The 55,878-nt window shown below is 54.5% G+C and carries 55 protein-coding genes and 2 tRNA genes (1 of these 57 only partly in view); 30 read left to right on the forward strand and 27 right to left on the reverse strand.

What is annotated here, in order from left to right; translation table 11 throughout:
- Positions 1-69 carry the 3' end of a TRAP transporter large permease gene (locus tag C8N36_RS01680; RefSeq protein ID WP_097802694.1) on the forward strand. The gene continues 1,308 nt to the left of window position 1, outside the view, so 69 of the gene's 1,377 nt are visible here — the last part of the coding sequence; its start codon lies beyond the left edge, outside the window; the stop codon is at positions 67-69.
- A gap of 76 nt (positions 70-145) precedes the next feature.
- On the opposite strand, the gene tpiA is transcribed toward C8N36_RS01680, so the two are convergent.
- Positions 146-886 carry a triose-phosphate isomerase gene (tpiA, locus tag C8N36_RS01685; RefSeq protein ID WP_097802693.1) on the reverse strand — a complete coding sequence of 247 codons (741 nt, stop codon included), beginning with the start codon at positions 884-886 and terminating at the stop codon, positions 146-148.
- Between the two features lie 108 nt (positions 887-994).
- Here tpiA and C8N36_RS01690 point away from each other — a divergent pair, with 108 nt between their 5' ends.
- Positions 995-1,891, forward strand: coding sequence for an isopenicillin N synthase family dioxygenase (locus C8N36_RS01690; protein ID WP_097802692.1), 897 nt, complete (start codon positions 995-997; stop codon positions 1,889-1,891).
- 10 nt (positions 1,892-1,901) lie between these two features.
- Here the strand turns inward: C8N36_RS01690 and C8N36_RS01695 are convergent, their stop codons facing one another.
- The 4 genes from C8N36_RS01695 to C8N36_RS01710 are packed head-to-tail and all read right to left on the reverse strand — an operon-like array spanning position 1,902 to position 4,122.
- Positions 1,902-2,285, reverse strand: a complete 384-nt coding sequence (locus C8N36_RS01695; protein ID WP_097802691.1) for a HesB/IscA family protein — start codon at positions 2,283-2,285, stop codon at positions 1,902-1,904.
- 29 nt (positions 2,286-2,314) lie between these two features.
- The gene (locus C8N36_RS01700) at positions 2,315-3,061 is read right to left on the reverse strand and encodes a DUF3307 domain-containing protein (RefSeq protein WP_097802690.1); all 747 of its coding nucleotides are present in this window, start codon (positions 3,059-3,061) and stop codon (positions 2,315-2,317) included.
- 40 nt (positions 3,062-3,101) lie between these two features.
- A complete protein-coding gene (locus tag C8N36_RS01705; RefSeq protein ID WP_097802689.1) occupies positions 3,102-3,710 on the reverse strand; it encodes a hypothetical protein in 609 nt (202 codons plus the stop codon).
- A gap of 49 nt (positions 3,711-3,759) precedes the next feature.
- Positions 3,760-4,122, reverse strand: a complete 363-nt coding sequence (locus tag C8N36_RS01710; protein ID WP_097802688.1) for an SUF system Fe-S cluster assembly protein — start codon at positions 4,120-4,122, stop codon at positions 3,760-3,762.
- Positions 4,123-4,235: 113 nt separating this feature from the next.
- Here C8N36_RS01710 and C8N36_RS01715 point away from each other — a divergent pair, with 113 nt between their 5' ends.
- The gene (locus tag C8N36_RS01715; protein WP_097802687.1) at positions 4,236-5,039 is read left to right on the forward strand and encodes a winged helix-turn-helix domain-containing protein; all 804 of its coding nucleotides are present in this window, start codon (positions 4,236-4,238) and stop codon (positions 5,037-5,039) included.
- A gap of 63 nt (positions 5,040-5,102) precedes the next feature.
- Here the strand turns inward: C8N36_RS01715 and C8N36_RS01720 are convergent, their stop codons facing one another.
- Positions 5,103-5,870 (reverse strand): polysaccharide deacetylase family protein, encoded by a 768-nt coding sequence (locus tag C8N36_RS01720; RefSeq protein ID WP_097802987.1) that lies wholly within the window; start codon positions 5,868-5,870, stop codon positions 5,103-5,105.
- A gap of 24 nt (positions 5,871-5,894) precedes the next feature.
- Here C8N36_RS01720 and C8N36_RS24055 point away from each other — a divergent pair, with 24 nt between their 5' ends.
- From C8N36_RS24055 to C8N36_RS01730, 3 genes are all read left to right on the forward strand, one after another.
- Entirely contained in the window at positions 5,895-6,032 is a 138-nt protein-coding gene (locus C8N36_RS24055; RefSeq protein ID WP_170125767.1) for a hypothetical protein, read from the forward strand.
- An 86-nt stretch (positions 6,033-6,118) separates the two neighbouring features.
- Positions 6,119-6,195 (forward strand) — tRNA-Asp (locus tag C8N36_RS01725).
- A gap of 34 nt (positions 6,196-6,229) precedes the next feature.
- A tRNA-Asp gene (locus C8N36_RS01730) sits at positions 6,230-6,306 on the forward strand.
- A gap of 288 nt (positions 6,307-6,594) precedes the next feature.
- Here the strand turns inward: C8N36_RS01730 and mepK are convergent.
- Positions 6,595-7,164, reverse strand: a complete 570-nt coding sequence (mepK, locus tag C8N36_RS01735) for a peptidoglycan L,D-endopeptidase MepK (protein ID WP_097802686.1) — start codon at positions 7,162-7,164, stop codon at positions 6,595-6,597.
- A 339-nt stretch (positions 7,165-7,503) separates the two neighbouring features.
- Here mepK and C8N36_RS01745 point away from each other — a divergent pair, with 339 nt between their 5' ends.
- From C8N36_RS01745 to C8N36_RS01760, 4 genes are all read left to right on the forward strand, one after another.
- A complete protein-coding gene (locus C8N36_RS01745; RefSeq protein ID WP_097802684.1) occupies positions 7,504-9,141 on the forward strand; it encodes a L,D-transpeptidase family protein in 1,638 nt (545 codons plus the stop codon).
- Between the two features lie 125 nt (positions 9,142-9,266).
- Positions 9,267-10,358 carry a UDP-3-O-(3-hydroxymyristoyl)glucosamine N-acyltransferase gene (locus C8N36_RS01750; protein ID WP_097802986.1) on the forward strand — a complete coding sequence of 364 codons (1,092 nt, stop codon included), beginning with the start codon at positions 9,267-9,269 and terminating at the stop codon, positions 10,356-10,358.
- 37 nt (positions 10,359-10,395) lie between these two features.
- The gene (locus C8N36_RS01755; RefSeq protein WP_097802683.1) at positions 10,396-10,656 is read left to right on the forward strand and encodes an acyl carrier protein; all 261 of its coding nucleotides are present in this window, start codon (positions 10,396-10,398) and stop codon (positions 10,654-10,656) included.
- Entirely contained in the window at positions 10,653-11,861 is a 1,209-nt protein-coding gene (locus tag C8N36_RS01760) for a beta-ketoacyl-[acyl-carrier-protein] synthase family protein (protein ID WP_097802682.1), read from the forward strand. The genes C8N36_RS01755 and C8N36_RS01760 overlap by 4 nt, the downstream gene beginning before the upstream one ends.
- 88 nt (positions 11,862-11,949) lie before the next feature.
- Here C8N36_RS01760 and mnmA read toward each other — a convergent pair whose 3' ends face one another.
- Positions 11,950-13,092: a tRNA 2-thiouridine(34) synthase MnmA gene (mnmA, locus tag C8N36_RS01765; RefSeq protein ID WP_097802681.1), complete on the reverse strand. Its 1,143-nt coding sequence runs from the start codon at positions 13,090-13,092 to the stop codon at positions 11,950-11,952.
- A 121-nt stretch (positions 13,093-13,213) separates the two neighbouring features.
- On the opposite strand from mnmA, the gene sciP reads away from it, so the two are divergent.
- The 4 genes from sciP to recG all read left to right on the forward strand — a co-directional run bounded on the left by sciP (position 13,214) and on the right by recG (position 18,579).
- Positions 13,214-13,492, forward strand: coding sequence for a CtrA inhibitor SciP (gene sciP / locus C8N36_RS01770; RefSeq protein WP_097802680.1), 279 nt, complete (start codon positions 13,214-13,216; stop codon positions 13,490-13,492).
- A 94-nt stretch (positions 13,493-13,586) separates the two neighbouring features.
- Positions 13,587-14,303 carry a response regulator transcription factor CtrA gene (gene ctrA, locus C8N36_RS01775; protein WP_097802679.1) on the forward strand — a complete coding sequence of 239 codons (717 nt, stop codon included), beginning with the start codon at positions 13,587-13,589 and terminating at the stop codon, positions 14,301-14,303.
- Between the two features lie 74 nt (positions 14,304-14,377).
- On the forward strand, positions 14,378-16,492 hold the full coding sequence (gene ligA, locus C8N36_RS01780) for an NAD-dependent DNA ligase LigA (protein ID WP_097802678.1): 2,115 nt from the start codon (positions 14,378-14,380) through the stop codon (positions 16,490-16,492).
- On the forward strand, positions 16,489-18,579 hold the full coding sequence (gene recG, locus C8N36_RS01785) for an ATP-dependent DNA helicase RecG (protein ID WP_110767750.1): 2,091 nt from the start codon (positions 16,489-16,491) through the stop codon (positions 18,577-18,579). Before ligA ends, recG begins: the two co-directional genes overlap by 4 nt.
- A gap of 390 nt (positions 18,580-18,969) precedes the next feature.
- Here the strand turns inward: recG and C8N36_RS01790 are convergent, their stop codons facing one another.
- Positions 18,970-20,373, reverse strand: coding sequence for a methyl-accepting chemotaxis protein (locus C8N36_RS01790; RefSeq protein WP_097802676.1), 1,404 nt, complete (start codon positions 20,371-20,373; stop codon positions 18,970-18,972).
- 56 nt (positions 20,374-20,429) lie between these two features.
- Positions 20,430-20,882 carry an iron-sulfur cluster assembly scaffold protein gene (locus C8N36_RS01795; protein WP_097802675.1) on the reverse strand — a complete coding sequence of 151 codons (453 nt, stop codon included), beginning with the start codon at positions 20,880-20,882 and terminating at the stop codon, positions 20,430-20,432.
- 68 nt (positions 20,883-20,950) lie between these two features.
- On the opposite strand from C8N36_RS01795, the gene hisI reads away from it, so the two are divergent.
- On the forward strand, positions 20,951-21,307 hold the full coding sequence (gene hisI / locus C8N36_RS01800) for a phosphoribosyl-AMP cyclohydrolase (RefSeq protein WP_097802674.1): 357 nt from the start codon (positions 20,951-20,953) through the stop codon (positions 21,305-21,307).
- Here the strand turns inward: hisI and gluQRS are convergent.
- The 3 genes from gluQRS to C8N36_RS01815 all read right to left on the reverse strand — a co-directional run bounded on the left by gluQRS (position 21,304) and on the right by C8N36_RS01815 (position 24,384).
- A complete protein-coding gene (gene gluQRS / locus C8N36_RS01805; RefSeq protein WP_097802673.1) occupies positions 21,304-22,167 on the reverse strand; it encodes a tRNA glutamyl-Q(34) synthetase GluQRS in 864 nt (287 codons plus the stop codon). The two genes, hisI and gluQRS, sit on opposite strands and share 4 nt — an antisense overlap.
- Before the next feature lie 8 nt (positions 22,168-22,175).
- Positions 22,176-23,540: a methylenetetrahydrofolate--tRNA-(uracil(54)-C(5))-methyltransferase (FADH(2)-oxidizing) TrmFO gene (gene trmFO, locus C8N36_RS01810; RefSeq protein WP_097802672.1), complete on the reverse strand. Its 1,365-nt coding sequence runs from the start codon at positions 23,538-23,540 to the stop codon at positions 22,176-22,178.
- Between the two features lie 61 nt (positions 23,541-23,601).
- Positions 23,602-24,384: an enoyl-CoA hydratase gene (locus tag C8N36_RS01815; protein ID WP_097802671.1), complete on the reverse strand. Its 783-nt coding sequence runs from the start codon at positions 24,382-24,384 to the stop codon at positions 23,602-23,604.
- Positions 24,385-24,440: 56 nt separating this feature from the next.
- Between C8N36_RS01815 and C8N36_RS01820 the strand changes: the two genes are divergently transcribed.
- Both C8N36_RS01820 and C8N36_RS01825 read left to right on the forward strand, forming a co-directional pair.
- The gene (locus C8N36_RS01820; protein ID WP_097802670.1) at positions 24,441-24,863 is read left to right on the forward strand and encodes a PaaI family thioesterase; all 423 of its coding nucleotides are present in this window, start codon (positions 24,441-24,443) and stop codon (positions 24,861-24,863) included.
- Positions 24,864-24,959: 96 nt separating this feature from the next.
- A complete protein-coding gene (locus tag C8N36_RS01825; RefSeq protein ID WP_097802669.1) occupies positions 24,960-26,153 on the forward strand; it encodes a cation:proton antiporter in 1,194 nt (397 codons plus the stop codon).
- A gap of 97 nt (positions 26,154-26,250) precedes the next feature.
- On the opposite strand, the gene C8N36_RS01830 is transcribed toward C8N36_RS01825, so the two are convergent.
- Entirely contained in the window at positions 26,251-26,502 is a 252-nt protein-coding gene (locus C8N36_RS01830; RefSeq protein ID WP_097802668.1) for a DUF1127 domain-containing protein, read from the reverse strand.
- Between the two features lie 96 nt (positions 26,503-26,598).
- On the opposite strand from C8N36_RS01830, the gene C8N36_RS01835 reads away from it, so the two are divergent.
- From C8N36_RS01835 to rpsI, 3 genes are all read left to right on the forward strand, one after another.
- A complete protein-coding gene (locus C8N36_RS01835; RefSeq protein WP_097802667.1) occupies positions 26,599-28,002 on the forward strand; it encodes an aminotransferase-like domain-containing protein in 1,404 nt (467 codons plus the stop codon).
- A gap of 178 nt (positions 28,003-28,180) precedes the next feature.
- The gene (gene rplM, locus C8N36_RS01840) at positions 28,181-28,639 is read left to right on the forward strand and encodes a 50S ribosomal protein L13 (RefSeq protein ID WP_097802666.1); all 459 of its coding nucleotides are present in this window, start codon (positions 28,181-28,183) and stop codon (positions 28,637-28,639) included.
- Between the two features lie 3 nt (positions 28,640-28,642).
- Positions 28,643-29,131: a 30S ribosomal protein S9 gene (gene rpsI / locus C8N36_RS01845; RefSeq protein ID WP_097802665.1), complete on the forward strand. Its 489-nt coding sequence runs from the start codon at positions 28,643-28,645 to the stop codon at positions 29,129-29,131.
- Positions 29,132-29,183: 52 nt separating this feature from the next.
- Here the strand turns inward: rpsI and C8N36_RS01850 are convergent, their stop codons facing one another.
- Complete coding sequence (locus C8N36_RS01850) at positions 29,184-30,107, reverse strand: ATP-grasp fold amidoligase family protein (protein WP_097802664.1); 924 nt, start codon at positions 30,105-30,107, stop codon at positions 29,184-29,186.
- A 47-nt stretch (positions 30,108-30,154) separates the two neighbouring features.
- Between C8N36_RS01850 and C8N36_RS01855 the strand changes: the two genes are divergently transcribed.
- Positions 30,155-31,303: a glycosyltransferase gene (locus C8N36_RS01855; RefSeq protein ID WP_097802663.1), complete on the forward strand. Its 1,149-nt coding sequence runs from the start codon at positions 30,155-30,157 to the stop codon at positions 31,301-31,303.
- Here the strand turns inward: C8N36_RS01855 and C8N36_RS01860 are convergent, their stop codons facing one another.
- From C8N36_RS01860 to C8N36_RS01905, 9 genes are all read right to left on the reverse strand, one after another.
- Positions 31,304-31,921, reverse strand: a complete 618-nt coding sequence (locus C8N36_RS01860) for a TetR/AcrR family transcriptional regulator (protein ID WP_097802662.1) — start codon at positions 31,919-31,921, stop codon at positions 31,304-31,306.
- Between the two features lie 5 nt (positions 31,922-31,926).
- The gene (gene ppk2 / locus C8N36_RS01865) at positions 31,927-32,817 is read right to left on the reverse strand and encodes a polyphosphate kinase 2 (RefSeq protein WP_097802661.1); all 891 of its coding nucleotides are present in this window, start codon (positions 32,815-32,817) and stop codon (positions 31,927-31,929) included.
- An 83-nt stretch (positions 32,818-32,900) separates the two neighbouring features.
- On the reverse strand, positions 32,901-33,836 hold the full coding sequence (gene metA / locus C8N36_RS01870; protein WP_097802660.1) for a homoserine O-acetyltransferase MetA: 936 nt from the start codon (positions 33,834-33,836) through the stop codon (positions 32,901-32,903).
- Between the two features lie 65 nt (positions 33,837-33,901).
- Complete coding sequence (locus tag C8N36_RS01875; protein ID WP_097802985.1) at positions 33,902-34,774, reverse strand: ATPase; 873 nt, start codon at positions 34,772-34,774, stop codon at positions 33,902-33,904.
- Between the two features lie 54 nt (positions 34,775-34,828).
- Positions 34,829-35,734, reverse strand: a complete 906-nt coding sequence (locus tag C8N36_RS01880; RefSeq protein ID WP_097802659.1) for a DMT family transporter — start codon at positions 35,732-35,734, stop codon at positions 34,829-34,831.
- Between the two features lie 117 nt (positions 35,735-35,851).
- Positions 35,852-37,132 (reverse strand): OmpP1/FadL family transporter, encoded by a 1,281-nt coding sequence (locus C8N36_RS01885; protein ID WP_170125768.1) that lies wholly within the window; start codon positions 37,130-37,132, stop codon positions 35,852-35,854.
- Between the two features lie 109 nt (positions 37,133-37,241).
- Entirely contained in the window at positions 37,242-38,117 is an 876-nt protein-coding gene (locus C8N36_RS01890) for a DMT family transporter (RefSeq protein WP_097802657.1), read from the reverse strand.
- A 90-nt stretch (positions 38,118-38,207) separates the two neighbouring features.
- The gene (locus C8N36_RS01895) at positions 38,208-39,227 is read right to left on the reverse strand and encodes a DUF2156 domain-containing protein (RefSeq protein WP_170125769.1); all 1,020 of its coding nucleotides are present in this window, start codon (positions 39,225-39,227) and stop codon (positions 38,208-38,210) included.
- Between the two features lie 1,067 nt (positions 39,228-40,294).
- Complete coding sequence (locus C8N36_RS01905) at positions 40,295-40,606, reverse strand: DUF1476 domain-containing protein (RefSeq protein ID WP_097802654.1); 312 nt, start codon at positions 40,604-40,606, stop codon at positions 40,295-40,297.
- Between the two features lie 171 nt (positions 40,607-40,777).
- On the opposite strand from C8N36_RS01905, the gene purC reads away from it, so the two are divergent.
- The 6 genes from purC to C8N36_RS01935 all read left to right on the forward strand — a co-directional run bounded on the left by purC (position 40,778) and on the right by C8N36_RS01935 (position 48,276).
- Positions 40,778-41,539 (forward strand): phosphoribosylaminoimidazolesuccinocarboxamide synthase, encoded by a 762-nt coding sequence (gene purC / locus C8N36_RS01910; protein ID WP_097802653.1) that lies wholly within the window; start codon positions 40,778-40,780, stop codon positions 41,537-41,539.
- A gap of 189 nt (positions 41,540-41,728) precedes the next feature.
- On the forward strand, positions 41,729-43,897 hold the full coding sequence (locus C8N36_RS01915; RefSeq protein WP_097802652.1) for a right-handed parallel beta-helix repeat-containing protein: 2,169 nt from the start codon (positions 41,729-41,731) through the stop codon (positions 43,895-43,897).
- 206 nt (positions 43,898-44,103) lie between these two features.
- Positions 44,104-44,334 carry a phosphoribosylformylglycinamidine synthase subunit PurS gene (gene purS / locus C8N36_RS01920; RefSeq protein WP_097802651.1) on the forward strand — a complete coding sequence of 77 codons (231 nt, stop codon included), beginning with the start codon at positions 44,104-44,106 and terminating at the stop codon, positions 44,332-44,334.
- A gap of 132 nt (positions 44,335-44,466) precedes the next feature.
- Positions 44,467-45,132 (forward strand): phosphoribosylformylglycinamidine synthase subunit PurQ, encoded by a 666-nt coding sequence (purQ, locus tag C8N36_RS01925; protein WP_097802650.1) that lies wholly within the window; start codon positions 44,467-44,469, stop codon positions 45,130-45,132.
- A 37-nt stretch (positions 45,133-45,169) separates the two neighbouring features.
- Positions 45,170-46,933 (forward strand): sensor histidine kinase, encoded by a 1,764-nt coding sequence (locus tag C8N36_RS01930; RefSeq protein ID WP_097802649.1) that lies wholly within the window; start codon positions 45,170-45,172, stop codon positions 46,931-46,933.
- 8 nt (positions 46,934-46,941) lie between these two features.
- Complete coding sequence (locus C8N36_RS01935) at positions 46,942-48,276, forward strand: sigma-54-dependent transcriptional regulator (RefSeq protein ID WP_097802648.1); 1,335 nt, start codon at positions 46,942-46,944, stop codon at positions 48,274-48,276.
- A gap of 113 nt (positions 48,277-48,389) precedes the next feature.
- Here C8N36_RS01935 and gap read toward each other — a convergent pair whose 3' ends face one another.
- A complete protein-coding gene (gap, locus tag C8N36_RS01940; protein WP_097802647.1) occupies positions 48,390-49,394 on the reverse strand; it encodes a type I glyceraldehyde-3-phosphate dehydrogenase in 1,005 nt (334 codons plus the stop codon).
- 314 nt (positions 49,395-49,708) lie between these two features.
- On the opposite strand from gap, the gene C8N36_RS01945 reads away from it, so the two are divergent.
- On the forward strand, positions 49,709-50,674 hold the full coding sequence (locus tag C8N36_RS01945) for a DUF808 domain-containing protein (RefSeq protein WP_097802646.1): 966 nt from the start codon (positions 49,709-49,711) through the stop codon (positions 50,672-50,674).
- A 68-nt stretch (positions 50,675-50,742) separates the two neighbouring features.
- Here the strand turns inward: C8N36_RS01945 and C8N36_RS01950 are convergent, their stop codons facing one another.
- A complete protein-coding gene (locus C8N36_RS01950) occupies positions 50,743-51,375 on the reverse strand; it encodes an invasion associated locus B family protein (protein ID WP_097802645.1) in 633 nt (210 codons plus the stop codon).
- A 420-nt stretch (positions 51,376-51,795) separates the two neighbouring features.
- On the opposite strand from C8N36_RS01950, the gene C8N36_RS01955 reads away from it, so the two are divergent.
- Together C8N36_RS01955 and C8N36_RS01960 are read left to right on the forward strand one after the other, a co-directional pair.
- Complete coding sequence (locus tag C8N36_RS01955; RefSeq protein WP_097802644.1) at positions 51,796-53,337, forward strand: helicase HerA-like domain-containing protein; 1,542 nt, start codon at positions 51,796-51,798, stop codon at positions 53,335-53,337.
- Positions 53,338-53,575: 238 nt separating this feature from the next.
- Positions 53,576-53,905: a GYD domain-containing protein gene (locus C8N36_RS01960; RefSeq protein WP_097802643.1), complete on the forward strand. Its 330-nt coding sequence runs from the start codon at positions 53,576-53,578 to the stop codon at positions 53,903-53,905.
- A 64-nt stretch (positions 53,906-53,969) separates the two neighbouring features.
- On the opposite strand, the gene C8N36_RS01965 is transcribed toward C8N36_RS01960, so the two are convergent.
- On the reverse strand, positions 53,970-55,730 hold the full coding sequence (locus C8N36_RS01965) for a PQQ-dependent methanol/ethanol family dehydrogenase (RefSeq protein WP_097802642.1): 1,761 nt from the start codon (positions 55,728-55,730) through the stop codon (positions 53,970-53,972).
- Between the last annotated feature and the right edge of the window lie 148 nt (positions 55,731-55,878).

The following is a 55,878-nucleotide window of genomic DNA, read 5'->3' on the forward strand; positions in this document are numbered from 1 at the left end:
ACCTACATTCCATGGCTGTCGACCTATCTGCCGACCAAGTTCATGGGCCCCGAGATCATCACAAACTGATCCCTCCGGGTTTTTAAAACAACAAAGGCGCCGCTCTGGAGATCAGAGCGGCGCCTTTTCTTTGGAACGGTGCGGTTTAGCTGGCGGCCAGCGCTGTCATAATTGGCACGAAATCATCGGCCTTAAGCGATGCACCACCAACCAATGCGCCATCAACGTTGGATGTGGCAAAGATTTCAGTGGCGTTCGATGCTTTGACCGATCCACCATAAAGCAGGCGAACGCCGCCCGCGATGTCCTTGCCAAAACGTTTTTCCAATTCGGCCCGCATGAAATCATGCACTTCACCGATCTGGTCCAATGTCGGAACCTTGCCGGTGCCAATCGCCCAGACAGGTTCATAGGCCACAACGGTGTTTTCCGCCGTCGCGCCATCAGGAACCGAGCCCGCAAGCTGTGTGCCGATCACATTCAGGGTTTCGCCGCCTTCACGCTCGTCCAGTGTTTCACCGATGCAAATAACCGCGATCAATCCAGCGTCCCAAGCGGCTTGGGATTTTGCTGCAACATTTTCGTCGCTCTCTGCATGGTCGGTGCGGCGTTCAGAATGGCCAGTGATGACATGGCTTGCGCCAGCCTCTTTGAGCATAACCGCCGATGTATCGCCGGTATGTGCGCCAGAGGCATTAGCATGGCAATCTTGACCGCCAACTGCAATGTCTCCGCTGATGGTTGCGGCTTGCGCAACCAAAAGGGCGGGCGGGCAGATCAAAACGTCAATTGCGTCGGTCGCTGCGGGTTTCATCGCTTCGATCTGGGCCAAAGCGGCGACTGATCCGTTCATCTTCCAATTGCCTGCGGCCAGTTTGCGTCTCATGGGATCTCCTACTTTGTTTGCGCCATTTTCGCCGGGCTTGGGACCGGGTCAAGTCTGGTTGCGCGTTTGGACCTGTCATGCCATGGAAAGGGGGCAGGAGGAAAGCACATGATCCCCAGACTGGACGCCGAAAAGATTGCAGCGCGCGATGCGCAAACCTTGGCCGATCTGCGCCGGGGGGCCGAAACGGTCGGTTTTTTGACGGTGTATAACACAAGCATCACGCCAGAGCGGATGCGTGCAGTTATTGCCCAATATCGTGCATTTTTTTCCCTATCTGATCTGGAAAAACGCAAAGTGGATATGGCGATCACCGGATCAAATCGGGGCTGGGGGGCTCCGAGCTCCGAGCAAGTCGATCCTGATGCCAACCCCGACTACAAACAGGTGTTTGATTGTGGGTTCGAAGTAGAGGGCAGCGGTCTTTCGGTCTACGCCAGCAATCTGTGGCCCGATTCCCCAGCTTCTTTCCGGCCCGTGATCGAGGAGTACTACCAAGAAGCGCTTGGTGTGGCGATGGGGGTTTTACGCGGAATCGCAGAGGCAATTGGCGAAGACCCCGGCTATTTCGATGACAAATTTGATGTGCCCATGGCGTTGCTGCGCGGTAACTTTTATCCGCAGCGGCCCGAGTGGGCCGGAGACAAGGATTTCGGCATCGCGGCCCACACGGATTATGGCTGCCTGACCTTGCTTGGCACCGATGGTGTTCCGGGGCTTGAGGTGCAATTGACCGATGGAACATGGCGACCAGTGCAGGCGCAGCCGGGTGAATTCATTATCAATTTTGGTGAGATGTTGGAAATGTGGACCGGTGGCCGTGTCAAAGCGACTTTGCATAGAGTCAAAGGGTCGGCTCACGAACGGATTTCAGTTCCGCTGTTCTTTAATCCAAAATTCGATACCAATGTTGCCCCAGCAGGAGCATCTGAGGTGATCCGCGCGGGGGATCACCTGCAAAAGCGGTTCAATGAAACCTATATCCACTTAAAGAACGCATCTTAGGGTGTTGTAATCACGTTTGATTGTGACGTTCGGCTTCAAGTTCTTCGACGTCTTTGAATTTGATTGATTCCCCGCAACCGCAGGCGTCTGTGACGTTGGGATTACGAAATTTGAACCCGCTTTCCAGCAGGCTGGTTTCATAATCTATCTCTGTGCCGAACAAGAACATCTGCGCCATCGGTGCAATCATCACCCGCGCACCATTTTGTTCGACCATCTCGTCATTGGGATCAGCATCATCGACGTAGTCCATGGTATATTCCATGCCAGCGCAGCCGCCTTTTTTGACGCCAATGCGCAGCCCATGACGGCCATCACGCTCCATCAGTTTGGAAATCTGTTTGATCGCCGCCGGAGTCATGCTCACAGCCTGTTTGCCGGGAATGCTGAACATAGAATACCTCTTTTCCTCAGGATACCTATCTAGGGGGTTGCGACCGCAATCTCAAGGAGGGCGCGTGCCATATATGTGGTGCCCAGCGCCCAAGCAAAGGACGCCATTGTTCCAATGATAACATATTCACTGGCCGAGCGGCCTTGTTTTGCTGTGTCGAGGCGCAGAACCGATTTTGCTGCGATCAAAAAACCAACGCCTGTGGGTTCTCCGATCCAGACCAATAAAAAGATCATGGACCGTTCCAGTTGCCCGATCAACCGGCCAGCATCTGGCAATCCTGCTTCGGACGTATCAGCGGCGGTCTGATATCTGGCGGTCAACATGCCGACAACATATCCACCCGCAGTGACGGTGGTGATAAATCCCGCCACCAATATGACCGGCGGCAAGGCGATCGGGGCAATGTTGGCCCAAAATCCTTGGGTGATTGCGCCGGGCCACCAAGCTGCGGCAAGGACCAGCGTGATCATATGCGCCGCCTGATCGATCAAAAAAGCCGCCAGTGTGTTGCGCAGATGCGCGGGGATGATCCATGTTTTGATTCCGTCTATCAGCAGATGCGCCAGCGATACCACCAAAGCGACCTGCCAAATCCCACCTAGAAGCAGGGTGCTCAGGACAAAAACCGTGCCAATGTGCAGCATAAACACCAAAGGTTTGCGTTTGTGTTGCACCATGGCGTTGGTTTGAAAGGTAAAGTCAGCCAATACATGCGCCAACAGCAACGCGGCAAAGCTTTGGGCCATTGCGGGATCAATCGGCATCAAGGACATCGATTTGGCTTTCTTTGGCGCAAAGAAGGCGTTTCGGCTGTCATGTCTGCGCCTCCCAACTGGTGATCGCCGCTTCAAGTGCGGTGAAACCGGCGGACCAGAGCGCTTGGTTCACAGCTGGGCGGGAAATACCGAGGCGTTTCGCGGCGTCTTCACGGGTGCCGGGGTTTGGTGGAAGCAGCTCATACAGGGATCTGGCTTGGGCCTGCGTCCAGCCTTGGGCTATCTGGTCGGCCAGAATCACGGCTGCGTTGTCGGAGCCGGTTTCAGCAGACATCATGCGGATATGGCCTGATATCGTCCCCAAAAGGCGGCCAGAGGCAACAAAGGCGTCCCCATGGGCGCTGTTAATATCTTGGTTTTTCGGAAGGGTGCCTTCACCAGTGGCCAGTGCGATGCGGGTAGATAGGGTTTTGTCCAATCTGCGCAGGCTCGCTTGTAGAAACAGGCAAGCCCGCAATCCGCGTTCAGGGCTGCCCAGCGCCAGTTGCCAGCCATCTCCGCTGCTGCGGCCAAACAGGCTCGGGGCATCATCCCATGACCCGATAAGCAAAGCAGCCCCGGACAGCGCTGCCATAGCGCTTTCAAGGGCTGCATTCTCTTTTTTTGTCGAATCAACAATATCGCCGGAAAGAACTGTGAGTTTCATAAGGAAGCCTTATAGCCTTCTTTTTGGAAAAGAAAGCAAAATGACTTTCTTACATAAAGCCAAGTTCCAACCGTGCTTCATCTGACATCATGTCCATTCCCCAGGGCGGCTCCCAGGTGAGTTCGACGTCGACGTGCTTCACACCGGGCAGCGCTTCAACGGCTTCGGCAACCCAGCCAGGCATTTCACCCGCGACAGGGCAGCCCGGAGCGGTCAGTGTCATAATCACGCGCACTTCGCTTTGGTCATTGATCTCAATGGTATAGACAAGCCCAAGATCAAAGATGTTCACCGGAATTTCCGGATCAAACACAGTTCGACAAGCCTCAATCACGGTATCGTGCAAGGGGTGGTCAGTACTAGAGGGCGCAATCAAAGGGGCACCTTCCATATGTGGGCTGGCATCGGTCATCGCCGGTCCTTCCGAATTATTCTTGAGTAAACATATAGGAAATGCTTTGGCCGGGGTAAAGGGCCGACAAATGCCGCATGGTATTCACTGCTGCGACTTCTTAGCGTGGGACCATGAAACAGCTTATAAAAATTGGCGCGTTGATCGCCTTACCCTTTGGTCCCGCAGTGGCCGCGCCCTTTGATGATCTGGTGCATGCCATGCCCAGCAGCCCCCAAGACCTAAGGGCCTTTGTCGCCGAGACGCCTGAGGTTTTAACCGCCGCGGTTTGGGACGCAGATGGGCAGATCGTCTTTCCCCCCTCAGCGGAGGAAGACAGCGATGCTTTGATTTTTGATCATCTTGATGAGCTACGCAAGCTGAGCCAAGAGGCTGGCGCACAGGGCGTCACTGTGCCCGGAACCATCGCGCCGGACCGGATCTTTCATTGCCGAAAAGATCCGGCACTGTGCCTTGTGCTGGATGCCGAGGCCATAGGCGGCACGGCGTCTGACCCGCTGCATGATCCTTATTATGCCTATTTCGAATCTGTAATGGGCTGGTTCTATATTATCATCGCGCTTTGTGTGGCTTTGGTCATCGGGTTTTACTTTGTCGTCCGTCGCCGCCCTGAAATCCCGCTTGATCCCGAAAGCTTTGTTGTTGGGCCTCTTGCGGTAAACCCCAGCCGTCGCAACTGTGTGATAGACGGGCAAGAGTATTCGTTGACGGCGCGTGACATCACGCTTTTGCGCTGCTTTGAAGGGCTGGAAGGTGGAGAGGTTACCCGCGCGTCACTGCTGGATGCCGGTTGGGGCGAAAGCCATCGGCCCGGCGCAGATGCTTTGGATCAACACCTAAAGGAGTTGGGTGCTAAACTCGGGAATGCTCAGTTATTTGCAAAAGGTTCGGGGCAGGGATATCGCATCACCGGTTAACGGTCGGAATACCAAAAGGGCGGCTCTTTGGGCCGCCCTTTCTATATCAGAAACCTTCAAGGTTTACCCTTTGCTGCTCACGCGCCGGAAATTTCGGCTTTGCCACAGCGGCCACCCCATCATCTGGCTAACTGTCCCGAACCTAAGCCCGCGCGCCGTCAGCCCGTCAAAGGTGTTGGGCATGGCTCTGACAGTGCCGCTTTGAATGTCATGGCTCAGGATTATTGCACCGGGCCGCGAATACTTGAGGATTCGTTTTGACACCACACTTGCACCGGGCCTGCGCCAATCCTCGGGATCTACGGACCACAAGATCGTTGGCAGGTTGCGTTCGTTATAGAGCATCAGCCGCTGGCGCTTGGTAAAGGCCCCATAGGGCGGGCGGAACGTAACAGGCGGTCGCCCGGTCACCTTATAGATCGCATCCGTGGTGCGATCGATCTCGGAGAGAACAGACGCGTTGGACCGTTTTGCCAGATTCGGATGAGACCAGCTGTGGTTGCCGATTTCATGTCCCTCATCCGCAATGCGTTTGACGATATCGGGCCAGGTGACCACCCGATTCCCGATCAAATAAAAGGTGGCGCGTAAGTTCCGTGCCTTGAGCATATCAAGCAATTTTGGCGTCAGGCTGGGGTGCGGCCCGTCGTCAAAGGTCATCGCCACCACGGGCGTGGTGGTCTTCACCGCCATTACGGTTGCAGCGTCGCGTCTGGCCACGTCCTTTGGTAAGGAAATAGCCGGAGCGGCGGCCTGACCGGCAGTGGGCCGGGACAGCGCAAGCGCAGCGGTTCCTGCGGACACAAAGGTCCGGCGGGAGAATATAGTCATTGTATGGGCCATCCTTGGCAGAAAATGGCAGAAAAAGCAGATAGGTACAGTCAAGCCTGTCAGGGGCTTGATGCGCAAGGTGATTTTTCCAAAACCAAAGCGGGGCAGGTGTGCCGTGACTGCATTGTCACGGTGGATTTTGCCTTTGTTGAAATTACCTGAAAAAGGTTGGGAAATTCGCTTGACGGCACTGAGGGCTAACCCTAAAAGCCACAGCACGCCAAGACGAAACGGTCAGGCGGCAGTGGGCGGTTGTAGCTCAGTTGGTTAGAGTACCGGCCTGTCACGCCGGGGGTCGCGGGTTCGAGTCCCGTCAACCGCGCCATCACTGCCCCGAACGGAACGTCTGCGTAAAATGCGCGGTTGTAGCTCAGTTGGTTAGAGTACCGGCCTGTCACGCCGGGGGTCGCGGGTTCGAGTCCCGTCAACCGCGCCACTTCTTAAATGAAGTTGTCAAAGCACCCTTCGGGGTGCTTTTGGCGTTTTAAGCCCCGTTGTGCGGGGGCAATGGGCAGGAATCCCTTACTTTGCCAAAACCCGGATTCGCTCTAACTTACGGGTCTGTCTGCTGCTGCCTTTCTATCCCAACTTCGTCATCAGATGGATATTTTGCGATTCTAAACTCGGCTTTGGCCGAGCCTGAAGTCTTGAAAAGAAAGCCAACAAAAAAGCGCCCCGAAAACGGAGCGCTTTGGACAGGTGTAAAGAAGGGATAAGAGGGGCTTTATCTGCCCCAGCTGCGCACGGGGCCGCAGTCCATATGAACAAAGTCCGATTTGGAGTACCGGCCAACGCCGCCACCGCCACAAGATACTGCAGCTTTGTAGATCTGGCTGACAGAGCGTGATCCAAGGCGAAGGTCTGCGGCCTGCCCACGCAGGTGGCGTGAATTCTTCGCAACGCCGCTTGAGCGAGAGCGCAGCATCGCATTTGTTTTCGGGCTCCGGTAGCCGGAAATCAGCATGTATGGCTCGGACACATCCATAAGATTGTGCGCCGCAGCCATAATATCGATGGTGCGCAGATCCATCTTTTTCACGTCATTGGTGCGCCAGTCGCGCATGAAATAATTCACTTCTTTGACCGCATCAGCGAGGTATTTCCCCTCAAGCCAATAGATCATGTCGATCCGTTCGCCAGTCCGACCTGAATACATACGGATCCGGCGAATATCGCCGCCACCGCGTAAAAAGCCAGCTGCATTTGAATAAGTGGGTGCTGCCACAACTGCCGAAGCTGCGAATGCGCCAAGGACGCAACGCCGCGTGACGTTGCCCGAATTGATATCTGCCATGTTTAAGCGCCTGTCCCGTCGCTGTTACCTGAATTTTGCATCCCCCCAACGCTTATGCGCCATGAGAAATGCAACCTGCCATCTATCCCCAGATGTCGATGCAGGTATGGCACGAATCAGGTTACCAAAAAAGAAAGAAATACGTCCTGCGCCGGGTTCAAGGGGAAATGAGCAGGTTTCTGCCAAATCACCATCCGACTGTGGCGGGAATGCGCAACCCGTGTCCCGACCGCCCCGCTTCGGCGTCGGTTTTCGCGCTGTCACAAATGTGAGTGGACAGGACAGCGCTTTGATTGCAAACAGAATAGATATTAGATGTGCGCGTTACAGGGGTTTTAAATGAGAATTTCAGCAAATGTACTGTCGCGGGGCTGGACAACCGCATTGATTGCTGCGGGGGCGATTTGGCTCGGGGCGAGCGGTGTGCACGCGCAGTCCGAAGGGGGCTTTTCGTTTCAGGTGACCGCGTACAAACAGGCTGTTGCTGAACAGATCGGCGAGAATGACCAAATGGCGGCGTTTTATCGAGCCCGCGAATTTGAGCCAATCTGGACGGGCACGTCAGACGCTGACCGGGCGCGCCGATCTGCGCTGGTTGAAGCCTTTGATATGGCCGATGATCACGGTCTTCCGGTATCGCGCTACAATAGTGACGCTTTGATGGCCCGCATGGCCGGCGCACAAACCGACCGTGACCGGGGCTTGCTTGAGGTCGAGCTGTCACAAACCTATTTGCGGTTCGCGCGGGATTTGCAGTCGGGCATGTTGATACCGTCCAAAATCGATTCCGATATCAAGCGTAAGCTGCCGCACCGCGACGCACAAATGTTGCTACAGCGTTTGACCACCGAAGATCCGCGCGCTGTGATGCGCAGCCTACCTCCGAAAAGCCCGGAATATGCCCGTTTGATGCGCGCAAAGCTCAAACTGGAACACCGCATTCAGCGCGGCGGTTGGGGGATGCCGGTGCCCACGGCCAGCCTGAAACCGGGTAACAGCGGTGCCTCCGTTGTGGCGCTGCGCAATCGCCTGATCAAGATGGGATATCTAAGCCGCTCTCTTTCCAGCAGCTACGATGAAACCATGCAGGCTGCCGTTCAGGAATTCCAAGAAGATCACGGGCTCAACCCTGACGGTGTCGCCGGCAGCGGTACGATGCGCCAGATCAACACCTCGCCCGAATCCCGTTTGCAATCCGTCATGGTCGCGATGGAGCGAGAACGCTGGCTGAACCTCCCAGAAGGGTTGGGACAACGCCACGTCAAGGTCAACTTGGTCAATTATCACGCCCAGATTTTTGATGATAACAAGCTGACTTATCAGACGAAATCGGTAATCGGCCACCAAGACCCCAAGCGCCGCACACCAGAGTTTTCCGACGTGATGGAGCACATGGTGATCAATCCGTCATGGTATGTGCCGCGGTCGATTATCGTGAATGAATACTTACCCATGTTGCGCGGCAATCCCGGCGCTGTCGGGCATCTTGAGATTATCGATGCGCGGGGGCGGGTTGTCAGCCGCGGTCATGGATTTGCCAAGTATTCTGCGCGCACCTTCCCGTTTTCGATGCGCCAACCACCCGGTCCGCGCAATGCCTTGGGGACGGTGAAATTCATCTTCCCGAACAAGTATAATATCTATCTGCACGACACCCCGTCGCAGCATCTTTTTGCCCGCGAAGTGCGGACGTTCAGCCATGGGTGTATCCGGCTCGATGACCCGCATGATTTTGCCTATGCGCTTTTGGCAAAGCAAGAAGGCGATCCTGTTGGGTTTTTCAAATCCGTGCTGAATTCGCGGCAAGAAACTCATGTACCATTACAAACGCAAGTTCCGGTGCATCTGATCTATCGCACGGCCTTCACACAGGCCAAAGGCCAGATGAACTATCGCCCGGATGTCTATGGTCGAGATAAGAAAATCTGGAATGCGCTGGTTGGGGCAGGGGTTTCGCTTCGCACCGGCCGGATCTGATTTCGCGGTCTTTTTATGCGCTGAATTCCGCCCCTTTGGTGTAAAAACCATTGGGGCGGTGCTTTTCATGGGGCGAAATGCGCCGTAAACCTGCACGGGTGCTGCAAACCACGTCAGGAGCCTCCATGCCTTTTACCATCGCCGAAATCGCACAGTCTTTGGGTGTTCCTTTTGAAGGGGACGGCAGTTTGACCGTGTTCAGCGTTGCTGAGCCAGCCTCGGCCAGTGCGGATCAATTGGCATTGGCAATGCGTCCCGATTTCGCCGAAGGATTGACCCAAGGCGCAGCCCGTGCCGCGATGCTTTGGCAGGATGCCGACTGGCAAGGTTTCGGCCTGAGCGCCGCAATTTTGGCCCCGCGCCCACGCTATACCATGTCTGCCCTGTCCGAAATGATGGACCCGGGGCAGGGATATGGCGCTGGTATTCACCCGTCTGCTGTCGTCGATCCAAGCGCGAAACTGGGCATAGATGTCAGTGTGGGTGCGCTAGCGGTTATTGGACCAGATGCGGTGATCGGCGATGGATCAGTGATCGGTCCGCAGGTGCAAATTGGCTGGCAGGCTCGGATTGGTGCCAATGCCCTGTTGCATGCCGGAGTGCGCATTGCAGCCCGCGTCACAATCGGAGAGCGTTTTGTCGGGCAGCCCGGTGCCTGTATTGGCTCGGATGGGTTTTCTTTCGTCACCCCAGAGAAATCTGGCGTCGAAAAGGCCCGTGCATCGCTTGGTGAAGAGGGCAATACAGCCTCGCAGTCTTGGGCTCGTATACATTCACTTGGGTCTGTAACCATCGGAAATGATGTTGAAATTGGCGCAAATAGCTGTATTGATCGCGGAACGGTTCGCGATACTTATATTGGAAACGGCTGCAAACTCGATAACCTTGTGCACGTCGGCCATAACGTGATGGTGGGTGAAGATTGCCTGCTTTGTGCCCAAGTCGGCATCGCCGGATCAACTGTGATTGGTCAAAATGTTGTGTTGGGTGGACAGGCTGGCGTGTCGGACAATCTGGTAATTGGCGACCGGGCCATTATTGGCGGAGGCTCCGGCGTTTTGTCCAATGTTCCTGCGGGCCGGGTGATGTTGGGCTATCCTGCGGTCAAAATGGACTCCCATGTCGAAAGCTATAAAGGCCTGCGCCGCCTGCCAAGATTGTTCCGCGACGTGGCGGATCTCAAAAAAGCGGTTTCAAAACTGACGGGGAATGACTAAGTCTCTCGCTATCGCGTATAGGTGCAGGACGGGGAAGATGAACGTCAAAGACCAAGTGATCGCAATCATCGCCGAACAGGCGCTGCTGGAGCCGTCAGATGTGACGCTGGACAGCACGCCGTCAGATTTGGGGATAGACAGCCTCGGGCTGGTCGAAGCAATCTTCGCAATCGAAGAGACCTTTGATATTTCAGTGCCTTTCAATGCCAATGATCCAACCGAAGGCGATTTTGATATCTCTTCAGTGGCCAAAATCATTGAGGGCATCGAAAAATTGAAAGCCGGGCAAGCAGCGTGAAACGTGTCGTTATAACCGGGGCGGGAACGATCAACGCTTTGGGCTTTGACGTGGCAGACACGTTCAAAGCCATGCGCGAAGGTCGTTGTGGGATCGGCCCGCTGGAGTTCCGGGATGTTGACCGGTTGGCCATCAAAATTGGCGGGCAAGTCCACGGGTATGAGCCTGAGGCACATTTCAACCGCCAGCAACTCTCGCTTTATGACCGGTTTACCCAATTCACATTGCTTGCGGCCCGTCAGGCGATGGAACAATCTGGGCTGGAATTTCACGGTGAATTGGCGGATCGGTCCGGCGTCATCTTGGGCAATTCCGGCGGTGGGCTGAATACGCAGGACGAGAATTTTCGCGCAGTCTATGAAGATGGCAAGAACCGCGTACATCCCTTTGTGGTTCCTAAATTGATGAACAACGCCGCAGCCAGCCATGTCAGCATGGAATTCAATCTGCGCGGGCCCACCTTTACCGTCGCGACGGCTTGCGCCAGTTCAAATCACGCCATGGGTCAGGCCTATCAAATGGTGCGCAGCGGCATGGCCCCTGTGATGATCACCGGCGGTTCCGAATCTATGCTGTGTTTTGGCGGTGTGAAGGCTTGGGAAGGCCTGCGCGTGATGTCCAAGGACGCCTGCCGCCCGTTTTGCGCCACCCGCAATGGGATGGTCCAGGGCGAGGGGGCTGGGGTCTTTGTTTTCGAGGACTATGATCACGCCCGCGCGCGCGGGGCTGACATTCTGGCCGAAGTGGTTGGTTTCGCCATGAGTTCGGATGCGGCAGACATTGTTATGCCTTCCAAGGCCGGGGCTGCCCGTGCCATTTCCGGTGCTCTCAAAGACGGCAAAATCGCCAAAGAACGCATCAGCTATATCAATGCCCACGGCACCGGCACCGCTGCCAATGATAAAACCGAATGCGCCGCTGTTGCTGATGTGTTTGGGGCGCATGCAGATTCGTTGATGATGTCCTCAACCAAATCCATGCATGGACATTTGATAGGCGGTACCGGTGCAGTCGAACTGCTTGCCTGCATTATGGCGCTTAAGGACGGCATTATTGCCCCAACCATCGGCTATCAGGAACATGACCCGGAATGCGCCTTGGACGTCGTGCCCAATGAAGCCCGCGAAGCAACCGTCGATGTTGTGATGTCCAACGCCTTTGCTTTTGGCGGCCTGAATGCTGTCATTGCGCTGGCGCGCGTCTAATAGTTTCTTTTGTCCGAAAATATCCCGGGGAGCGCGAGGGGCTGGCCCCTCGCACCCGAATTCAAGTCACAAGACCACCGCGCACGCCTCAATACCCGCGCCAGATCCAGCCACCGCCAAAAATACGGCTGCTGTCGGCGTCATAAAACACACAGGCCTGTCCGGGGCTGACACCTTCTTCAGGCGTAATCAGCTCGACTCTGGCCTCTGTTTCGGAAATTGGACGAATGATCGCTTCACGCGGCGGGCGGGTTGACCGGACCTTGACCGCAACATGCCATTCCTCTTGGGACATGAACGGTTCATCCCCGAGCCAGTTGATTTCGCGTACAGGTATCGTTCTGGTCGAAAGCAGTTCTTTGGGTCCCACAACCACATGCTTGGCATCGACATCCAAACGAACCACATAAAGCGGGTTACTCAGCCCGCCGATCCCCAAACCGCGCCGTTGACCGATGGTATAGTGAATCACACCGTTGTGCTGCCCCAACACGCGTCCATCTACGTCAACAATGTCACCGGGTTCCGCCGCACCTGGGCGCAGCTTTTCGATCACACCAGCGTAGTTGCCATCGGGAACAAAGCAAATGTCCTGGCTGTCGGGTTTATCAGCGACCGCCAAACCGTATTTGGCAGCCAATTCGCGAGTCGCATCCTTGGATGGCAGGTGCCCCAAGGGGAACCGTAAAAACTCCAACTGCTCAGGTTTTGTCGAAAACAAAAAATAGCTTTGATCGCGATTCGCATCTTCTGCTGAATGCAATTCAGCCCCGTGCGCACCATTTTTGCGCTGAATATAATGCCCCGTGGCCATGCAATCCGCGTCCAGATCCTTGGCTGTCTCCAAAAGATCTTTAAATTTGACTCTTTCATTGCATCGAATGCAAGGGACCGGAGTCGCTCCGCCAAGGTAGCTATCGGCAAATTCTTCTATCACAGCTTCTTGGAAAATATTCTCATAATCCAGAACGTAATGCGGGAAATTCATTTCCTCTGCGACGCGCCTTGCATCATGGATATCGATGCCTGCGCAACAGGCCCCTTTTTTGGCCAAAGCTGCGCCATGGTCATATAATTGGAGCGTTACGCCCACAACATCATAGCCCTCTTCCTTGAGCATAGCCGCCACGACAGAGCTGTCGACGCCGCCTGACATAGCGACAACGACGCGGGTTTCATGGGGCGGTTTGGGCAGGCCCAGCGAATTGAGCGGGCTTGGATCGAGGGGCATTTCGTTTCTCCTGAAGACGCACAAGAATATAGGAAAAATCGAACTATTCTCAAGGGGCAGCTTTAGTCCCCGTTAAACTGCGCGTGTCTTGATGCTTTCAAATCGAGACGTGGAGTAAACAATGTTTCTGAAAAAGATCGAAGGGCCACGTGCCGTCAAGCTACCTGATGGCAGTATGATGACCCGTGCAGATTTACCACCCGCAAAAACGCGGCGCTGGGTGGCGTCACGCAAAGCATCGGTGGTGCGGGCGGTACAATCGGGCCTGTTGTCACCGGATCAGGCTGTCGACCGCTATGAGCTGAGCGAAGAAGAGCTGGTTGAATGGATCAAGGCCGCAACGGAACATGGGGAAGATGCGTTGAAAGTCACGCGGGTTCAAAAATACAGGCAACCTTAGGTTGAAGTTGCGTGTTATTGATCTATGGTAATGGGGAGTTAACCTTTTTCAACCAGAGTGAGTTTAACACGTAATAACTTCGCGGAGACAGCAAATGCGCATCCTATTGGTGGAAGACGATCCAACGACCTCCAAAAGCATCGAATTGATGCTGAGCCATGCCAACTTAAACGTCTATTCGACGGATTTGGGTGAGGAGGGGATCGATCTAGCCAAGCTATATGACTACGATTTGATTTTGTTAGACCTCAACCTACCGGACATCGACGGTCATGAGGTTCTTAGACAGCTTCGGGTTGCGCGTATCGAAACTCCCATTCTCATTTTGTCAGGTGACGATGACACCCAAAGTAAGATCAAAGGCTTTGGATTCGGCGCAGATGACTACATGACCAAGCCCTTCCATCGGGATGAGTTGGTTGCGCGTATTCATGCGATTATCCGACGTTCCAAGGGGCATTCGCAGTCAATTATTCGTACCGGCAAGATATCAGTCAATCTTGATGCAAAGACTGTCGAAGTTGCAGGTAAACCTGTTCACCTTACCGGCAAAGAATATCAGATGCTTGAACTTCTGTCCTTGCGGAAGGGCACAACGCTTACAAAAGAGATGTTTTTGAACCATCTGTATGGCGGTATGGACGAACCGGAACTCAAGATCATTGACGTGTTTATCTGTAAGCTGCGCAAAAAGCTGTCAGAGGCGACTGGCGACGACAATTACATCGAAACGGTTTGGGGACGCGGCTATGTCCTGCGCGATCCGGAGCCGAGTGTTGATGAAACCAAAGCCATCGCTGCGAATGGTTAATTGCTAGCGCTGGACCTTGCGTTCGGGCATGCCTATCACGGAGTTTATGACTGCGCGAACAAAGGGCAAACCGGATGTCGGACATTGCGATTGAAAAATTGACAGAAACAGAAGCCCGCGCTGAACTGGCGCGGCTTTCGTTGATTTTGTCCCAAGCAAACCAGGACTACCATCAACGTGATGCACCGGAACTATCCGATGCAGAATACGACCATCTCAAACGTCGCAATGCTGAGATCGAAACCAAATTTCCCCAGTTAATGCGTGCGGATAGCCCGTCTGATCAAGTCGGGTCGCCAGTATCCGATGGCTTTTCCAAAGTTGCACATGCGGTCCGTATGTTGTCGCTTGCAAATGCCTTTGACGATGAAGACGTTAACGATTTTGACATGTCCATTCGGCGATACCTCGGGTTGACCGAGGGGCAGGGTCTCGCTTACACGGCCGAACCCAAGATTGATGGCCTGTCTTTGTCATTGCGTTACGAAAACGGCCAGTTGGTACAAGCTGCCACGCGTGGTGATGGAACCATTGGTGAGAATGTCCTCGCAAATGCATTAACCATAGCCGACATCCCACAAATAATTGCCAACGCGCCTCACATCACCGAAATTCGCGGTGAAGTGTACATGAGCCACGACGATTTTGCTGCATTGAACCAAAGACAAGCAGCGCGGGGAGGGAAACTATTTGCCAATCCTCGCAATGCCGCAGCAGGATCTTTGCGGCAACTTGACTCCGAGATCACTAAAAACAGACCGTTGCGGTTTTTTGCATATTCATGGGGCGAGCTATCGGAACCGCTTTCCGATACTCAAATGGGGGCTGTCGAACGGATGAAAGCCTTGGGGTTTCAAGTGAATCCATTGACCCAGCTTTGCCCAACCCCACAAGCACTGTTGCAGCAATATGCCAAAATTGAAGAACAGCGTGCGACATTGGGTTATGATATTGATGGTGTGGTTTACAAAGTGAACGATCTGGCGTTGCAAGCGCGACTTGGTTTCAGATCGACCACACCAAGATGGGCTATCGCCCATAAGTTTCCCGCCGAATTGGCGTGGACGCGGTTAGAGGCAATAGACATACAAGTTGGCCGGACGGGTGCCTTGTCTCCGGTTGCCCGTTTGACGCCGGTAACAGTTGGCGGTGTCGTCGTGTCAAATGCGACGCTGCACAACGAAGACTATATTGCGGGTCGCGACTCTTTCGGTGGCGAAATCCGTTCCGGCAAAGATATTCGGGTGGGGGATTGGGTCCAAGTTTACCGCGCCGGTGACGTCATTCCAAAAATTGCTGATGTTGACCTGTCCAAACGGCCTGAGGCTGTAGAACCTTTTGCGTTTCCCAAAGTCTGCCCAGAGTGTGGGTCAGATGCCATTCGTGAAGATGGGGACGCAATTCGTCGGTGCTCTGGTGGTATGATTTGTCCGGCTCAAGCTGTCGAGCGCCTGAAACACTTTGTGTCCCGCGCAGTTTTCGACATTGATGGGTTGGGTGCCAAACAGATCGAACAGTTTTACACCGATGGATGGGTGAAAGAGCCCGCAGATATTTTTACGCTAGGCGCACGCTTTAGCACTGGTTTGCAGCAATTGCGAAATCGGGAAGGCTGGGGCGAAAAATCGGCGTTGAACTTGTTTGAAGCCATTGAAACCAGCCGCATAGTCCCGCTTGGCCGGGTGATTTTTTCACTAGGAATCCGTCATGTGGGAGAGAACGCGTCCAATCTTTTGGCGCGGCATTATGGGGCATGGTCGGATTTTGAAAGCGCTATGGTTGCTGCAGCTCCGCAAGAAGGTACCAGTTGGGACGATCTTTTGTCGATAGATGGCGTTGGTGTTGTCATGGCGCAATCGCTGGTGTCGGCGATGAACCAACCGGCAGAACGGGCGTCCATCGATCGATTGATTGCACAATTGACTGTTGAAGATGCCGCAAGACCAGACACAGAAGGCAGCCCTGTCGCAGGAAAAACAGTTGTATTTACCGGCGCATTGGAAAAAATGTCTCGTGCCGAAGCCAAGGCCCGGGCCGAGTCTTTGGGGGCAAAAGTAGCGGGATCTGTATCCAAAAAGACAGACATCGTTGTGGTGGGGCCTGGCGCTGGCAGCAAAGAAAAGAAGGCGCGCGAATTGGAGCTTATGGTACTGGATGAAGATGCTTGGTTGGAGCTGATCGAAAGATGACGGGCCGGCCGGAAATTCTCTGGCCGCTGTTCGCAGCGTTAAAGGGGCTGGACGGGATTGGTCCCAAAACGGAACAGGCGTTTGAACAGATTTCGGTTTTGGCCCCGCGTGACTTGCTGTTTACGCTTCCGTATTCTGGAATAGATCGGAAACTGCGCGGCTCTGTCCTGGATGCAGAATTACCTGATACAGTAACGGTTGAGGTCGAGGTGGGGCACCATCGACCATCACGCAACCGGGGGGGGGCGTACCGGATTGATGTGACTGACAGTAAGACCCAATTTCAATTGGTGTTTTTTCATGGTCGGTCTGACTACCTTAATAAGGTCTTGCCAACTGGCGCGCGTCGTATTGTGTCGGGAAAAGTTGAGTTTTTTGACCACAGCCCACAAATGGTTCACCCCGAACACATTGTGCCGATTGAAGATGCCGAGAGCGTTCCCCAGTTTGAACCGGTTTACCCGTTAACTTCTGGCGTGACGCAAAAACTAATGGTTCGGGCGATGAACGACGCGTTGTCGCGGGTTCCGGAGTTACCTGAATGGATCGACCCAAGCCAAAAAAACAAAGAAGAATGGCCCGATTGGAAATCGGCCCTGCAAGCTGTTCATACTCCGGAAAACGTCGGTGATCTTGCGCCAACTGCCCCTGATCGTGCTCGATTGGCTTATGATGAACTGATGGCCCATCAATTGACACTGGCTTTGGCGCGGGCAAACCGCAGAAAATCACCAGGGATTATGAGTTCGGGAACCGGGTCACTTCGTGCCCTGGTATTGGGCGGTTTGCCGTACCGCCCGACGAATGCTCAATTGCGATCAATGGAAGAAATCGCATCTGACATGGCCTCATCCGAAAAGATGAATCGCTTGCTGCAAGGCGATGTCGGGGCAGGCAAAACATTGGTTGCTTTCATGGCATTATTAATAGCTGTCGAAGCTGGCGGGCAGGGGGTCATGATGGCCCCCACCGAAATTTTGGCGCGGCAGCATCTTGAGGGCCTGCAACCTTTGGCCGAAGAGGCCGGCGTTGTGCTCGAATTGTTGACTGGGCGTGATAAGGGTGCGGAGAGAGCTTCGAAGCTTAAGGCGCTTGAGGAAGGTGACATCCAGATTTTGGTCGGCACCCATGCCGTGTTCCAAAAAGACGTGGTGTTTAGGGATTTACGGCTCGCAGTTGTCGATGAACAGCACAGATTCGGTGTGCGCCAACGCTTGGAATTGGGGCGAAAAGGCCAAGGGGCGGATGTGTTGGTTATGACGGCCACACCAATTCCACGCTCACTGGCTTTGGCGCAATACGGCGATATGGATGTGTCCATTTTGGACGAAAAACCACCGGGACGGAAACCCATCAAAACTGCTTTGCTATCGACCGAGCGGATGAACGAAGTGGTTGGCCATTTGCGCCGCGCGGTCACAGAAGGGCGGCAAGCCTATTGGGTGTGTCCCCTAGTCGAAGAAAGTGAAAGCACCGATTTAATGGCGGCTGAGGCCAGATTTCGGAAACTTCGGGTCGAACTGGGAGAGGACAAAGTCGGTTTGGTGCATGGCCAGATGCCTGCCGCAGAAAAAGACGCAGCCATGGCCCGTTTCGTTTCTGGTGAAACGGCGGTGTTGGTGGCCACAACCGTGATCGAAGTCGGTGTTAACGTCCCAAATGCCACGATTATGGTTGTTGAACGTGCCGAGATTTTTGGGCTGGCGCAATTGCATCAACTTCGCGGCAGGGTCGGGCGGGGCGAAGCGGAGTCGACTTGTTTGCTGATGTATCAACCGCCCTTGTCAGAAACTGGTTTGAAGCGATTGACGACGCTGCGTGAAACTGAAGACGGCTTTCGGATCTCTGAAGTTGATCTGGAGATGCGGGGGGCGGGTGACTTGATCGGGGTCGCACAGTCCGGTCTGCCGCGCTTCCGAATTGCGGATTTGGAAAAACAAGCCAGTTTGATGGCGGTGGCTCAAAGCGACGCGAGAAAGCTTTTGGCAGAAGATCCAGGACTGGACGGACCAAGGGGCAAAGCTGCCCGTTTGTTGCTATGGTTAATGCGTCAGGATGAGGCGATCCGACTTATCAGCGTCGGATAGGTTAGGCTCTGGCTCCCTTTGTTCCACTTTGTTCTAACTTTGTTCTTTACATGAAGTTAACAATGTGAGAACAAAGGTGCAACAAGTTGCACCACACGGAGGAACGCGCCATGCTAAACACAGTCAAAACCGCCATGATCCGCCAACAACACACACTGTGGAAGGATGGTCTTGGGGCCGTTTCGCTTGTTGTGATCCTCTACGGTGCGTTGCATCTTCCTATGCTTTGAGTTTCTGCCTGCGTTTTTCTAGCCTTGGCTTGCGCATCATCTGTCCCGATGTCTGCCTGCACCCTTTTCAGTTTCCTGCCTGGTACTGAAAATTCGGTCAAGGTGCCGAATAACACGCAATCCTTGCCGCCACCTCCATCCCCGGAGTGTGGCGGTTTTTTTATATCTGGTATCCAATGCGGATACCGCCCCAATGTCGGCCCTGAATTTTGATGGGGGCGGACAAATCCTTCATTAGAACAAAATTGCCGCCGCCCATGTCGCGGCGATAGACTTGTAAAAGAAACGGGGCCTGACTTTGGCCTGCTTTTAGCCCGACGCGGTCGTCAAAAATCCGTCTGTTGCGGCAATTTCCGGCATTCCAGATCGGGTCTTTGCTTTGTGGTTGAGAGAATTTTTTGTTGTGGGTTGGCAAATACCCGTTTCGATCCACAGCTGCACAAAATACAACCTTGGGTACGGTCGCGACAATATGTTCCTGGATTTGAGGCAATAGGCTGTCGGCAAGTTTGGTAAATCCGGTTGTGACCTGCTCGGGGTTGGTGCCCGGGATCGGCCGATAGCTTTCATCAAACAATTGAGCCATAGAAACCCGCCCGCGTTGCAATGCATTTTCGAAAGCCTGTGCGACTTGACCCGCCAAATCCTGCGCTTGGGTTATCATTCCTGAATCTTCGCCGCTGCCACCAAGAGCCACTGTGTGCTGCAAAATATTCTCGGAGGTGTCTACAAGGCTATTGCAGCGCCGTGTCGCTTCCTCGACCCCATTTGTAACACTGGTGACCGAATTGATGATGGTCCGTACTGCGCCGCCAACCTGATCAACGGCGTCCTTGGCGGCCGTGGTTTCACCTGCCAGACCATGGGCATCGTCGCGCAAACTGCCCATTCGGGTGTCAATTTCGGACAAGGCCATATCCGCACCGCTGCTGCGGTCTAGAACTTCCTCGGCTTTTTGGGATGTCACCTGAGCCCCATGGTGCAGGCGGGCCATCCACTCTGATAGGCGTTTAACGGTTGCTGAAATTGTATCTGCGGCGGTGGCTGTCTTCTGGCTAAGCTCGCTAACCGAATCAGCAACAATGGAAAAGCCTTTGCCAGCTTGGCCGGCTCGGGCGGCTTCGATCTTGGCATTCACGGCGAGAATGTGAACCTGCCATGCGATGTCGGAAATTTCACTGTTGGACATGCGCACCGCTTGCAACATTTCTTCGACGGTGGCGCTTTCGGAATGAACAGATCGCACCCATTCAGCAAGTTCTTGGGCATTATTGCTATTTTGCGCGATGAAGGCCGTCGATTGTTCTACTTTTTCAATGGCTTCGTCAGCTGTGGCGGCCATACGCTGAACCGCATTCACCATGCGTTCGCTGGTGTCCGACAGGGTATTCGTATGGGTCTTGATGCCACCCAAGTCGTCCAATTGGACATGGCATTGATCGTCAAGTTCCTGAAGGAACCCACCGATATCGACCGTCTCACGCCCAAGGCGCGTGGCGTCGCGTGTTAGGCGATCGAGTTCGTCTGCAGTACTGGGCGCTGCGAGATCAGGGGTGTGTTGCATGTGGGTGCCTCATTCACGTTCATCGTCTTTCATAAACGATCTTCGCAAACGGAGGATTAAGCTGTTTTGGCTTCTTTCGCCTGACGTGCAGCTTCTGTCGCCGCGTCCAGCGACAACAAGATAGAGGCGTGTCGGTTTTTATACGCGGCAGCGGGGCGCAGGACCTCTAGGCCGTCAAAAGGGGCGGGCGGGGTTGGACCGTCTTCCTTGAGCATAGCTTTGAGCGCATCGCGAGCCTCGCCAATTTGCGCAGCGTTGCATCCGACAATGGCAGCCCCCACGATAGACGATGCCGCTTGTCCCAAAGCGCAGGCTTTGACGTCTTGGGCATAGTCGGCCACCTGATCACCTTGCAGCGACAAATCAACGGTCACGGTTGATCCACACAGCGGCGAGCGCTTTTTGACCGACGCATCTGGCGCATCCAACCGGCCAAGATGTGGAATATCGGCAGCCAGTTCCAGTATTTTGCCTGAATAGAGCTTGATCAGATCGTTTTCGCCGGACATGGCTTTTCCTTTTGATACGTTCTCCTTAAATAGGGTCCCTGACGCGCTATGCAAAAGGTTTTTCGCCCATGTCCTTCGATCCTTCGACCTTGGTCTATGATGAACGCGGGCTAATCCCCTGCATCGCCCAACAAAACGGAACCGGCGAAGTTTTGATGATGGCGTGGATGAATGCCGAAGCTGTCGCCAAAACGCTAGAAACCGGCAAAGTGACCTATTGGTCGCGTTCGCGTCAGGCCTTTTGGATCAAGGGCGAAACATCCGGCCATACCCAAGCACTGGTTGATTTGCGCGTTGATTGTGACCGTGATTGCCTGCTGGCGATTGTCGAGCAAGAAGGTCCGGCCTGTCACACAAATCGCCGGTCATGTTTTTACACATCGGTTGTCGATGGCGAGACAGAGTTGATGGCCCCTATGGTCTAAAGGCCAACCATCTTGCGAATTTCACCCGCGGTGACCCCGTCATCGCGGTATTTCGAAATGGCGCGCGCATCGTCGCGTTTGGCCAGTCGTTTTCCATTTTCGTCCCGGATCAGCGGGTGATGCAGATAGACGGGCGTTGGCAGACCCAAAAGCTGTTGCAAAACAACATGGATTTTCGTGGCTTCAAAAAGGTCTTGGCCGCGAATGACATGGGTGATGCCTTGGGCGGCGTCATCCAAAACCACAGACAAATGATATGATCCGGCGAAGTCTTTGCGCGAAAGAATGATGTCTCCCACGCAATCGACCAGTTCCGTGCGGGAAATGCCGATGTTTTGGCCGGTTTTATACCCCAAAGGCCCGATTTCGGTGAATGACAAATCATCACATTCGGCCAGGGCTCTATGCATGTTCAGGCGCAGGACAGTATCGGTGGGCATCTCACCCAAACCACCCAAACCAGATGGGCGACAGGTTCCCGGATAGACCAAGCCGTCCGGTCCATAGGCGGGTTCAACGCCCTCTTGCGGGGCTGACGCCGCCGCGAGAATGTCCTTGCGGCGACAATGACATGGATACACAAAACCGCGTGACCAAAGTTGTTTCAGGGCATCCACATAGGATGTAATCCTATCGGATTGACGGACCGGAGAGTCATCCCAGCGGATGCCCAGCCAAGCCAAATCCTCATAGATCTGCGTTTCCCAACGCGGCCGTGATCGCGTTTGATCGATGTCCTCGATCCGCAGCAAAAACCGGCCTTTCGCTTGTCGGGCCATATCATGTGCCACAATGGCAGAATATGCATGACCCAAATGCAAAGGACCGGTGGGGGAAGGTGCGAACCGAGTGATCAACATCCGTGTTTTCAGTCCGCTAGCAATGCGGGCTCATTCGATGGGTCAAGCCATTCGGACCAGGCGGTTTTTGCACGATCCGTATAGGCCTTGTAGCGATCCTTGCGGCCGCGGCGCCCGCCTTTTAGACCGTCAATCGGACGGAACAGACCAAAGTTCACATTCATCGGCTGAAAGGTTTTCGCCTCGGCACCGCCAGTGATGTGGTGGATCAATGCGCCATGCGCGCTGTCTTGTGGCACATCAGTTAACGGCGTGCCAAGCAACTCGCCGGCAGCCATACGGCCTGCCAAAAGCCCCATAGAAGCGGATTCCACATAACCCTCGACGCCCGTGACCTGACCGGCAAAGCGGATATTGGGTTTGGACCGCATCCGCATCTGGCTGTCGAGAAGGGTCGGAGAGTTCAAAAACGTGTTGCGATGAATGCCGCCAAGACGTGCAAAAGATGCATCCTGCAATCCGGGAATCATTTTAAAAACATCAGTTTGCGCACCGTACTTCATCTTGGTTTGAAAGCCGACAATGTTGAACAGGGTTCCAAGCGCATTGTCGCGGCGCAACTGCACCACCGCATAAGCCTTTTCATCAGGCTTATGAATGTTGGTCAGCCCAACCGGTTTCATCGGACCAAACCGCAAGGTTTCGCGCCCGCGTTCTGCCATCACTTCGATGGGCAAACAGCCGTCGAAATATTTGGCGGTCTCGCCTTCGTGAAACTCGGTCTTATCAGCGGCCAAAAGCGCATCGATAAAGGTCTCATATTCGTCCTTGGTCATCGGGCAGTTGAGATAGGCTTTTTGCTCTTCCTCGGTTTCACCCTTATCATAGCGCGACTGCATCCACGCCACGGACATGTCGATGCTTTCGGCATAAACAATCGGGGCGATGGCATCAAAAAACGCCAGCCGGTCCGCGCCGGTTTCGGCCTGAATGGCTGCGCCAAGTGTTTCGGAGGTCAAAGGACCGGTGGCAAAAATCCACTGACCTTGATCCGGCAATTCGGTGACTTCTTCGTAAGAAATCGCAACATTGGGGTGCGCTGTCAGAATATCGGTGATCGTCTGGGCAAAAGGATCGCGATCCACGGCCAAGGCACCACCAGCGGGCAGGCGGTGCTTTTTGGCGCTTTGCATGATCAAGCTGTTCGCAGCGCGCATTTCCCAATGCAGCAAACCAACAGCGTTTTGTTCATCATCGTCGGAACGAAACGAATTCGAACAGACCATTTCGCCAAGGTTTCCAGTGCGATGCGCAAAGGTTTCAACCTTAGGTCTCATCTCATGCAGGACAACCTGCACACCCATTTCGGCCGCCTGCCAGGCTGCCTCGGATCCGGCCATTCCGCCGCCGACAATATGTAGCTTTTCTGTCATGTCGCGGATGTAGAGCAGCGCGCGCCGTCTGCCAAGGGTTTGTGTGCTTTGGCAGACGGCTCTAGGCCCAATCGGGCGCGCGTTTTTCCAAAAACGCCTTGATGCCTTCGTCGGTGTCGCGCCACAGCATGTTTTCAACCATGACCTTGCCGGTATAGGCATAGGCCTCATCCAAGGACATCGGGAGCTGTTCGTAAAACGCTTCTTTGCCGATCGAGACCGCCGCCCCAAGCTTTGACGCTACTTTTTGCGCCAATGCCACTGTGGTGCTTTCTAAATCCTCCATCGGAACAGAACGGTTGATCAACCCAAGACGTTCAGCCTCTGGTGCGTGGATGAAGTCGCCGGTTGTCAGCAATTCAAAGGCCCGTTTGCGCCCAATATTCCGGCTCAACGCGACCATGGGCGTTGAACAGAACAATCCTATGTTGACACCGTTGACCCCGAAACGGGTGTTTTCAGCCGCAATCGCCATATCGCAACTGGCCACCAATTGGCAGCCTGCGGCGGTGGCGATGCCGTGCACTTGGGCAATCACGGGTTGGGGCAGGCGCTGCAAGCCCGACATTACGCGGGCGCAGCGGGTAAACAGGTCTTGAAAATAGGCGCGGCCTTGGTCTTCGGCTTGCCGCCCGGCCTGCATTTCCTTGAGATCGTGGCCGGCACAAAACACTTTGCCGGCACCGGACAAGATGACAACACGGGCAGACCGGTCATTTTGCAACTGCTCAATCTGCGCCTGCAGAGCCGCCAGCATGCCATCTGAAAGGGGGTTCAAACGCTCTGGCGCATTCAAGCGTAAATGTACAATGCCATTTGTGTCGTGACGTTCCAACATTTCCATCTTGCCCTTCTCCTTAGCCAAAGCCAGCGTAGCGCCGAGCGTACAGGGAGGAAAGCATGGAAATTGTTGTAAATGCAGAAGAGATGACAGGATTTCTGCAAGAGGTGTTCCCTCAGGTCGACGGAATGTTTGGCATCGACAGGTTGGACGAGGATCTGCTGGTGATGCGGTTGTTCTCGCATGACAGGCACCTGCGCCCGGGCGGCACTGTTTCCGGTCCGGCGATGTTTTCACTGGCGGATGTGGCGGCTTATGTGGCGACAATGGCCCGCATCGGCCGCGAAGCCCTAGCGGTGACAACCCATTGCAGCATTGATTTTATGCGCAAGCCGGTGTCCGGCGCTGATGTTTTGGCCGAAGCGCGGATTTTGAAGTTGGGCAAGGCGCTCAGCGTTACGGATGTTTTGTTGTTTAGCGAAGGCCAATCCGAACCTGTCGCGCATGCCTCTTTGACCTATTCCTTGCCGCCCAAACGATAAAATCAACATCGGGACATGAGCTGCCCTTGCCCCTCGGGCGGAGGCCAGCATACTAGGGCAAACACCGGTTGGTGGACTTTGAGGTAGGGGAAAGCTGTGGAACATTTGTTTGCCTTGGTCGCTTTTGTGACGCTGGTGTATTGTCTGTTTTCGGCAAAACTGGGTCAATTCGCCATCACAATGCCGATGTTTTTCTTGGTGTTTGGCTGCGCACTTGCCTTTAGTGGCGCGGTGTTTGAGGGCGAAGATGCCACAGTGTTCCATTCATTGGCGGAAATCACACTGGCACTTTTGCTCTTTGCGGATGCCACCGGTTTGCACGGCGACACAGTGCGCAAAATACAAGCACGAACGGCGCGCATGCTGCTGATTGGTTTGCCGTTGGCAATTGTGTTCGGGGCGTTGATCAATCTTGCTATTTTGCCTGATCTACCGCTGTGGTCCGCCTTTTTGTTGGCGGCCTTGTTGGCCCCAACGGATGCAGCCTTGGGGCAGTCAATCCAGACCAACGAACGCATTCCCCAAGCGTTGCGTGATGCGATGAACGCAGAAAGCGGGCTGAACGATGGTTTGGCACTGCCCTTTGTGATCTTTTTCGCGGGTCTTGCCGCCAGTCACAGTGAGGGCGGCGAAAGCAGTCGCTTGATGGTCTTGGTGGCATCTCAGGTTGGGATCGGGGCTGCGGTGGGCTTTGTTCTAGGGGCCTTAGCGGGAAAAACCCGAAATTACATCATGGCCAATCAGTTGATGGATCATGGATTGACCAAGGTTTCTGCCTTGCTGGTTGTGGCCTTTGTCTACTTTGCGGCAGAGCACGCGGGCGGCAACTCTTTTGTTGCGGTGTTTGTAGCAGGGGTTGCCTATACCAACTTTTCCAACAGCCCTGTCACCCATGCCCGTAATTTTCTGGAGGGTGACGGACAGCTGTTTGCGATGATCAGCTTTTTGTTCATCGGTATGGCCTTTGTGCCTGATGCGATCAAATCGCTGACCGCCGGTGGGCTTTTGGTGATTGCCCTGTCTTTGTTGGTGGTCCGGCCTTTGGCGATCTACCTGTCGTTACTGACCACAAAAACCACAAAAAACGAGCGGTTCTTCTACGGCTGGTTTGGGCCGCGCGGGTTGGCGACGGCGCTGTTTGCGGTTTTCGTCACGCAGGACTTTGACAACATTCCGGGCATCGACACGATTTTGGCCATCGCGTTCACCACTGTGTTTGTCTCGGCTATGGTGCATGGCGTTACGGCAAAATTCGCAACACAACTCTTCAAGCTCGACCGTATGGACTAGCGTGGACCTACGCGACGGGGAGTTAACGTCACTAGCCTCCAAATAAAAAATCCGGATGCAGCAGGCTGCACCCGGACTGATGCGCCTGGGAGAGGCGCTAGTGGTAGGGGCGGCGTGTCGCCAGCCCTTCCCAAAAATGATGGCTCAGTTCATCACGGGCTGCGTCGGGACTGAGCCCGATATCGCGCAGCAAATGCGGATCCAGATGATCAAGCGCACGGCGTGTGCGTTGGCGGGTGGACCATTGTGTCAGTACAACTGCCATCTTAACCGCAACACCTGCAAGGGCAGGGAGGTTGTTGGTGGCATTCAAATACGCGAGGTCGGGCCGAAGGGCTGTTTGTACCATGGTCAAATCCTTCTAAATTGTATTGACACAAAGCTGCTACATGCAGTAATTGTTCTGTTACAGATTGATTTACCTAAGGTCGATAAAAATATTGTAATGAATACAATTCAAGCCCTCTACGATGCGCAAACCGCCAAGGCAAAATATCAAGCCGTGGCCGGTGCCATACGACAAGCCATTGCCGATGGTGTGTTGTCCGAAAATGAGAAACTGCCGCCGGTGCGTGAGTTGGCATGGAGCTTGCAGATAACGCCCGGAACAGTTGCCCGGGCTTACACCGTGCTAACCGACGACGGCACCGTGTTTGCAGAGGTCGGGCGCGGCACTTTTGTAGCCCCTTTGGTGTTGGATGATGCACCTGCGTGGAACAAAAAGAAGACGCGGGAGTATGCCCGGCAAGACACTGATATTGTAAGTCTTTATTCACCTAAACTGCCCAATTTAGGGCAGGCAGACTTGATCCATGACAGCTTTGCGACCATGGCCAAAAGGCCGGATTCCGAATTTCTAGCCTATCCCGGACGTGATGCCGCGCTTGGGGCGCAGCGTGCGGCCCTGCGGTGGTTGTCGAGCATGGAGCTAGGCGCCGTAAACGAGCGGGATTTGGTTTTGTCGCATGGCGCTCAAAACGGGGTGCTCATGATCATGCAGGCGATCCTCGCTGGTGCGGCCCCTGTGGTGCTGGTCGAAGAGCTGTCTTATCCGGGGTTTCGCCGTGCGGCGCAGCTTTTGCGGGCGATTGTCGTTCCGGTCCCAATGGATGACCATGGCATTGTACCTGAAACCTTGGAGGAATTGACCAAAAAGCACGGGGCGCAGATTCTTTGTACCTGTCCCTCCGTACACAATCCGACTGTTCGCATCACCAGTGACCAGCGACGCCGAGACATTGCGGCGGTTGCCAAACGGACTGGCCTGCATGTGATTGAAGATGAATCCTACCGGCTGAGTGTGTCTGATGCCCCGACATATAGATCCTTGTTGCCCGATCAAGGCTGGTTTGTGACCTCGATTTCCAAGTCGTTTTCACCGTCTTTGCGGGTCGGGTTTGTTGTGGCTCCCAAGGCGCATCGCGACGCACTTCGGCGCACCGGCGAACGCGGTTTCTTTGGCTTGGCGGTCCCGCTGATCCATGCCGCAGAAGACATCCTGAGCCGTCCTGAAACCTATGAAATGATGGATGCCATCAGGCTTGAGATGCGCAAATACATTCATGCTGGGGTCAACGCTTTGGGGGGGTATGACATTACGTGGCACCCGGATGTTCCTTATATATGGCTGTCGTTGCCCGAGGGGTGGCGGGCCTCCGCCTTTGCCCAAGCCGCAGAGGCGCAAGGCGCGCAGCTGCGCACAGCCGAGGACTATGTGCCACGCAACGGGTTTGCCCCGCATGCGGTGCGGCTGGCCGTCAATGCCAGCGTTTCGCTCAACAGCTTTGAAAATGCTCTGGAACGAATACGGGCACTGCTTGATAATCCACCAGAGTCCTTAGCTGGGTGATTCAAGCTCCAATGCATTGGGGTAATATAATACCTTAATTTTAAGTGACTGAATTAAAAGGGTAAATTGAATTTTCTTGCCGTTGACTGTGCGGCCAGCCTGTATATAACCGCTCCATCGGATTTCGGGCCGGGCCAGTGATGGCGCGGCCCTTGCTTATCGAAATGGAAACAGACCCATGAAAACCTTCTCTGCTAAACCAGCAGATATCGAGAAGAAGTGGATCATCATCGACGCCGAAGGCGTGGTGCTGGGCCGTCTTGCCTCGATTATCGCTGTTCGCTTGCGTGGCAAGCACAAGCCTTCTTTCACGCCTCACATGGATTGTGGTGACAATGTCATCGTCATCAATGCTGAAAAAGTACAAATGACCGGCAAGAAGCGCGAAGAAAACTTCTACTGGCACACCGGTCACCCCGGTGGGATCAAATCGCGCACCAAAGCCGAGATCCTCGAAGGCAAGCATCCTGAGCGCGTTGTCACTCAGGCGGTCAAGCGTATGCTGCCAGGCAACCGCCTGTCGCGTCAGATCATGACCAACCTGCGCGTCTATGCCGGCGCCGAGCACCCCCACGAGGCCCAGAGCCCCGAAGTGCTTGACGTCAAATCGATGAACAAGAAAAACACGCGGGTATAAACGATGTCAGATCAGATCAATTCTTTGGAAGAGCTGGCCGGTGTTGCAGGTGTTGAAGCTGCAGAAGCCGAAGTTGTCGCTCCTCGTGAGCCCGTTCGTGACGAACTGGGCCGCGCCTATGCAACTGGTAAACGTAAGGACGCCATCGCGCGCGTCTGGATCAAACCAGGTTCCGGCAAGGTAACTGTCAACGGCCGCGAGATGGACAAGTATTTTGCCCGTCCCGTTTTGCAGATGATCCTGCGTCAGCCGTTCCAGATTGCTGGCCGTGAAGGTGAATTCGACGTATATGCAACCGTCAAAGGTGGTGGCCTGTCCGGTCAGGCTGGCGCGGTTAAGCACGGCATTTCCAAAGCCCTGCAACTGTACGAACCCTCCTTGCGCGGCGCGCTGAAAGCGGCAGGCTTCCTGACCCGTGACAGCCGTGTTGTTGAGCGTAAGAAATTCGGTAAGCGCAAAGCGCGTCGTTCGTTCCAGTTCTCGAAGCGCTAATCGCCTTCGAATACGAATTCAAAAGGCCGCCCGGTTTGGGCGGCCTTTTTTGTTAGCGTATTTGTGGAAGCGTCCAAAGGTCGCCGAATTTGCGGTCCCATTCGGGCGGGTGAAAAGGGTTCATGCCACTGCCGCGGTACAAGGTGAGCTCATTGAGGACAATTCTGTCGTCGGTAAACAAAAAATCCACCCGAATGCTGTCAAAACCTTTGGCCATGACCTGAGCCAGCTCCAGCATCTCTTCGTATAGGGCGGGTTTTGTCGGTATCTCTCGTTTGTGCATTTCCAAGGAATGGAAATCATATGGGGTCCAATTCGGGTGTAGGTAATGCTGAGCCCATTCGCCAAACCGATCATCGTCCCACAAAACGAAATGGCATTCTTCGTTGAAAAACATGAATTTCATATCATCGGGCGCACGTCCGTCTTTGGTTTCCAAAAACTCTTCAAACATGACTTGCCGTTTAATGGGTTGATACGCCCATTCTTGTTTCATCTTGCCGTAAGACCGGCGCAACCAACGCGCCATTTCATCCCGGAGCAAGGTTTCATCCAAGGGATCATCCGGAGTGACAAATACGTTCCAGCCGCTGGCGTGATTGGCCTTGGCAGCATAGGACGCCGGAAGCTGCTTGAAATCAAACCCATAGGGGGTATCCGTCGTGGCATATAACTCGGTCATCACCTCGTCCGCGCGGGACTGGCCCAGCCGGGCGACAATCTCGTCACGCAGCAATATCTTGTCTGAAATTTTGGGGTAAAGCGGATTGTGGTCGTAAACTTTGCGCCAGTTGACCTTGTCGTTATATGTTTTGGGATCTTGAAGGTTTGGCCGGTAGCCTAGCCGTCGCTCTGCATAATCCAGCAGCCGCCGATACCCTTGGTAATGGTCAAGCCGGCTCTTCACCTCAAGTTTGAATTCGTCTATTGCGTCTTGAAACCGGGAGCTGTGAGGTTGCGGGTTGTGAATGAGCATTTTCGGTCCTGCGTCGGATTTGGCGTGTTCGGAGCAAAGGTAGCACCATGAAAGCCTGTATTGTTGTTGGAACCTATTATTCGCCTGGGCAAACGTTTGTAAATAGACACATTGAACATCTGTTTGGCGGAAACACCCTGGTGATTTCGGACGATATCAATGATTTACGGCCTGTGGACGCGCGGTTTTTGAACCGCTCCGACGTGACACCGACGGCTGTGGACAAGCTTTTTGCACCGTTTCAGAAGGCCTATAGCCATATCAGCCAAGGTACCAAACGCGTTCCTTACGGGCCCGATCGTAGCCGGGTGATCTCCTTTCTCAAGCTACATAAGCCGGATGTGATTTTGTCCGAATTCGGACCGCAGGGTGTATCCATGGCCAAAGTCGCTCAAGACATGGGAATTCCCATGTTCTGCTATTTTCGTGGTAGCGATGCATCCAGCCGCGTGCGGCATAAACATGTGCAGCGCGCCTATCGCCTGATGATGCCCCGGCTGCGCGGTATTTTCGCGGTGTCACAGTTTCTGATCGACAATATGGCGGCGCATGGTGTGGTGCACCCGCAGTCTGTTGTGATCCCTTCGGGTGTCGATATCCGGCGGTTTTTTCCAGAAACCAAAGTGCCGAACAGTTGCTTGGCCGTTGGACGGTTTGTTGAGAAAAAAGCCCCGCTGCTGACTATAAAAGCCTTTGCCGAAGCGCTGAAACACCACCCCGATGCAAGTTTGACCATGATTGGTGACGGCGATTTGCTTGAGCCTTCGCGGGCATTGGTCGCAGAACTGGGAATTGGGGACAGTGTCGATTTGCCGGGGGCGTTGCCGCATGATGACGTTCGCAAAAAACTGGTTCAGACCGAATTCTTCTTGCAGCATTCGATCACGGCCAATAACGGCAATACCGAAGGTCTTCCAACAGCCATCCAAGAGGCGATGGCCGCCGGCAGCATCACAGTCACAACCCGCCATGCCGGGATTCCAGAGGCCTTGGATCAAGGTGAAACCGGTTTCATGGTCGAAGAGCATGACGCAATCGCATACAATGCAGCTGTGCTGCAAGCAATGTCGATGTCGGTTGAGAACAAAAGAGAGATGGCGCAAAAGGCGCGTCAGGTCGCGGTGGAACGCTTTGATAATGCGCAGCTTTTGATAAAGCTGGAGCAAGAGATCACCCGAGCAATCGCTGCAAAATAACTATTTGTCAGCCGGGATCAAACCCAAGCCCCGCAAATAGATCCCGATCCCGGTTTCCAAAAGGTCTTCTGGTGGAAACGGGGCCTGTGTGCCGGGAGAATTTCTGGCGAAGAGTTCTACAACACCGTGGCTGAGCGCCCAGATATGGGCGGAAAACATCGCGGGTGGCGGGCGCTTTTCCGGTGGAATGTGTTTGGACAATTCCGAAGCTGCACGTTCCAAGACCCCGCGCGCTTTGGCCGAGGCCGAGGCCAGCTCCGGCGAATGGTTTACGCTGATTCCGCTTTCGAACATCGCGATATAATGGCCGGGGTATCGGCGGGCAAATGCCAAATAGGCGCGGCCGGTTGCTTCAAAGGCTGCCAAAGCGGACGGCTGGCCGCTGTCATAGGCAAACTGCATAACGTCCGCGAAGATTTCATAGCCTTGGCGGGCGGCCTCAGCGATGAGATCTTCGCGGCCGGCAAAATGCCGATACACAGCGGCTGGCGTTACTCCGGCCTTTTTCGCGGCTTCGGATAAGGTAAAGCCAGTCGGGCCCTTATCCTCAATAAGGGATAGGGCAGATTCGACCAAAGCCAATCGAAGATTTCCGTGATGATATCCGCGTTTAGGCATCGTTCTTAATGTGCTGCCTTGCTGTTGGAACTGTTCCAGATTTCTGGTCCAGCACAAATTTTCGGGTCCGTGTCCCCAATGGACTTGGCGTCTTTTTGGGCATAATCAAGGCTGTTCAACACATGCCGGATGGCCTGCAAGCGCGCCCGCTTTTTGTCGTCAGAGCGGATCACTGTCCAGGGCGCGTCCTTGGTATGGGTGCGCTCAAGGGTTTCTTGAATCGCTTCTGAATAGGCATCCCATTTCTTCAAACCTTCAACGTCGATCCACGACAGCTTCCACTGTTTTAACAGATCGCTTTCGCGTTTCAAAAACCGGCGCAATTGTTCTGCGCGGCCAACGTTGAGCCAGAATTTAAAGACATGTATGCCTTCGTCCACCAACATTCGTTCAAAGTCAGGGGTTTGCTGGAAGAAATGCTTTCGCTGCTCTGGTTCGCAAAACCCAAAAACATGTTCCACAACGCCGCGATTGTACCAGCTGCGATCAAAGAAAACGATTTCACCGCCGGCGGGCAGATGATCAATATAGCGTTGGAAATACCATTGTGTGGCTTCGGTGTCCGAAGGTTTGGACAGCGCGACCACGCGGGCACCGCGGGGGTTCAGGTTGGTCCGGAACCGGCTGATTGTGCCGCCTTTGCCAGCGGCGTCGCGGCCCTCAAAGACGATGGCAATCCGCGCACCGGTTTGCTTGGCCCAAGCTTGCAGTTTGACCAGTTCAACCTGCAAGTCGTCCATCTCGCGCTCATAGTCTTTGCGCTTCATCTGGCTTTTGTATGGATAGGATGCATCCAGAATGTCATCCTTGTCGGCAGTCTTGATCGCGCGCCTGATTTCCTCAGGCGCGGTGTCTTGGTGAAACGCCGAAATGGCACCATCAAACGGCAAGGTCATGTCTGCTCCTCTTCGTATCCGATGGATACTATGTGACGCCCCAAGGCTGAACGCAAACGGTTGCCGTCGATTTAACGTCAGCCTTACGGGTCTTTAGGCGGCTTTCCGATGTCTGCCATAGAAAACGCAGTGGTTTGGTACAACTCATTGATCCAATTGCCATACAAAAGGTGGGCATGGCTGCGCCAGCGGTTTTGCGGCTTTTTGCTCGGGTCATCATCGGGATAGTAGTTGGCCGGAATATTGATAGGTGTGCCCGCATCCACGTCGCGGTCATACTCTTCTTTCAAGGTGCTGCTGTCGTATTCAAAATGGTTGAAAATATACAGGGCACGATGGTCCTTGTCTTCGACCAAACACGGACCGGTCTCTTCGGAATCGATCAAAATTGACAAGCCGGCCTTTGTGATTTCATCGCGCTGCAACTCTGTCCAACGCGATACAGGTATGACCATGTCGTCTGAGAAACCGCGCAGATAGGGCGATGCCGGATCGTTGTTGCGATGCCGAACACAGCCAAAGGCCTTGGCATCCAAACTGTGTTTGGCCACTTTGTGGAAATAGTAGATCATCGCCATACCGCCCCAGCACACGCCAAAAGTGGAATGCACATGGGTTTGGGTCCAGTCAAAGACCTGGCACAATTCGTCCCAATAGGTGACGTCTTCAAACGGCATTTGTTCGATGGGCGCACCGGTGATGATCAAGCCGTCGAATTTTTCACCCGTTGCTGCAACCTCGGAAAACGGGCGGTAAAACGCCTCCATGTGCTCAGCTGCGGTGTTGCGAGTCTGATGTTCGCTCATCCGGATTAGGGACAATTCGATCTGCAACGGGGTCGCGCCGATCAAGCGGGCGAACTGGTTCTCGGTTTGGATCTTTTTCGGCATCAGGTTGAGCAAACCGATGCGCAATGGCCGGATGTCCTGACGCGATGCTGCATCCTCGGACATGACCATAACACCTTCGTTCGTTAGAACGTCAAAGGCGGGCAGGTCAGAGGGCAGTTTTATAGGCATTGGACAAATCCTGAGTTACGGAGTGACTGTGATAAGAGGCGCTGGCGCAAACAACAAGCGTTGCGTCAGTTTCGTGAAGATAAGTGACCCAAGGCCGCGCCGATTACGGATGTGAAATCAGCAGCATCGCGGACCGTTGCCATGTCCGACGCGTCCACCGTGACGCCCCAGTTGCGCGCCATTGCCTCATACAAGGGTTGGCGATGGGCCAGGGCTTTGGCGTAGGTCCAGCGGATAAAGGCGTCCGGATCCACTTTGGAGGGGGCTTTTCCGGTCTCTAAAAGATAGCTGTCCCATGCTTGGGTCAAGAATTGCGGCTGGTAGGCCATTGGTTTCGGGGCGGCATCAAACCGGCGCACCAATTCGTCTGTATGGCCGTCGGTTCCGCGAATCCAAACCATCAACGCCTGTTTGTCCAGCGCCGACAGTATTGGATCGGCTGGGTCATCAGGATCCACCCATTCGCAAATTGACCCGCCTGTGTCGCAGACAAAATGCGGGTAGTCATACAGATCGCCCGCGCGCTGAATGAAATATTCGGTGTCCAGTAGGGCTTGGCGTTCGGCTCGCTCAAACTGGGCCTGACGTCGGCGGTATTCTTCGATCTCAAGACCATTGAGGTCCGGATCTCCTGGTTTGCCAAGGTAGGCCGATACAGGAGTAAGGTTTTCAAAACTGATATTGGACCCGATATAGATCGAATCCGTCATCAACAGCTCACGCAGAAACGGGTTTTTCATCGCCTCGCGTTTGGCATTGTCAGCGATGTATTCGCCCATGTACCGTGTACCAATCCGGTAATCGATTGAGTAGTGAAACCAATCACCACTGTCGCGCAACAGGTTGGAAATATGGGTTTTTCCAAGACCGGACATTGCAAAAAGCACAACGCGTTTTTGCGCGGCTTCACGCCATTCGGGTTCACTATTGTATCGCATGCTTGGTCCTTTGCCGCGCGTCTTTGCTTTGATTACGCGCGCCAAAGGGCAAGGTCAAATCTTGCGCCTTGGGATTTTCACGCGTGGGTCCAATAAGACCAGCCCAAGGGCCAGTATCGCAAAGCCGAAGTAGGCGGTGGTTTGCAACGTTTCTCCCCGTACGGCGTTCCCCAATACAATGGCGACCGGCGGGATCAATAGGGTCACAAGCAGCAGATTTCCGGAGCCTGCCATCGCCAGAATTTTATAATACAACAGGTAAGCACCGGCGGTTGCGACAATGGCAAAATACAACACGCCTGCCCATGTTGTTGCGGACAAAGACAGGTCAGGTATGCCTTCGCTCCAAAGCATGATCGGCACCATCATCAGGCTGGAACAGGTGAGCATGCCTGTGCTGGCATGTAGGGCCGACAGCCCCTGCAACCGCAAGCGCGCCCAGGCTCCGGCAAATGCATAGCTGAATGTTCCTGCAATTACAGCAAGTTGCGGGGTTGAGTTCACGTCAAAACTGATAAGGTTGCTGGGACCGATCGCAACGGCCACACCGCAAAAGCCAATCACGACCCCCAATGTTTTGCGCCGTGTCAATTGTTCATCAGCAAAAAACAGTGCCGCCACGAGAACTCCGAAAACGGCCGTCGTTGCATTTAGGATCGAGGTTAATCCTGTCTCGATGTAAACCTGCCCCCAAGCCATCAGGCAAAAGGGAATAACATTGTTCAAAAGGCCCATGCCGCCAAGCCCGATCCAAAGGGCAGGGGATTTGGGTATCGGGTCGCGCTTGATCAAAATAATGATCCACAGCAAGGTTGCTGCGATTGAAGTTCGGTAAAAGACCGAAGTGATGGGGCCGATTTCGTCCAGTGCCGTACGAATGGCCAAAAAACTACCGCCCCAGATGATAGCGAGAAGTGCCAGTGCGCCCCAAGCGCGCGTGGAAAGATGTGTTTGTGTCATACGACGTGACTAGTCACTTTTGCATCTTGGAAACGATCCGAATGTTGCGCAAGCCGCAAAAAAAAACGCGCCCAAACCGAGTGAAGTTTGAGCGCGTTTGAAGGGCAAAACCCTATTTTAGAACGATACGGTCAGGGACAAACCCATGCCAATCGCGGAGTTATCTTCGAATTTGACGCCGCTGGCATCCTCTGCGTTGCCGAGGCTGACATATTCAATGCCGCCGCGCAGTTTGACGTTGCCGTCGACCAACTGGCCGCCAATTCCAAAGGACATCAGGCCATCGGTTGGTGACAGGCGTGAAATGTCTCCTCCGTTGGACTTTTCATAGCGCACTTGTGCAAAACCGGACGCTTTTTCATTGAACTTGTGGCCAACACCAACGCGCCAAGTGATTGTGTCATCATCCAAGCCGGTGACTTCGGTTCCGGTTACGGCTTCATAGCCTGGCGTGCGCACTTCCCATTTGGACCATTCTGTCCATTTGATGCTACCAAATACCAGGGTATTTTTCGCGACGCCTGATTGGAAATCCAACTTAACCGACTGAGGAAGTGTGATTTTGGTCGTATCGTCCAAATCAACTCCCAAGGCTGGAATGACTTCGTGGGTGTCAAAGGAATGCTCGATCTCGCTTTCCCAAGTCAGGCCGACCCGCAGTGCAATATCTGGAATTTGGTAAGCAGCCCCAAGGACATAACCAAATTGACCATCTCGGTTGCTTTGTGCCGAATAGGCCCAATTTGTGCCGCCCACAGCCGGCGGAGTTGTCGCCAAAGCCGTGCCTAGTGTACGGGCTTCTGTTCCCAATTCACGCGCCTGCGCGCCCAATTTCGCGGCTGTCTCCAGATCACCAGACGCGGCGGCCACAGCGGCTTGACGTCCCAAGTTGGTGGCCTGATTGCCAAGGTCCATCGCATGATTGCCAACGGCCCGACCTACCAATGCCTCAGGGATCGTGATTTCCGCGGTGCTTTGAACATAGCGTGCGCCGCCATAGACGGAAAAGCGATCGCTGACGTCATACTTCAAAATGAAAGCAACTTGTTCAGAGTCCCAAGTGGCCGTCAAACCTGCATAGACACCCTCGCGGTAGTCGGCGTCAGCCCCGTATGCATCGTTCACAAACAAGCCGAACGACAGTCTGTCGCCGATGTCTTTCTTGTAACCGGCGGAAATCGACGTATAGTTTTTGGCCATATTCCCGGTGGATCCGCCGCCCAGAGCCGCAGGGTATTTCCCCGATACCTGCGGATTGACCAATGTGACCGAGACATTTGCCTGATCGCCGTCCTGGAACAAAAGTCCGTAATCGTTACTTGAGCGTTCTATACCACCTGCGGTTGCGACCGTTGCTGTGGCAACGACCGCACCTGCGGCCATGAGTGTCTTTTTCATAATTTCCCTCGTGCCCGAAATCGGGTTGTCTCCGATCATTATGGTAAGAGACGAATTCAAGTGCGGTCAATTTTGACTGTACGTAAAGGTGACGCGCAGAAACGCTACGTCACGTTTTTGTAACAGTCTTGCGCCGAGATTCGAGCCAAATGTTGGTGTAGTTGGCCAAAAAAATTAGCGCGGCACCCAGAAACACATATCTGTCCAAAGATTCGTCATACAAAAACATCCCGACAAAAGCGACGATAGGCAGTCGGGTGAAATCGATTGGTATAACCACCGTCGCCGGTGCCAAGCTGAGGGCTGTGGTCAAACAGTAGTGAGCAAACAACCCGGTGAGGGAGACCAAAACAACCCACGGGAGACTGGTGAATTGTGGCAATGCAATCTGACCATCGGTACCGGCGCAAATGACACCAAAGACAAGTTGCATGGCGGTCAACCAAAACAAGATATTGGTGATTTTGTCGGTTCGGGTCAAAAGGCGTGTGAACACGGCGGATCCGGCAAAACCAATCGCTGCCAATGCCGCTGCGACCTGACCCATGTTCAAACTGCCGGGATCAGGGCGTGTGACGATCAAAATGCCGATAAAGCCAACGATTGCCGCCAAAACACGGTTGGCTGTCAGCCGTTCGCTCAGCACCAATGGGCTGAGAAGCAAAACCCAAATCGGTGACGTAAATTCAAGCGCAAAAACTTGCGCCAGCGGGATCACGGTGATTGCAAAAAACCAAAGGTTTTGACCGGCGAAATGGGAAATATTGCGCAAAAAATGCAACCCAAGCCGGGTTGGTGCAATGTCTTTATGCGTGCCGAAAACCCGCGCCATGCTGAGCACAACCACAACACCGATCGCAGACCGATACATCATGATTTCAAACGTATCGAGTTCCAGACTGATCGCACGCCCTGCAATAGCCATTACGGTAAAGGACACAATGGCTCCGCTCATCCAAAGACAAGCCTGCAAAATCGTATTCATCAGTGGAAAAGCCCCGCCCAGTTGGAACGCCAGACTGTGCAGCGGAGTTCATTGAAAGGCAAGCCGCTGCGTGTTGGAAACGTCGCTGGCTTAAGCTGAGCGCCGGGTTTGACTTTGAACTTCAACGACCGGTTTCGGGATTTCACCGGTTAGCATCGCATCTATCCGCCAAGGATCTTCCAGCGCATAGACAATCGGATCAGGGCGGTGGATTGCTTGCCAAAGGTCTGCCGCTGCAATCAGGAGCGCAGCTTTGGTTGGGGCCGCCATATACAAGGGCCGCCATGTTGGGGCAAAACTTTCTTTGAACCGCGCAAGTCCTGTGGCAACCCTTGAATACTTGGACAGATTTGGATGCGGTAAAGCGGCCAGATTGAATTCTTCAAAGCCATGCTGTCGCGCATATTCAATCATAAAGTGGATCAAGCCGTGCATTGTTCCGGTTGGAATATCTTGTTTGTGTCGCATCACATCCAAGCTCATGATTTTGCTTTCCGTAACGGCAGAGGCAAAGGCAATCAGCTGGCCGTTGTGAAACGCTGCGAACAGCGGTTTTGTCTCTAGGTACAGGGGGCAAAAGCGTCCCATTGTCAGGCCTCTCTCTTTGCCATGGCTGTCTTCCCAAGCTTGGTGAATGTCTTGCAACAAGCCCCAGTCGGTTGGGGCAACATCTGTGTTGAGCTGGCGAAAATCTAGTCCGGCAGCTTCGGATTTGCGCAGGAACCGACGCAGTTGTCGCCGCTCTGACCCTTGGAGTGTGAAGGATTGCGGTGCAATCACTGCCTCGACGGCGACGGCGGCAATGTCCCATTTTGAACGCCGGGAAATTACAGCATCCCTGGCTGCCAGCTTGTACAGGCATGCCACCCGGTTTTGATTGCGCGCAAGCGTTTTGAGGGGCGGCAAAAGGTCTTGTAATTCGCCGTGTGTCGGCCCCAAAAACAGGCTCAGTGTTTGGGCGGTACGCAGCACGCAGCCAGCACTGTGCGGTGTTTGAACCAAGAGTGTCTGCGCTTGGCTCGCAATACAATGCTCGGCCCTTGGGCCACGGGTCGGGCCCGGCGGCGGTGGCGTTTGGGCGGGGCTCGACGGTGGGTGCAAGGCCTGCATAGGCCAGCCCCACCAAACACGGGCCAACATAATAGACGATACGAAAGGCGATCAAGGCTGCGGCCAGCGGCGCCATATCGCCGTTTGGGATTATGGCGACCAAGGCCATTTCAAAGGGACCAACACCGCCCGGCGTTCCACCAACCATTCCCGCTCCAAGTGCAACGGAAAAAGCCGCAACCAACATCAACAGGGGCGGTGCTATTTCGGGCGGCAACAGCAAATGCAGCGCTATACCGGCGCAGAGCAAATCAACCCCCGCCAAAAGGGACATATGTGCCATGGCTGGTAAGCTTGGCATTGCGATCTTGAAGCCAAACAGCCGGAGCGCGGGGAAGCGCATCAGGACGTATGCGGCACCCAAACTCAATGCTGGTAAGGTAAAGACAGCCAACCATCCGATGTTTAAGAGCACGGGCACACCAATCGAAACTGTCAGCAAGGCCCAACCTGCCAAAAAGCCAATGGTTACAAAGCCCGTCAGATTGGCGATCTGTGTGTGCCCCAAAGCGGGCATCATTCTCCATCGAATGGCCCCGCCAATAACGGGCCCAAAGCCTGTGGTTTGTCCCAAGGCAATCGCTGCAGCCCCAGTTTTGCGGGCGTCGTGTGGATCAATGCCTGTGCGAAAATGCCGATGTGCGATCACATCATATTGTGCGACGGCCCAAAAGCTGCCTGCCGTTGCCAGTGCCGCAGCCAACCAGCGCCACCGCGGAATGGCATCAAAGGCAGCCCGTACAGCTTGCCAATCGAGGTTTTGCGCCTTGCTCCACAAAAGCCACATAAAAATGAGACCGACAGCCAAAGGCAAAATGCGCCGCAAGGTGTCAGAAAAAGGGATCAGCACTGCTTTGACCACCGGGAACTCCACTCATAAGAACCAATGGTTTAGCGCACCGAATGCTGCATGCATGTTAAAGAAACATTTGGAGTATTTGGAATTCGATTAAGTTTTTGGGGATCACCGCCGGGGAGTGGGTCGCCTGTGTGCAATTTGCCCAAACTCATGGGACAAAAAAAGGGGCGCTACAGCGCCCCTTTTTCAAATTCGATTTGCCTGGAAGTCAGACTTCTTTGACGATCTGGCCTTTGGCCTCGACCAGCATTTCAGCCGCTTTTGCGCGAACTTCTTCGGCAGTGACATTGCCAACGTCGCCAACAACTTTGCGCACCACATCTTCGTGGCCGGCTTCTTCGAAGTCTGATTTTACAACTTCGGTGGCATAGGCAGCTGCGTCATCGCCGGTTTTGCCCATTTTTTCCGCGGCCCAAAGGCCCAGCAACTTGTTGGCACGTGCTTGTGCCTTAAAGTTCATTTCTTCGTCATGGGCGAACTTGTTCTCGAATGCGCTTTCGCGATCGTCGAAGGTGGTCATGTTTTTGGCTCCCTCGGGATAAATGTTTCCCTTTCGATATGACCTGCCAAAGCGCTGTGTGCAAGTGCTAGGGCGCCGCATGTGGTCGGAAAGCTTGCGGCACCGGAGCAGTTGCACTATGTGTGCGCCAACCCGCGCTCGGCATGCGCGGCCTATTTTGAAAGGGCTCCGATGGCACGGCGCAAGAAAATCTACGAAGGCAAGGCAAAGACCCTGTACGAAGGCCCGGAACCGGGCACCATCGTGCAATATTTCAAGGACGACGCCACCGCCTTTAACGCCGAGAAAAAAGACGTGATTGATGGCAAAGGGGTGTTGAACAATATCCTGAGCGAATATTTCATGGTCGGTCTGGGCGCTGTCGGGGTTCCGACACACTTTATCAAACGTCTGAACATGCGCGAACAGCTGGTGCGCTCTTGCGAGATTATCCCGCTTGAAGTGATTGTGCGCAATTACGCCGCGGGCACCATGTCCAAGCGGTTGGGCATCGAAGAAGGCACAGCCTTGCCGCGCCCGATTGTCGAGTATTGCTATAAGGACGACAGCCTTGGTGATCCATTGGTCACAGAGGAGCACATCGCAGCCTTTGGTTGGGCCAGCCAGCAAGATATGGACGACATCATCGCGCTGGCTTTGCGCGTGAATGACTTCATGTCCGGCGTTATGTATTCTGTAGGCATCCGGTTGGTTGATTTCAAAATCGAAATTGGCCGCACCTATGATGGTGACTTTCAACGTCTTGTTGTTGCAGATGAAATCAGCCCGGACAGCTGCCGTTTGTGGGACATCGAAACCGGCCGCAAGCTGGACAAAGACGTGTTCCGCCGCGATTTGGGCAGCTTGACTGACGCCTATACAGAGGTCGCAAACCGTCTTGGCGTGATGCCCAAGCAGTCCGTGCAACCGACCAAGCCGACGCTGATCAACTGAACAGCTCTCAGGCTTGTCTAAGTCTTGACCGCGTCCGCCCAACCGGCTGGCGCGGTTTTCTTTTTGTCCTCGAAAACAGCGGCGGGGCAGGGACGGCGGCCCATTTAGGCAAGGTATTCTTTACTTGGCGACACCTAGCGTCACGCGCTAGGCTAAGGCCAAGTCATTTTGCCAAATGGGGACCACGTCATGCGACATCTTCTTACTGCGGCCGCTCTTTTAGCCAGTTCAACAGTTTTCGCCACGCAGGCCTTTGCACAGGCTGCTGCTGAATTTGATCCCAATGATTTCGGGAAAATCGTCATTCAGCCGCGTCAAGTTGCAGGCGGCGGTGGCGGAAGCGGTTTTGTGCTTGAGCAAGCCTTTGGCGATTACCAAAACGAGCCGATCATTGAATATGGCGAGAACAGCCCAGCCGTTCGTCTAGGGCGTCCGATTGGCCGCCTTGATATGCTGTTCAACAATGGGAAAACCGGATTTTGCACGGCCTTTATCGTTGATGACCAGCATATTTTGACCAACCATCACTGTATTCCCGGTATGGATGGGGATCCCACGGGACAAGTTAGCGGTGTGCAAGCGGCGCAGTTTGTCGCAGGCTTTATCAAGCCGGGCCGGGCCGAAGGAACCGACCGCTACACTGTATCCCCCCAGATCGTCGAAACAAACCGGGAGTTGGATTATACGGTGCTGCGGGTGTTCGGGAACCCCTCTACGAAATACGGCAAACTCGAACTGGCGATGGCCGATCCAGAAGATGGAGAGTTCTTGTGGATTATCGGTCATCCGCAGGGCCAATCGCAGCATATCAGCCGCGAAGGCTGCGCCGCTGCGACACCTGCCATTTCAGAAGAAGGCAAGCTGATCCACAGTTGCGATACCCTTGGCGGTAACTCGGGGTCTCCGGTGATCCGTTTGTCGGACAAGCGGGTGATCGGCTTGCACCATGCAGGTGACAATCGCACCGGATTTAACATGGCGATTCCGATGACACGGATTTTGCCGCAAAGTACGGTGCTTAAGGCGGCCGTCGGTGCTGCGGGCACGCCCGTTGCTCAACCGGTAGCCAAACCAACACCAGTCAAACCTGTCGCTGTGACGCCGCCGGTCGGCGATGCTTGTACAGCGCTATGGACCGAAGCCAAGGCCGTGGGCTGCGCAGGCTACGAAGCCTATGTGGCTGAATGTGGCAATCACACCTTTGCGTCGATGGCGCGGCGGGTGATTGAGCGCGAATGCACAATTCCTGTTGCGGCACCGCCTGAAACAGGCGGGTCCGGTTTGACTGTCAAAGCCAATGGTGGCGGCGACTACTACAGCATTGCAGACGCCGTCAGCGCGGCACCGGATGGTGCACGTATCGAAGTGTATCCCGGCACTTATACCGTCGGTATCGACGTGAGCCGGCCGGTAGAAATCGTCGGCATGGGTGACGTCAAGGACATTATCTGGCAGGTCAAAGACGACAATGTCATCGAATGGACCGCAGAGTCCGGCCTCGTTTCCGGCATCACGATGGTCCAGAATGGCGGTAAGCATTTCGGATTTCACCTCGCTGGCGGGTCGGTGATCCTTGAAGATAACGACATGACATCCAAGGGCCTTGGCGTCATCGCGGTGCGTGGCAATGTTGGCGGCACCATTCGCCGCAACACCATCCACGATAGTGCGCAGGGCGGTATCTTTATGTTTGAGAAGGGCAAGGCGACAATCGACGACAACACCTTTTTCGGCAACCGGTTGGCCGCGCTAGAGGTTAAAGATGGCGCTGCTCCGATTGCGCGTGGCAACACCATGCGCGATGGTCAGGGCAGCGGCATTTTTGTCAACACTGGCGGTACGGGGCGCTTTGAAAACAACACTGTGGTGAACAATGCACTGGCCGGAGTCGAGATCAAGGGCGGCAAGGATCCCTTGTTCACTGGCAATATTGTCCGCAACAGCGTTCAAGGCGGGTTTTTGATTTCGGAAAAATCCACTGCCCGTATCGAAAGCAATACGATCTATGCCAACGGCTTTGCCGGTCTTGAGATCAAAACTGGTGCCAATCCGGTGGTGTGGAACAATGTGATGCGCGACGGCAAGCAAAGCGCAGTCTATATCCATGAGGGTGGCCGCGGGGTTCTTGAGGAAAACAAGATCCACAACAACGCCTATTACGGAATTTCCGTCAAAGACGATGGCAGCAACCCGATCATTCGCGAAAACAAGATCTACGACAACGTCTATGAGGCGATCCGTGTCCGCGAAGGTGCGACGGGAACCTACGAAAACAACGATCTGAGCGGCAATTCAGCGGGTGCCTTCCGTATCGAAGAAACCGCCGGTGACGTTTTGCGGATGGGCAACAAAGAATAGGCCAACCAGCCCGGTCTTTGCGCAGATCCTTTACCGTCCAAGCAAACGCCTCGGAGAAATCCGGGGCGTTTGCCGTTTTGAACAGGTTTTTGCCGGTATTCAGGCAGAAGCTGGGCCTTGGGGGCTTGCATTTTGCGCCGCAATGGGGTTCCTCCGCATCCAAACGGCCCACGTATCCGGCCAAGACTCAGACAGGAGGACGGCACATGAAAGTTCGAGTGCATGTGATGCTCAAACAGGGTGTTCTTGATCCACAAGGCGAGGCTGTGCGCCACGCATTGGGGGCTTTGGGCTTTGAGGGGGTTTCCTCGGTACGCCAAGGCAAAGTGATCGAGCTTGATCTTGCAGATGGCACCTCCGAGGCGACAATCGGCGAGATGTGCGAAAAACTGCTCGCGAATACCGTGATCGAAAGCTACCGCGTCGAGCAGCTGTAAGCTGGACCTCACTTAACAAAATGCCTGCTTGGGCGCATGTCAGCGCCCGGCGACCTGCTATTTACTTCACGCTCTTGCCCTGATCCCGCGCATGGGAAGGGTCAGACCGTTTCCCGAATTAGGAGCCAAGCCATGAAAGCCGCTGTCATTGTTTTTCCCGGATCCAACTGCGACCGCGACATGGCCGTTGCCTTTGAACAGGCCGGTTTTGATGTCGAAATGGTTTGGCACAAGGACACCGCGCTGCCGAGCGGCATCGATATGGTTGGTGTACCGGGTGGTTTTTCCTTTGGGGATTATTTGCGCTGCGGAGCGATTGCAGCCAATGCGCCGATTGTACGTGACGTAAAGGCCTTTGCAGACAAAGGCGGGTATGTCCTTGGCGTCTGTAACGGCTTTCAGGTTCTGACCGAAACGGGCCTGTTGCCGGGCGCATTGCTGCGCAATTCGGAACTGAAATACATCTGCCGCACTGTTGGCCTAAAGGTCGAAGGAGACAGCATCTTTACCAGCGCCTATCAAACCGGCGAAGAGATTGCGCTGCCGATTGCCCACCACGATGGCAACTATCACGCTGATGATGCAACCTTGGATTTGCTCGAAGGCGAGGGCCGCGTTGCCTTTCGCTATACTGACAATCCAAACGGGTCCGCACGGGACATGGCGGGCATCTTGTCAGCCAACCGCCGCGTGCTGGGGATGATGCCGCACCCGGAACGTGCGTCAGAAGCCGCTCATGGCAATGAAGACGGTGCGCGCCTTTTCGCCAATTTGACCAGTGCCTTGACCACCGCATGACTTGAGCCTGACGCGGCAGGGGCCTATTCTACCTGCTATGTCAAATGTGTCTTCTTCCTCTTTGCGCCCCAGACGGTCCGGCCAGTTGTCGGGTCGGGTGCGTTTGGCGTTGGTGGCGTTGATTTTGGTTGCAATGACAACGGTTTGGTTCACCAACCGGTTGTTGACACAGCGATTTACTGAAACAACAAAGAACCGCGCGGAATTGCGGTTGGCGCTGTATTCGGGCAACCTGATTTCTGAATTGCGCCGAAATGCGATCGTTCCGCAGCTGTTGGCGCGCGATCCCGCCTTGATTGGCGCGTTGAATTCCGGTGAATTTACCCAAAGTTCGCAACGTTTAATTTCATTTGTCGATGAAATCGGCGCGGCATCGCTGATGCTGATGGACAGAGATGGCCGGACCGTGGCGGCAACTGATCGCAGCAGGCTTGGTGAAAACCACCGCTCGGACGCCTATTTTATCGATGCGATCCGGTCCAGTTCGACCATTTTCACGACCTCGGAACGCGAAGCCGGTGGATATAGTTTTACCTATTCCCGACAAGTCGAAAGCGGCAATGAAACCATCGGCGTGATTATGGTCGAGGTGGATCTGGCCAAGTTCGAACGCGCATGGGCGGGTATTTCCGATGCGGTGTTTGTCACCGATTCAGAAAGCACAATCGTTTTGGCCACAGAGCCGCGCTGGCGCGGGTTAACGCCAGAGGTGGCCTTGGTCCGCGAACCCGAGGACAGCGCGATTGAGCGCGCCATTCAGGCGACCACCGATTGGACCGCCCAAGAAGCCGATGCCTACTTGCAAGGTGAAGCCGTGATGCGCGTCGATGGCCGCATTCCGTTTCGCGGATGGACGCTGACGACCTTCACCACTTACGCATCAGTGCGCGAACGGGTGAACGCGTTTTTGGCGATTGAGATCATGGGCTTCGCGATTTTGGCAGCCTTGGTGTTTTACACGTTGTCGCGCAAGACAGCTGTGCGCATGGCCCTGTTCCAACGCGAATCTGCTGAATTGCGGGCTTTGAACGCCCGTCTTCAGCGTGAAATTTCCGAACGCGAGAAAGTGCAAAAGAACCTTGCCGTGGCGGAGCAATCCTTGGCGCAAAGTTCCAAGCTGGCGGCTTTGGGGGAAATGTCGGCGGCGGTCAGCCACGAATTGAACCAGCCTCTGGCGGCTATGAAGACCTATCTGGCAGGCGCACGGCTGTTGTTGCGCCGCAACCGCCCTGACGAGGCGCTGAGCGCGTTTCACCGCATTGATGATCTGATTGAACGCATGGGCGCGATCACCAAGCAGTTGAAATCCTATGCCCGCAAGGGGCAGGAAACCTTTAGTCCGGTTGACATGGGGCAGGCGCTTGGGAGTGCGATGTCGATGATGGAGCCGCAGCTCAAAGTGCGCCGCGTGCGGATCTCGCGGATCTTGCCGGATCAACCGGTTCTGGTCATGGGCGACCGGATGCGGATTGAACAGGTTTTGGTCAACCTCTTGCGAAATGCCCTTGATGCCACCAAGTTGGTAGAAGACCCTCAAGTCGACATCATCTTGGCATCCGGGGAAACAGCCACGCTGAGCGTGCGCGATAATGGACATGGAATCGAAGATCTGGAATCCCTTTTTGAGCCCTTTTACACAACCAAACAACCGGGTGACGGGGTTGGTTTGGGGCTGGCGATTTCTTCTGGGATTGTGACCGAACTGGGCGGACGATTGACGGCCAGAAACGGCGAAAACGGCGGTGCAGTTTTTGAAATGCAGCTTCCGATCCTCAATGAAACGACGCAGGCAGCGGAGTAATAGTACAAATGGCCAACGCAATGAAGATCGCCATCGTGGACGATGAACAGGACATGCGGCAATCGATCAGCCAATGGTTGGCGCTGTCAGGATATGACACCGAAACCTTTGGTTCTGCCGAAGAGGCCCTTGGAACCTTGGGGCCGGATTATCCGGGCATTGTGATTTCGGATATCAAGATGCCGGGCATGGATGGCATTCAGCTGTTGAAAAAGCTGATGGGGGCCGACAGCTCCTTGCCTGTCATCATGATCACGGGTCACGGGGATGTCCCGATTGCAGTCGAAGCGATGCGCATAGGCGCTTTCGACTTTCTCGAAAAACCGTTTAATCCGGATCGCATGTCCGAACTGGCAAAAAAGGCAACCAATGCCCGCCGCTTGACCTTGGACACACGGGCCCTGCGCCGCGAGCTGTCCGACGGTGGTCAGATCATGAGTAAACTGATCGGCGCTAGCCCGATTATGGACCGACTGCGCGAAGACATCTTGGATCTCGGTCAAGCCGATGGCCATGTCCTGATCGAGGGTGAAACCGGCACCGGTAAGACGCTGGTCGCACATGCGCTGCATTCGGTTGGCGCGCGCGCAGGTAAAAAGTTTGTCCTGATCTCTTGCGGTGCCCATGACGAAGACGCTCTGATGCAACGGTTGTTCGGCCCGATGCAACCCGAAGACAGTCGTTTGCCGGCAATCGAAGAAGCGCGTGGCGGGACCTTGGTTCTAGAGGACATTGAGTCACTGTCAGACGCCGCTCAAGCGCGCTTGTTGTCGGTGATCAACGATCAAGGCAACCCTCCCGAGACACGAATTGTGGCCATCTGTAACCTGCAAGACGAAGGCCGTACCTGTGAAAGCGTGCTGCGGTCGGATCTGTATTACCGGTTGGCGGCGTTGAAAATTGTGGTGCCGCCCCTGCGGTCGCGCGGCGAGGATATCCTGACCCTGTTTACCCGCCTGTCCGAGCAGTTTTCCGAGGAATATGGCTGTGAGGCCCCCAAGGTATCGGCACAAGAGGCCGCGCAATTGCTGCAAGCGCCATGGCCCGGAAACGTGCGTCAGTTGATCAATCTGGCAGAGCGCGCGGTGCTACAGGCACGGCGCGGGCAGGGAACGATTGCGTCTTTGTTGATGAGCGATCACGATCAAATGCAACCCGTCATGACCACCGAAGGCAAGCCGCTGAAAGAATACGTTGAAGCCTTTGAACGGATGCTGATCGACAACACGATGCGGCGACATAAGGGTTCTATTGCATCGGTGATGGATGAGTTATGTTTGCCGCGCCGGACACTGAACGAGAAAATGGCAAAATACAGTTTGCAACGGGCTGACTATTTGTAGGGAGAGCTTGCCTCGGCGCTTGGTGATCGAATTTTCGACGAAAATTCGCTGCCGGACAAAACAAAAAGGCCTGGTCTCTGACCAGGCCTTTTTGTTTTTGTAACCAAGGGTGTTTAGTGAAGCAAACGGCCCATCGCAGCAGCGACATCCGCCATACGTGCCGAAAATCCCCATTCATTGTCGTACCAAGCCATGACCCGTACCATGCGGCCACCAACAACTTTGGTCTGGTCAGGGGCGAAAATGCAGCTGGCGGTGGTGTGGTTGAAGTCGATCGACACTTTTTGCTCCGGGTCATAGTCCAAAACCATACCCATGTGCCCATTGGCGGCTTCTGCCATGACTTCATTCACGTCGGCAACGCTCACGTCTTTTTTGGCATAAAAGGTCAAGTCAACCGCAGAAACATTCGGTGTCGGAACCCGCACGGCAGACCCGTCCAGCTTGCCTTTTAGGCCGGGCAGTACTTCGCCCAATGCTTTGGCGGCACCGGTTGACGTGGGGATCATCGCCATGGCAGCTGCGCGGGCACGGTACAGATCATCGTGGCGGCGATCCAGTGTCGGCTGGTCGCCTGTGTAGGAATGGATCGTGGTCATGATGCCACTTTCGATGCCAATGGCTTCGTCTAGGACTTTGGCCAGCGGGGCCAAACAGTTTGTCGTACATGACCCGTTTGAGATCATCACGTCGCCTTTGACCATGTCGCGGTGATTGACACCGTACACAATGGTGCGTTGCACATTTTTGGCAGGGGCCGAGATCAGAACCGATTTCGCGCCTTGCTCCATGTGTTTGCTGGCTTTGGAGCCATCATTGAACTTGCCGGTGCATTCCAGCACAACGTCACATCCTGACCAATCCAATTCGTCAGCATTATAGGTCGACATGACATCGATAGGTCCGCGTCCCAGGTCCATGCTGTTGCCATCGACGCGAATATTCCCGGGAAACCGGCCATGGACACTGTCGTACCGCAACAAATGCGCAGCGGTTTGGATCGGTCCTGTGGCGTTGATTTTGACAACTTGAACATCGTTGCGGGCGGATTCCGCGATGTGGGACAAAGTGCAACGGCCAATGCGGCCAAATCCGTTGATGCCGATGGTGACGGTCATGTGTGCGTTCTCCTGGCTCTGGTGTTGCCGATGCGTATACGGGGGCATGCTGCAGCTGCAAAGCAAAAAGTGTTTTTATCCAGCATGTTAGCGATAAACTTGCGGATGTTTGCCTTGGTTGCGCTAACGCGTCTCGGGGGTTTGCGTTAACGGTTTTACATTCTTCGGGGAGCAGACAGAATCGTTTCCCTGTTAACACCCAAGAACCAAACCGCTAGTGTCTGGCAAAACCTGAATTGCAGGGGCATTTTTAAAACCCGCGTCGTGTCTGTGGGCACAACGGTGATGGTTTGCCAAAAGAAGGACGAATATAGATGAGCGGATTACTTGCGCTTTTGGACGATGTGGCAGCGATTGCCAAAGTTGCAGCCGCTTCGGTTGATGATATTTCCGCAGCCGCCACCAAGGCTGGCGCGAAAGCCGCGGGTGTGGTGATCGACGACGCTGCGGTGACCCCGAAATATGTGCAAGGGTTCGAAGCCAAGCGGGAACTGCCGATCATTTGGCGGATTGCGCGCGGCTCAATTATCAACAAGTTGGTGTTCTTGTTGCCTGCGGCGATGCTGATGGCCTATTTTGCGCCGTGGTTGGTGGCCCCTTTGTTGATCCTCGGTGGCTGTTACCTGTGTTTCGAAGGTGCCGAAAAAATCGTGCACGTGCTCATGCCACATGACGATCAATCAGGTGGACCGGATGGAACGCATAGCGTTGGCGATCCGGCCCATTTGGAAGAAGAGAAGATCAAGGGCGCGATCAAAACCGATTTTGTGCTCTCGGCTGAAATAATGACTATCGCACTGTCGACCATTGAATCGCCCAGTCTGTGGATTCAGGGTGTCACCTTGGTCATCGTGTCGATTTTCATCACCGCCGTGGTCTACGGGGCCGTGGCAGTCATCGTCAAAATGGACGATGTCGGGATCTGGATGGTGCGTGTCGGCAAACTCTCTGTGACACGCATTATTGGCCGCAGCATTGTGAAATTTATGCCCGTGCTGCTCAAGATACTGGCGTTCGTCGGCACCGCAGCCATGCTCTGGGTTGGCGGATCGATCATTGTGCATTCGGTGGCCCAAATGGGCTGGCATGTTCCCGAAGATAAGATCCATCATATTGCAGTGGCTTATGGGCAGCAAAATCCGGGTGCGGAATGGCTGATCACGGCGGGTTTGGATTTTATCCTGGGGTTCTTGATCGGCTTGGTGTTGATCCCCTTGGTCATCAAGGTCTTGATGCCTCTTTGGGGCGCTGTTTTTGGCAGCAAGGAAACAGCAGCGTAACGAACCGTTTCGAAGACACAAAAAAGGCGCGCCCGTAAGGACGCGTCTTTTTCATTTTAAATTCCGACTTATTGGGTGATCGTCGACGCCGCTTTATAGGCAGAGGTGAAGCCTGACAGGGACATCTCAACAATCACTTTTTGATCCGCTGCGACCGCAGGAACCAAAGAGATCGTGGCCTTGGCACCGGCTTTGAAGCGTTGAATATCTTCTTCGGTAAAGCCGACGCGGGCGTAACATCCTACAGCACTACAAAAGGAGTAGTCGTAGCGCCGTGCTGCGCCGCCATCGACGGTCACGGTCAGCTTTTGGGTCAAAAGCGTTTCCAGCGGTACGATGAACGTGCCACCTGCCACAGCGCGGCCACCTTCCTTGATCTTGAAGATATTAACCTCGGCGACATTGGACCCGTTGGCGTCCTTCAGAAGTTGGTACATCTGGCAAACGTCATCGCCTTCCGGAACCTCAAGGCACTGAAGAACCCAGTCGCCAAAGCCGTCTTGAACATAGGTGCGCGGGCCGGTCTGGGCGGGTGCCGCGTTTGGATCTTCGCCCATGTCCAGTTCGGGTACAGCTGCTTTGACTTCTGCGCCCTCAACGACATCAGCCGCTTCGTCGGCAACAGGTTCTTCTGACTGCGCAAATACGGGAGCAGCGGTCAGCGCTGCGATCAAAGACATTGTTAGTAGCGTTTTGGTCATGGAAATCCCCTGAAATCCGATCGTTGATTAAAGACGGATTAACACGAGACGAGAGCAGTGTCAGTGCAGAAAAACCTGACCTTGCGTTGAGATGCGCGAATTATTGCGCGTATTGGGTGCTGAAATTGCTTGATAAAAAAGGAAAGGGGCCAGACGGCCCCTTTCAATATCGCTCCCTGTCGGACTGGCCGACTTTATCATTGAGGGGACGCTACGAAAGTCTTGGCCATCGGTCAACAGGATTTTCTCAGTGAATATCGGAAGATAGAAAAAAAGCCGCGCCTAAGCGGGCGCGGCCAGTCTGACAGGGAGGAAGTTGGTTCAAAACAGGAGAGGACATGTTGCCTTGAACCGCAGATGAGACTGGCAGCCATATGTTAAGGATGTATGTTTGGCACCGGACGGTAGCGGAGAACTTTAATGACAAATGGAACTTTCCTGGGCGGAGGCGGCACGGATTATGCCGAAAAACAGTGGCTCAGTCATAAATACGCCAACCGTCATGGGTTGATCGCTGGTGCCACCGGCACAGGGAAAACTGTAACACTGCAAATCCTGGCTGAAGGGTTTTCCAATGCTGGCGTGCCTGTTTTTATGGCCGATGTGAAGGGCGACCTGTCTGGCCTTGCTGTTGCGGGATCGCCAGAACACAAGCTGCACCAACCGTTTATGGAGCGGGCTGCAACCATTGGTTTTGACGATTTCACCTATCAATCCTTTCCGGTGACCTTTTGGGATCTGTTTGGCAAGCAGGGGCATCCGGTCCGCACCACAGTTGCCGAAATGGGGCCATTGCTGCTGTCACGTCTGTTGGAACTGACCGAGGCCCAAGAAGGCATTTTGAACATTGCCTTCCGTCTGTCCGACGAGGAAGGTTTGCCACTGTTGGATTTGGCTGACATCCGCGCGCTGTTGGTTTGGGTGGGCGAGAATCGCAAGAAGCTGTCCTTACGTTACGGAAACATCTCGATTGCCTCGATCGGGGCGATTCAGCGCCGTTTGTTGGTGCTTGAGAATCAAGGCGGCGGGAACTTTTTCGGTGAACCGGCTTTGGCGCTTGCGGATTTGATGCGCCTTGACGGGCAGGGACGCGGACAGGTCAATGTGCTGGCCGCCAATGAATTGATGGCCTCGCCTGGCCTCTATTCGACGTTTTTGCTCTGGCTTCTGTCTGAGTTGTTCGAGGAGCTGCCCGAAGTCGGAGATCCCGACAAACCGAAACTGGTATTCTTTTTCGATGAGGCGCATTTGCTGTTTGATGGCGCACCCAAAGCACTGGTCGATAAGGTGGAGCAAGTGGCGCGTTTGATCCGGTCCAAGGGGGTTGGGGTCTATTTCATCACGCAAAACCCGGACGACATTCCCGAAGACATCCTTGGGCAGTTGGGCAACCGCGTGCAACATGCGCTGCGGGCCTTTACCGCGCGGGACAAAAAGGCGCTGCGAATGGCGGCAGAAACCTATCGCCCAAATCCCGATTTCGACACCGAAACTGCCATCCGCGAAGTTGGCGTTGGCGAAGCCGTCACATCGATGCTGCAAAAGAAAGGTGTGCCGGGGGTCGTGCAGCGCACTTTGATCCGTCCGCCGTCATCGCAACTCGGGCCGATCACGGATGCGCAGCGCAGCGCTGTGTTGGCTGGATCAGATCTGGCCGGCAAATACGATGAGACGCTGGATCGAAAATCCGCCTTCGAGATTCTCAAGGCGCAATCGGATGCCGCCGCTGCCGCCGCACAAAAAGCCGAGGCAGAAGAGGAAGAACTGGAAACCGCGCAGCGTGAATATCGCGCGGGACGACGGTATTCCGGGACGCGGGTGCCTCGGTCAACGTCGCGGCGGACCCGAAAAACCGAGAGTTTTGGCGACGCTATGACCAAAATGGTGGTCAAAGAGCTGACAGGAACCACCGGGCGGCGTCTTGTGCGCGGAATCTTGGGCGGGTTATTCAAAGGCCGTTAAGACTTTTTTCACATAAATTTCGAAAATCGGGTAGGCTGGGGCAGTCCAGTCTACCTGTCTGTATGATTTTACAGCAAATGGGGCGACTTTCAGCGTACCTGTTGTTCGTTTATTTCTGCCGAGGGCTATTTGCTGATCCGGTTATGAAGCGGACCATCGCGACCTGCATTTTGCAGGCCCAAATAGCGTGTCAAAACGCACTTTGTTCAAAATAGTCATATACGAAAAGGGGCAAACTATGCCGTTCTATCTCTTTCAAGGAAAATATTCGATTGAATCCATGCAAGCCATGGTGGCCACGCCGCAAGACCGCGAAGCCGCAGCCAAGCCGTTGATTGAAGCACTGGGTGGCACTCTGCACCACATGTTCTTTTGCATGGGGGATTATGACTTGATGGCACTGATTGAAGCGCCCGATGACGAAAGCATGGCTGCCGGTGCGCTGGCGGTTGGGTCGTCAGGCGCAATGACCGGGGGAAAAACAACAAAATTGATGACAAGCGCCGACGCTATGAAAGCAATGGCCAAAGCTGGCGCGGTTACCGGAGCATACAAACCCGCGACTTGACGATTGCCAAAAAAAAATGCGCCCGGAGTTTCCTCCGGACGCATTCTTTAAAGCTAAGCGAGACTTAGTTCGCTGCCATCTCTTTTGGCAGACGGAAAGTCCACAGCAGGCCACCTTGGTTCAGGTAGTTGACCTTTTTGGCAACTTCACCACCCCAAAGTGGAACCGCGCCACCCCAACCGGACATGATTGAAACATACTGTTCGCCGTCCTGTTCCCAAGTGACAGGCTGGCCAACGATGCCGGAGCCGGTCTGGAAGGACCACAGTTTCTCACCGGTTTCATCGTCCAATGCGATGAATTCACCTTCGGGCGTACCAAAGAAGACCAGACCGCCAGCGGTGGTCATCACGCCGCCCCACAAGGGTGCATCGTTTTGGTATTCCCAAACCCAATCGCCAGTCGCCGGATCAATCGCTTTGAGCGATCCGATGTGGTCTTCGTAGTTTGGTTTGATGGTGAAACCAGCGCCCATATAGGCGGCACCTTTTTTGTAGGTGGTCGGCTCGTTCCAGATATCCATGCCCCATTCGTTCGAAGGTACATAGAAGTTGCCGGTTTTCTGGCTAAAGGCCATCGGCATCCAGTTTTTACCACCCAAGAAGGAAGGTGAGGCAAAGATCACGTCACCCTTTTTACCGTCAGCGGCACTTGCAGGATCACCGGGACGGTTGTCTTCGTTGTAGATCGGACGACCTGTGTCATCGATGCCGGACGCCCAAGAGATGTCTTTGACAAAGGGGGCTGCGCTGACAAAACCGCCGTCAGCCGCGTCCAGAACATAGAAAAAACCGTTCCGGTCGGCTGTCGCCAAACGCTGGTTGCCGTCTCGGTCGTCATAGGAGACAACTTCGTTTACGCCATCATAATCCCAGCCTTCGCGCGGGGTTGTCTGATAATGCCATTTGATTTCACCGGTGGCGGGGTCGATGCCGATGCGGCTGGCGGCATACAGATTGTCGCCCTTGCCCGAATTGTCCTGACCGGCGTCACGTAGCCAGCTGTTCCAAGGGGCGGGGTTACCAGCGCCAAAGATCAGTGTGTCTGTACGTGAATCATATGAACCGCCAAGCCATGTCGCGCCGCCGCCAGTTTTCCACTGGTCACCAGGCCAGGTTGCGTTCAGCGTGCCGGTCATTGTCGATGGTTCACCGTTCAAGGTGCCCATGTGACCTTCGATGACCGGGCGTTCCCAAACCAGATCGCCAGTGTCGATGTTGCGCGCTTGAACAGAGCCAACAACGCCAAATTCACCGCCGGAATTGCCGGTGATGACCAAGCCGTTCACGATTAGCGGGGCGGCTGTATAGGAATAGCCTTCTTTGTAGTTGGCAATCTTGTCCCGCCAAACAACATCACCGGTTTTGGAATCCAGCGCCACGATGCGGGCGTCCAACGTGCCAAAGATGATTTTGTCACCGTAGATCGCCGCGCCGCGGTTGATCACGTCACAGCAAGGCAAAATGCCCTCTGGCAGGCGGGCATCATACTGCCACAGCTCTTTGCCGGTTTTGACGTCGATCGCGTACATCCGCGAATATGAACCGGTGATATACATCACACCATCATAGATCAGCGGCTGGGTTTCCTGACCGCGCTGTTTTTCCCCGCCCAGCGAGAAAGCCCAAGCCGGTACGAGGCTTTTGACGTTTTCCTTGTTCAGTGTTTCCAGCGGGCTGTAGCGCTGCAAGTGGCGACCCATACCGTTGGTGACAACCTGATTTGTCATGGTTTGGTCATTTGCCAGCATTTCTTCGGTCACATTTGCCGAGGCGCCGGTGGCACCCAATAGGCTAATTGCAACTGCTGCGACGAATTTGTTCATGTCAGTCCTCCCGTGAACACTCTGTCGTGATGAGACCGCCGCGATCGATTGCGGTACGGTCCTCTCCCTGAGCCGACAATATAAAGAGAAGATGATTCCCCGGAACGCGCCATAGGTCGTACGACCCTTGCAGACTTGACAGGGCTGG

It is taken from the genome of Pelagimonas varians (assembly GCF_003208435.1).
Classification (GTDB): Bacteria; Pseudomonadota; Alphaproteobacteria; order Rhodobacterales; family Rhodobacteraceae; genus Pelagimonas; species Pelagimonas varians.

What these genes read in the sequence shown, in the direction of transcription:
- tpiA (WP_097802693.1), bottom strand. Translation starts at nt 886, where the DNA reads ATGAGACGCAAACTGGCCGCAGGCAATTGGAAGATGAACGGATCAGTC.
- C8N36_RS01690 (WP_097802692.1), top strand. Translation starts at nt 995, where the DNA reads ATGATCCCCAGACTGGACGCCGAAAAGATTGCAGCGCGCGATGCGCAA.
- C8N36_RS01695 (WP_097802691.1), bottom strand. Translation starts at nt 2,285, where the DNA reads ATGTTCAGCATTCCCGGCAAACAGGCTGTGAGCATGACTCCGGCGGCG.
- C8N36_RS01700 (WP_097802690.1), bottom strand. Translation starts at nt 3,061, where the DNA reads ATGTCCTTGATGCCGATTGATCCCGCAATGGCCCAAAGCTTTGCCGCG.
- C8N36_RS01705 (WP_097802689.1), bottom strand. Translation starts at nt 3,710, where the DNA reads ATGAAACTCACAGTTCTTTCCGGCGATATTGTTGATTCGACAAAAAAA.
- C8N36_RS01710 (WP_097802688.1), bottom strand. Translation starts at nt 4,122, where the DNA reads ATGACCGATGCCAGCCCACATATGGAAGGTGCCCCTTTGATTGCGCCC.
- C8N36_RS01715 (WP_097802687.1), top strand. Translation starts at nt 4,236, where the DNA reads ATGAAACAGCTTATAAAAATTGGCGCGTTGATCGCCTTACCCTTTGGT.
- C8N36_RS01720 (WP_097802987.1), bottom strand. Translation starts at nt 5,870, where the DNA reads ATGACTATATTCTCCCGCCGGACCTTTGTGTCCGCAGGAACCGCTGCG.
- C8N36_RS24055 (WP_170125767.1), top strand. Translation starts at nt 5,895, where the DNA reads ATGGCAGAAAAAGCAGATAGGTACAGTCAAGCCTGTCAGGGGCTTGAT.
- mepK (WP_097802686.1), bottom strand. Translation starts at nt 7,164, where the DNA reads ATGGCAGATATCAATTCGGGCAACGTCACGCGGCGTTGCGTCCTTGGC.
- C8N36_RS01745 (WP_097802684.1), top strand. Translation starts at nt 7,504, where the DNA reads ATGAGAATTTCAGCAAATGTACTGTCGCGGGGCTGGACAACCGCATTG.
- C8N36_RS01750 (WP_097802986.1), top strand. Translation starts at nt 9,267, where the DNA reads ATGCCTTTTACCATCGCCGAAATCGCACAGTCTTTGGGTGTTCCTTTT.
- C8N36_RS01755 (WP_097802683.1), top strand. Translation starts at nt 10,396, where the DNA reads ATGAACGTCAAAGACCAAGTGATCGCAATCATCGCCGAACAGGCGCTG.
- mnmA (WP_097802681.1), bottom strand. Translation starts at nt 13,092, where the DNA reads ATGCCCCTCGATCCAAGCCCGCTCAATTCGCTGGGCCTGCCCAAACCG.
- sciP (WP_097802680.1), top strand. Translation starts at nt 13,214, where the DNA reads ATGTTTCTGAAAAAGATCGAAGGGCCACGTGCCGTCAAGCTACCTGAT.
- ctrA (WP_097802679.1), top strand. Translation starts at nt 13,587, where the DNA reads ATGCGCATCCTATTGGTGGAAGACGATCCAACGACCTCCAAAAGCATC.
- ligA (WP_097802678.1), top strand. Translation starts at nt 14,378, where the DNA reads ATGTCGGACATTGCGATTGAAAAATTGACAGAAACAGAAGCCCGCGCT.
- recG (WP_110767750.1), top strand. Translation starts at nt 16,489, where the DNA reads ATGACGGGCCGGCCGGAAATTCTCTGGCCGCTGTTCGCAGCGTTAAAG.
- C8N36_RS01790 (WP_097802676.1), bottom strand. Translation starts at nt 20,373, where the DNA reads ATGCAACACACCCCTGATCTCGCAGCGCCCAGTACTGCAGACGAACTC.
- C8N36_RS01795 (WP_097802675.1), bottom strand. Translation starts at nt 20,882, where the DNA reads ATGTCCGGCGAAAACGATCTGATCAAGCTCTATTCAGGCAAAATACTG.
- hisI (WP_097802674.1), top strand. Translation starts at nt 20,951, where the DNA reads ATGTCCTTCGATCCTTCGACCTTGGTCTATGATGAACGCGGGCTAATC.
- gluQRS (WP_097802673.1), bottom strand. Translation starts at nt 22,167, where the DNA reads ATGTTGATCACTCGGTTCGCACCTTCCCCCACCGGTCCTTTGCATTTG.
- trmFO (WP_097802672.1), bottom strand. Translation starts at nt 23,540, where the DNA reads ATGACAGAAAAGCTACATATTGTCGGCGGCGGAATGGCCGGATCCGAG.
- C8N36_RS01815 (WP_097802671.1), bottom strand. Translation starts at nt 24,384, where the DNA reads ATGGAAATGTTGGAACGTCACGACACAAATGGCATTGTACATTTACGC.
- C8N36_RS01820 (WP_097802670.1), top strand. Translation starts at nt 24,441, where the DNA reads ATGGAAATTGTTGTAAATGCAGAAGAGATGACAGGATTTCTGCAAGAG.
- C8N36_RS01830 (WP_097802668.1), bottom strand. Translation starts at nt 26,502, where the DNA reads ATGGTACAAACAGCCCTTCGGCCCGACCTCGCGTATTTGAATGCCACC.
- C8N36_RS01835 (WP_097802667.1), top strand. Translation starts at nt 26,599, where the DNA reads ATGAATACAATTCAAGCCCTCTACGATGCGCAAACCGCCAAGGCAAAA.
- rplM (WP_097802666.1), top strand. Translation starts at nt 28,181, where the DNA reads ATGAAAACCTTCTCTGCTAAACCAGCAGATATCGAGAAGAAGTGGATC.
- rpsI (WP_097802665.1), top strand. Translation starts at nt 28,643, where the DNA reads ATGTCAGATCAGATCAATTCTTTGGAAGAGCTGGCCGGTGTTGCAGGT.
- C8N36_RS01850 (WP_097802664.1), bottom strand. Translation starts at nt 30,107, where the DNA reads ATGCTCATTCACAACCCGCAACCTCACAGCTCCCGGTTTCAAGACGCA.
- C8N36_RS01855 (WP_097802663.1), top strand. Translation starts at nt 30,155, where the DNA reads ATGAAAGCCTGTATTGTTGTTGGAACCTATTATTCGCCTGGGCAAACG.
- C8N36_RS01860 (WP_097802662.1), bottom strand. Translation starts at nt 31,921, where the DNA reads ATGCCTAAACGCGGATATCATCACGGAAATCTTCGATTGGCTTTGGTC.
- ppk2 (WP_097802661.1), bottom strand. Translation starts at nt 32,817, where the DNA reads ATGACCTTGCCGTTTGATGGTGCCATTTCGGCGTTTCACCAAGACACC.
- metA (WP_097802660.1), bottom strand. Translation starts at nt 33,836, where the DNA reads ATGCCTATAAAACTGCCCTCTGACCTGCCCGCCTTTGACGTTCTAACG.
- C8N36_RS01875 (WP_097802985.1), bottom strand. Translation starts at nt 34,774, where the DNA reads ATGCGATACAATAGTGAACCCGAATGGCGTGAAGCCGCGCAAAAACGC.
- C8N36_RS01880 (WP_097802659.1), bottom strand. Translation starts at nt 35,734, where the DNA reads ATGACACAAACACATCTTTCCACGCGCGCTTGGGGCGCACTGGCACTT.
- C8N36_RS01885 (WP_170125768.1), bottom strand. Translation starts at nt 37,132, where the DNA reads ATGAAAAAGACACTCATGGCCGCAGGTGCGGTCGTTGCCACAGCAACG.
- C8N36_RS01890 (WP_097802657.1), bottom strand. Translation starts at nt 38,117, where the DNA reads ATGAATACGATTTTGCAGGCTTGTCTTTGGATGAGCGGAGCCATTGTG.
- C8N36_RS01895 (WP_170125769.1), bottom strand. Translation starts at nt 39,227, where the DNA reads ATGCAGGCCTTGCACCCACCGTCGAGCCCCGCCCAAACGCCACCGCCG.
- C8N36_RS01905 (WP_097802654.1), bottom strand. Translation starts at nt 40,606, where the DNA reads ATGACCACCTTCGACGATCGCGAAAGCGCATTCGAGAACAAGTTCGCC.
- purC (WP_097802653.1), top strand. Translation starts at nt 40,778, where the DNA reads ATGGCACGGCGCAAGAAAATCTACGAAGGCAAGGCAAAGACCCTGTAC.
- C8N36_RS01915 (WP_097802652.1), top strand. Translation starts at nt 41,729, where the DNA reads ATGCGACATCTTCTTACTGCGGCCGCTCTTTTAGCCAGTTCAACAGTT.
- purS (WP_097802651.1), top strand. Translation starts at nt 44,104, where the DNA reads ATGAAAGTTCGAGTGCATGTGATGCTCAAACAGGGTGTTCTTGATCCA.
- purQ (WP_097802650.1), top strand. Translation starts at nt 44,467, where the DNA reads ATGAAAGCCGCTGTCATTGTTTTTCCCGGATCCAACTGCGACCGCGAC.
- C8N36_RS01930 (WP_097802649.1), top strand. Translation starts at nt 45,170, where the DNA reads ATGTCAAATGTGTCTTCTTCCTCTTTGCGCCCCAGACGGTCCGGCCAG.
- C8N36_RS01935 (WP_097802648.1), top strand. Translation starts at nt 46,942, where the DNA reads ATGGCCAACGCAATGAAGATCGCCATCGTGGACGATGAACAGGACATG.
- gap (WP_097802647.1), bottom strand. Translation starts at nt 49,394, where the DNA reads ATGACCGTCACCATCGGCATCAACGGATTTGGCCGCATTGGCCGTTGC.
- C8N36_RS01945 (WP_097802646.1), top strand. Translation starts at nt 49,709, where the DNA reads ATGAGCGGATTACTTGCGCTTTTGGACGATGTGGCAGCGATTGCCAAA.
- C8N36_RS01950 (WP_097802645.1), bottom strand. Translation starts at nt 51,375, where the DNA reads ATGACCAAAACGCTACTAACAATGTCTTTGATCGCAGCGCTGACCGCT.
- C8N36_RS01955 (WP_097802644.1), top strand. Translation starts at nt 51,796, where the DNA reads ATGACAAATGGAACTTTCCTGGGCGGAGGCGGCACGGATTATGCCGAA.
- C8N36_RS01960 (WP_097802643.1), top strand. Translation starts at nt 53,576, where the DNA reads ATGCCGTTCTATCTCTTTCAAGGAAAATATTCGATTGAATCCATGCAA.
- C8N36_RS01965 (WP_097802642.1), bottom strand. Translation starts at nt 55,730, where the DNA reads ATGAACAAATTCGTCGCAGCAGTTGCAATTAGCCTATTGGGTGCCACC.